Source organism: Cohnella sp. GbtcB17 (assembly GCF_019091135.1).
In the GTDB taxonomy this organism is placed as follows: Bacteria; Bacillota; Bacilli; order Paenibacillales; family Paenibacillaceae; genus Cohnella.
Genome location: NZ_JAGXJW010000049.1, coordinates 1 through 57,671, shown reverse-complemented (window position 1 = coordinate 57,671; position 57,671 = coordinate 1). Strand labels below are relative to the sequence as shown.

The following is a 57,671-nucleotide window of genomic DNA, read 5'->3' as shown; positions in this document are numbered from 1 at the left end:
CATTATCCCCTCGGCTCAGATTCGAGTCCATCAACCGGCTAACGGCCATGCTGCTGAGTCAATGGGATAATGGCATGAATCAAAATAAAAGACATGTGCCGCAGACGTTCAGGACGCCTGCATCAGCTTGAATATGCCCATTACGATTAAAATAATGCCCGGCAATACGGTAAGCCGCTGCACCCAGCGCAGCCCCGCCGCCAAAAATCCGACGCGCATGCCCGCCCAAAGAAACATGCCGCTCGCCGCGGCAATCAGAAGAGCCGTCGGCATGGCGGGGAAACCCACGAGCGCCGCGCCGATGCCTGCGCCGAAAGCGTCCAGCGATAAAGCGATGCCGAGCAGCAGCGCTTCTCCCGATGTTATGATACCCGATCGGTCGACGTCGGCGACCGAAGGCGTACGCAAGATTTGAATGATGAGACCGAAAACGCGCAGCTCGAGCGTCAGCATCGGCACGGCGCCATCGACGTCCTTCGCGCTTGTCGCATCAGCTTTTTTCTCGTCCCCATCTGCAGTACCGCTATCCGACGAGCGATTCCCATCGACGTCCGCCTTGCGGTTGCGCGCAAATTGAATCAAAGCCCATGTCCCGATCCCGATTAAGATCACCGCGCCGACAGCCTTGGATCCATAGGGAGACAGCCATCCGGCGATGAGCGATCCGACGATCATAGAAATGAGGATAACCGCACCCGAGCAGGCCGCGATGATGGCGATGGACGGGAGCGGAATGCGAATCTTGCGCAGACCGTACGTGATGCCGACACCGAAGCCGTCCAAACTGACCGCGAACGCTAGAAACAACAATGATGCCGAATGTGCGAGCATGACCGTACCTCCTGCATGGCGAAGACATGCCGACGAACCCGGGTAGGGATCGACGGTTCTGTTCATCCTATGCACAAAGGCAGGCGAATGCCCGCTTCGATCTCGAACAATCGGTTACGATTCGCTCGCGGCGGCGCCGTCCAGTCTCCGCTTGACGGCGTTGCCGCCTTCCCGATATCGCTTGGACGCGGCTGCGCTGGCGCCGGTCGCCGGTCCCGCGGCGCCCTTCGGCGGCTTCTGGCACTTCGCGCACACATGCGTTCCGCGCCCGCCGACGACCGACTTGGCGATCGGGTGCCCGCACGCGGGGCAAGCCTCGCCGGTCCTTCCATACACGCGGAGCCGATGCTGGAACATCCCCATCTCGCCCTGTCCGTTGACGTAGGACTTGACCGACGAGCCGCCTGCTTCGACGGCCGCCGTGAGCGTCGTCACGATCGCCTCATGCAGCCTGATCCAGTCCTTCGGCTTCAATTCGCCGGCCATGCGTTCCGGATGAATGCCCGCCAGATGGAGCGCCTCGTCTACATAAATATTGCCGAGCCCCACGATCCATTCCTGATTCAGGAGCAGCGGCTTGATCTTCGTATTTCTGCGGCCAAGCGAGCCACGCAGCGCATCCGCGGTGAAGCCCGCTTCGAGCGGCTCGAGCCCCAGCTTGGCGAGCGGCGGCGACACGAGCTCCTCGCCGGCCGGGAACAGATGCATCGTGCCGAATTGGCGCACGTCCGTATATCGCAATGCGGTCCCGTCCGTGAAGTGGAAAATGACATGCGTATGCTTGTCGAGCGGCACGTCGTCCGCGAACAGGCCGTAGCGGCCTTCCATACGCAAATGGGAAACGAGCACGAGCCCGTCCAGAATAAGCCGCAGAAACTTGCCCCGCCGCTCGACGGCCGTAAACGTCCGCCCTTCCAGCATCGCTGCGAACACGTCCGGATCGTCCGGCTTTTGCAAAATGCGAGGCAGGCGCACCGTTACCGCTCGGATTCTCTTGCCTACGATCAGCTCGCTCAGCGTGCGCCTGACCGTCTCAACCTCCGGGAGCTCCGGCATATCGTTCATCCTTTCTCTAAGGTGACTGATCGATTCGTAAAAATCCGCACCCTATACCATTACTATTTCGCCTCGTACCAGTTGACGCCCGCGCTCACTTCCGCCTTCAGCGGCACGTCGAGCGGCAGCGCGGAGGCCATCACTTCCGGCACGAGCTTTTTCATCGTATCCAGCTCCTCCGGCGGCACCTCGAATACGAGTTCGTCATGCACCTGCAGCAGCATCCGGCTCTTCAGCCCTTTATCCTTCAGCGCCTCGGCCATGCGCACCATGGCCAGCTTGATGATGTCTGCAGCCGTACCCTGGATCGGCGTATTCATCGCCGTCCGCTCCGCGAACGAACGCAGGTTGAAGTTCGACGAACGGATGTCCGGCAGGTAGCGGCGCCGCTCGAGCAGCGTCTTGACGTAGCCGTCCTGCTTGGCCTGGACGACGATGTCGTCCATGTACCGGCGAACGCCCGGGAAAGCCGCAAAGTACTGCTCGATAAAGGACGCCGCTTCCTTCCGCGTAATGCCGAGGTTCTGGGACAGGCCATAGTCGCTGATGCCGTAGACGATGCCGAAGTTGACGGCTTTGGCGCTGCGCCGCATGTTGCCGTCCACCTGCTCGGCGCTGACGCCGAACACGTCCATCGCCGTTTTCGTATGAACGTCCATTTCCAGGCGGAACGCTTCCTTCAGCCCCTCGTCCCCGGAAATATGCGCCAGCACCCGCAGCTCGATCTGCGAGTAGTCCGCTGCCAGAATGAGCCAGTCCGGCTCGGAAGGCACGAACGCCTTGCGAATCTGGCGTCCCTCCTCCATGCGGATCGGGATGTTCTGCAGGTTCGGATATTGGCTGCTCAGCCGTCCCGTCGCCGCGATCGTCTGACGATAGTACGTGTGAATCTTGCGGTCCTCCGGCCGAATTTCCTTCAGCAAGCCTTCGATATAAGTTGACTGCAGCTTGGACAGCTGGCGATAGTGAAGAATAAGCCGCACGATCTCATGATACGGCTCCAGCTTCTCCAGCACTTCCGCGTCCGTCGAGTAGCCGGTTTTTGTCTTTTTGACGACGGGCAGGCCGAGCTTGTCGAACAGCACCTCGCCCAGCTGCTTGGTCGAGCCGATATTGAATTCGAAGCCTGCGATCCGGTAGATCTCGCTCACGATCTGGCCGATGCGCATCTGAAAATCTTTGCCCAGCTCTTCGAGCGCCTCGGCCTGCACGACGATCCCCTGCTTTTCCATATCGGCGAGGATGATCGCAAGCGGCTGCTCAAGCTCGTAGAACAGCGGCTTCATGCCCGCTTCTTCAAGCTCGGCCGCCTGACGGGAGGCGAGCCGCCGGACCGCGTCCGCCTTGGCCGCCAGATGCGCGACCAGCGCCTCGGACTCCGGCACGCGGAACTTCGCGCCCTTGCCGTAGGCCGCCTCGTCCGATGCGATGCCCGGCAGGCCCGCCTTCGCGAGCAGTCCGGCGAGCGACGGATCCGCGTCCGTCGGGTCGAGCAGGTACGCCGCGAGCGAGCAGCAGAACGCCTGGCCGCGCAGCTCGAGGCCGTGGCGCGCCAGCACGAGCTCCGCGCGGTGCAGGTCGTAGCCGGTCTTGGGCGCACCTGCATCGGCGAGCCAATCTCTCAGCGGCGCGGCTTCGGGCGCCGCGAGCAGCGCCTCGAACGGCAGCGCGTACACCCGCTCGCCGGCCGCGATCGCGATGCCGATGCCTTCGCTCTGGTGCGGGTTGTCGCCGCTCGCATCGAGGATGAAGCTGTCGGCGTGCGGCAGCGCGTCCGCGAGCGCGGACCAGTCCGCGGCTTCTTGCACGCGCACGGTCTCGTAGGCGGCTGCGGCTGCGGCGACGGACGCCGCGTCCGCTTCGCCTTCGCTCAGCGCCAGCCGCTCGATGAGCGACTTGAACTCGAGCTTGCGCAGCGCCGCGAGCAGAGCCGGATGCTCCGCGCCTTCCCAGGCGAGCTGCTCCCAGCTCCGTTCGACCGGAATTTCGCGATGGATCGTCGCCAGCTCCTTGCTCATTTTCGCCGATTCCATGTTGCCGCGCACGTTCTCGCCGAGCTTACCCTTGATCTCCCCGGCATGGGCCAGCACTTCCTCGACGCTGCCGTACTCCGCGAGCAGCTTGAGCGCGGTCTTCTCGCCGACGCCGGGTATGCCCGGAATATTGTCGGACGTATCGCCCATCAAGCCCTTCAGGTCGATGATTTGAAGCGGCGTCAGCCCATACTTCTCCCCGATCGCCTCGGGCGTATAGCGCTCCGTCTCGCTCACGCCCTTGCGCGTGAGCAGCACGCTCGTCCGCTCCGACGCGAGCTGCAGCATATCCTTGTCGCCCGAGACGACGACCGCCTCGATACCCGCTTGTTCGGCCTGCTTCGTGAGCGTGCCGATAATATCGTCCGCCTCGTAGCCGGGAATCTCGTATCTAAAAATCGAAAAGGCGTCCAGCAGCTCCTTCAACAGCGGGAACTGCTCGGAAAGCTCCGGCGGCGTCTTCTGCCGTCCGCCCTTGTACTCGGCGAAGCCCTCGTGGCGGAACACCGTCTTGCCCGCGTCGAACGCCACGATCAGATGCGTCGGGCGCTCCTCCTCAAGTACCTTGAGCAGCATCGTCGTGAACCCGAATACCGCGTTCGTATGCAAACCCGCGGCGTTCGTCAGCGGGGGCATCGCATAGAACGCCCGGAATACGATACTGTTGCCGTCGATCAAGAGCAGCTTGTCCCGCCCGCCTTCGCCTTGCCCGGTTCTCCATCTGTTTGCCATCGGTTTACGCACGCTCCATCCGTTCTTCTTCCATTAACCACAATCATACCATAAACGCCGGAGGCCGGGCGACGCCTTGCACCGATGCCGGATTAAGGAAAGTTTAAGCACCCGGCGCCCGCGGGCTGTGTTAAGATGGCTATGAAATTCAAACAGTAAGGAGAGTTCCGCGTTGACTGAGCCGAGGCGCTACATACCCGAGATCAACTTGTTGCGCGCGATGGCGATACTGGCCGTCGTCATGATCCACTCCACGAGCAATGCCCTAATTCAGCTGCAGACGTCTTCTTCCTTTTACGGCTTATACGTGTTCCTGCACGAGTTCGCCGTGTTTGCCGTGCCCGCCTTTATTTTTATTAGCGGCTTCGTGCTGACGTACAATTATGTAGGCAAGCCTTTGAACGGCGGCACCCTCTCCACCTTTTACCGGAAGCGCATCTGGAACGCCGTGCTGCCGTACGTGATTTTCAGCCTTTTCTATATCCTGCTCAAGACCAAGTTCTCTCCGCCCGCCGATTCGGCGACCAAATTCCTGGGGCAGGTGCTCAACGGACAGGCTTACGGCCACTTGTACTTTATGTTTGTCATTATCCAGTACTATATCTTGTTCCCCGTCCTGCTGCTCGCGCTTCGGAGCGGCTGGGTTCGCCGCCACATCTGGTGGATCGGCATCGTGCTTCAATTCGCTTACTTCTACCTGAATCGGGAGTACATCGTCCATCAGACCGGGTGGCCGAACGTGCTTCACCGGACCGGCAGCCTGTTCATTTCTTACTTCGGCGTGTTCACCGTCGCGATGTGGCTCGCCATCCATTATGATCGGATTTTGGCCTGGTTTGCCGACCGTCCCGCCGTTCGGCGGCTATCCGTGCTGCTGACATATGCGCTGTGGCTGCTGTCCGGCGTCTGGTACGTGTATTTGCGATATCAAGGCATGGTAAATAAGGACTGGGCCGACGGTCAGGTTTTTGCCTATTCGCAGTTCGTCTTCAATCTTGCGTCCGCAATCTCGCTGTTCCTGCTCTCGAATGCGCTATTGCGCAGACCGAAGGCGGTTTGGACCCGCATGCTCGGCAATATCGGCATCTGCTCGTTCGGCATTTATCTCATTCACCCCGCCGTGCTGTATTATTATCGCGACATCCCGGTACCGGGCGGCAGCCTGCCGTTCCACATTTATTACGCCTGCGAGTTCCTGTCCGCCTTACTCGTCGCCTGGGGGATCACTTGGGCGATTCAACGCAATTTCCGGTGGTCCTGGATTTTGTTCGGCACCTCCTCCGCGCCTAAAAAGAAGGCAACGGCTTCCCGTTAGAACGGGTTTAATCCCCCTAATCTCCAGCCTTTTTCGACGCTCAAAAAGCAGGCCGTCCATCCGGGCGGCCTTTTGTTCGCCTTTTCTTCACGATTTCTTCGCAACTTTTGATTGCGGCTTTCGTCTAGAATAGAGTCGAATGCAACCGTAATCGTCGGATTTTATGAAGTAAAAGGAGACTTTGGCACTATGAACTGGAAGCTGGAAAGACAACGCATGATCAAGTGGCTCACCGCAGCCGCACTCCTCGTCACGCTGCTCGCGCCGACGGCCTCGCACATCGCTACGGCGGCGGGACCCGGCGACAACGTGCTTACGCTCACCCTGAATAAGGCGCAAGTATCGGTCAACGGCACGACTTACGCCTCACCGCAGCCTGCGCTGATCGTCAAAGGCGTCACCTATGCGCCTGTATCCATGTTGGCAGCCCGATTCGGCTATAAGATTACGTATAACGCCGCGTCCAAGTCGTATACGATCTCCTCTGACGGCAACGCAGTCGAATTCAAGACCGGCAGCACCGCCTTCTGGCTGAACGGCGCGAAGGTGGCCTCCTCCGGCAAGACCTATATTTACAAAGGCAGCCTGATGGTGCCGCTGCGCGACTGGGTCAAGGCGACCGGCTCCAAGCTGTCCGCCGCGCCCGGCACCGTGTCGCTCACCTGGAGCGTCGCGCCGACCGCGGACTTCAAGGTCGACCAGGACGTGATTTACGCGGGCGAGACGCAGGTCACTTACACCAGCCTCTCCAAAAATCCGAATAAGATCTGGTCCGAGAGCTGGGACGGCAATCTTAGCGTTTTCCCCGAGCCCGGTACATACGTGATCACCCGCAGCGTGCAGGATATGGCCGGCAACTGGCTTGATCCTTATGCCGTGACGATCACCGTGCTGCCGCCGAACCAGCCGCCGGTCGCGCAGTTTACGACCGACAAGGACACGTACATGATCGGCGAGCCGATCACGTACACGGACCAGTCGACCGACGACGAGAACGCGATCGTGTCCGCCGAGTGGTCGAACAACAAGCGCGGCTTTTTCGTATCGGGGCCGCAGACGATCTCGCTTCGCGTGACCGACAGGCACGGCAGCATCTCCGACTTTTCCAAGACGATCAACATCACGACGGACGTGATGTACACCGAGAAGGAATTCAATGAGCGCTTCACCCTCGTCGGAGACAAATATCCGGTCGTCGGATCGGACATTCTCAAAATACCTACCGTGCCTTATACGTTCTATAATACGAACCGCGCGCTTATCGCCTCCGACAGCCCCGAGGATCTGACGGGACCGGGCGTTCTGTATCGCGATACGCTGTCGGGCGACCTCCGCCTGTTCCTGTATCATCAGAATCTCGGTACCGAGCCGCTCAAGCTCTACCTCGCCGCCACCAACGAGAGCACGACCGAATCGGCGGCGCTCGATCTGGGCGCATGGGGCAGCGCTGGTCCTGAGACGTTCGGCGCTTATACGGGCAAGATGGCGGCGATCCGCTACCTCGACGCTCGCGACACGCAGTCGACGACGACCACCTGGCTGGCGCCGGGTGCGACAAGGCTGATCGTGCCGGAGCTGAATCAGAAGGCGCTGTCCAAAGGCCAAACGTTCTCCGCCTACGCGGATCTTAGCACGTCCACGAACGTCAAGTTCACGCTGTTCGCCGTGAAGAGCGGCGACGATCCGCTAACGACGCTGCCGACGCTCGGCGTCATGAAGCGCGACGGCAAGCATATTCGCGGCACATTCCAAGGCGCCGACCGCGAGATCGTCATCAACGACACGCTTGGCGATACGCCGAAGCGCATCGTGTTCGGCGACCACAGCATCGATCCGGCGCTTGACGGCATCGACCAGCTGAACGGCCAGCCCGAGAACAACTGGGGCAACTTCGGTGTCGTCTACCATATGACGGTGCAGGTCAAGGCAAACACCCTCATCTCGCTTAACGCGCGGGGCGGCATCTACACCGGCGCCTTCCTCGTCAACGGCGTAAAGGTGCCCGTCACCAACACGAGCATTCTGGAAAATCCGAACGTCGCAACGCCGGTCTACCGCACCGGCCAGTACAACGAGACGGTCGAGATCTCCTACCTGACGGCGCTCGGCTCCAATCTGCCAATCACGCTCATGTTTCTTCCGATGAAATAAAGCAAGTAAAAACGGTTTCGCCGTCCTTAAAGATGGCGAAGCCGTTTTTATTTCGAGACGATTCAGAAATGTATCGGTAGAACTTATGCTTTTCCGAACCGTATAGAGAAGCCCCTGCGGCCTTTGGTTTTCATAAAGTATAGCAAGCGGACCGAGAGGCCCTTATTTTTGTTCAAATCGCTTCGGCGGCCCGCATGCGGACCCAGGCGCCGCTATCGCGGAATTTCCGGCCATTTTAAGCTTTGATACGGGTGTATAACGTCCCTCCAGTCCGAATCGATTGCCATTTGGACCGGTTTTAAAGATATAAGGTCTCCGGTGTCCGGCATCCCTGCCTGCAGGGACATCCAAACCTTCGCTTGGCCTTCGCCTGTTCTTCGCCTGCTCATTTGCATATTGACGCGCCGCATGCTACTATTTTAAATCGACATATATGCAGGTCTATAACAGGAGGTTCAATCGCCGATGTGCCCCCGAACCAAAGAACAAAATGAGCTTCTACGCCTGCAGCGCAGAGAACAGATTCTGGACGCGGCCGCGCGCGCTTACTTCCGCACGGGCGGGAGCTTCGATATTCGCGACGTCGCCCGCGAAGCCGAGCTTGGATACGGCACGGTGTATCATTATTATCCCAACCGGCATCTGTTGATCGAAGACGTGCTGAGCAGCGGCTTCGATCGATGCGAGCAAGCGATGGAGGAATGGGCGCACAGTCGCGGCGACAGCTCTAACGACAAGCAGCTATCGACGTATTGCAGGACGCTGCTCGGGATGTGGCAGTCGGACCCCCGGGCCTATCTCGTCTACAAGATGGCGTCCGAGCATTATGCGGGCTTGCCCGAGAAGGACCGTCACGTCAGCAAGCGACGTTTCATGGAACGTCTGTATACGCCGCTCCAATCGATCGCCCGCCGCGAGGACGACAGCGTCGACCATATGCTTGCCGTGCTCGTCGGTTGCTGCGGGTTGCGCTACTATGCAGGCACGTCCGACCTGGACGTCGATCGAATCGTCCGGCTCGCCATACAAGCTATTACGAAGGAGTCCTGATACGAACATGATCATCTTAAAAAGCAAGCATGAAATCGAAGCCATCCGCAAGGCATGCCAGGTCGTCGCCGAATGCCATCGTACCGTCGCGCCGCTGATCCAACCGGGTATTACCACCAACGAGATTGATCGCATATTCGAGGAGATCATGTTGAAGCACGGCGCAAAGCCATACCAGATAGGCTATAAGGGCTATCCCTATGCAACCTGTGCCTCCGTTAACGACGTGATCGCCCATGGCTTCCCAAGCGACATGCCGCTTAAAGAAGGCGATATCGTGACGATCGACACGGTCGCGGAGCTGGACGGCTGGCTCGGCGATTCGGCCTGGAGCTATGCGGTCGGGCATATCTCGCCGACGGCCGACAAGCTGATGCGCGTCACGAAGGAATGCCTGGACCTCGGCATCTCTCGGGCGCAGCCCGGCCATCGGCTGGGCGACGTGACGAGCGCCATCCAGCGGCATGCCGAGTCGAACGGCTTCGGCGTCGTGCGCGATCTGCTCGCGCACGGTATCGGACGGGACCTGCACGAGGATCCGAATTATGCGCATGTCGGCCAACCTGGCAGAGGACCTCGCATCAAGGAAGGCATGGTTTTCACGATCGAGCCGATGATTACCGAGGGGACCTACGAGATGACCATCGATGCGGACGGCTGGACCGCGCGGACGCGGGACCGCAAGCTCGCCGCCCAGTACGAGCACACGATCGCCATCACAGCTGAAGGCCCGCAGATTCTAACCGCGCAATAGAAAAAGAAGTCGACCAATGAGCCGGTCGACTTCTTTACGCTTACTGGTTCAGATCGGGGCGCGTGCCGACGACAAGGAACACGACGTTCTCGCCGATATTCGTCGCGTGGTCCGCGATCCGCTCGATGTAGCGGCCGACGAAGCACAGGTTCATCGCCTGACCGACGTTCTTCTGATTTTCGCCGGCCATCTCGAACAGTTCGCGAAGGATCTGCGAGTACAAGGCGTCGATCATGTCGTCGTCCTTGGCCATCTTGTACGCCAGGTCGACGTTCTCGTCGATGTAAGAGCGGATCGACTCGCCGATCATGCCTTGCGCCAGCGTCGCCATGCGCGGCAGGTCGACGAGCGGCTTGATGAGCGACTGGCCTTCCAGCCGGATCGCGACTTTGGCGATATCGACGGACAGGTCGCCCATCCGCTCGAGGTCCGAGGATATTTTGAGCGCCACGAGGATGCGGCGCAGATCCTTCGCCACGGGCTGCTGCGTCGCGATCAGCTTGGACCCCAGATCGGCGATGCGCTCCTCGAGCCGGTTCAGCTCGGGATCGGCTTTAACGATCCGCTGCGCGAGCGGACCGTTCAAGCCCTCCAGCGCCTGCATCGCGTCGCCGAGCGCCTTCTCCACCCGGTCCCCCATTTCCACCAGCATGTTCTGCAATTGCACGAGCCCGATATCGAATTCCCTTCTTGCCGTCATTGGCCGTTTGCCCCTTCCAAGTCGTTTAACCGAATCTGCCGGAGATGTAGTCCTCCGTCCTTTGATCGCGCGGCGCCCGGAACAGCTGCTCCGTCTCCGCCGACTCCACTACTTCTCCGTTCAGGAAAAACACCGTCCGGTCCGAAATTCTGGCTGCCTGGTGCATGTTATGCGTGACCATGACGATCGTATAACTTTTTTTCAGGTCGCGCGTGAGCTCCTCGATCTTCGTCGTGGAGATCGGATCGAGCGCCGAAGTCGACTCGTCCATCAGCAGGATGTCCGGCTCGATGGCAAGCGCGCGTGCGATGCACAGACGCTGCTGCTGGCCGCCCGAGAGGCCCAATGCGGACTTTTTCAGGACGTCCTTGACTTCGTTCCACAGCGACGCCGAACGCAGGCTCTTCTCCACGATGGTGTCCAGCTCGGACTTCTTGGTCACGCCGTGCAGGCGCGGGCCGTAGGCCACGTTGTCGTAAATCGTCTTCGGAAAAGGATTCGGCTGCTGGAACACCATGCCGACCCGCTTCCGAAGAAACTCGACCTCGGTCTGCCCGTCGTAAATGTTGCGGTCCTGAATGACCACTTCGCCTTCAATGTGCACGCCCGGGATCGTATCGTTCATCCGGTTGAGCGTCCGCAGCAGCGTAGACTTGCCGCAGCCCGAAGGGCCGATGAACGCCGTGATGCTCTTTTCGGGAATGGACAGATCCACGTCTTTAAGCGCATGGAACTTCCCGTAGTACAACTGCAGCCGTTTGGTCTCGATGATCACTGTGCGCTCCTCCTCCTCGTTGGGCCGGGCTCCGGCGGTCCGTCGCCTCATCCTGCGGATGGCCCGCGCTCGGTCATGCCAGCGCTGCTCGCGCGTTCAGCCGAAACGCCCCGAGATATAGTCGTCCGTCGATTTGCGTGACGGATTGGTGAAAATTTTGTTCGTCTCGTCATACTCGACCAGGTCGCCGAGGAAGAAAAACGCCGTCTTGTCGGATACGCGCGCGGCCTGGTGCATGTTATGAGTGACGATGACGATCGTATAGTCCCGCTTCAGCTCGGCGGTCAGCTCTTCGACCTTGGCGGTCGATACCGGGTCAAGCGCGGAGGCCGGTTCGTCCATGAGCAGAATGTCGGGCTTGACCGCGATCGAGCGCGCGATGCACAGACGCTGCTGCTGGCCGCCGGACAGCGCGAGGCCCGACTGGTGCAGACGGTCCTTGACCTCGTCCCACAGCGCCGTCTTGCGCAGGCACTCCTCGACGAGCTCGTCGAGCGCGGCTTTGCTCTTCACGCCATGGTAACGCGGACCGAACGCCACGTTTTCGTAGATCGACTTGTGAAACGGGTTCGGACGCTGCCACACCATGCCGATCTTCTGGCGGAGCCGCACGACGTCCGTCTTCGGATCGCAGATGTTGTGGCCGCCGATCCAGATCTCTCCTTCGATCGAAGCGCCCGGGATCAGGTCGTTCATCCGGTTGAGCGACCGCAGAAACGTCGACTTGCCGCAGCCCGAGGGCCCGATAAGCGCGACGACCTGACGATCCGGGAAGGCCATGCTGACCTGCTTGATCGCCTGCTTCTCGCCGTAGAAGACGGACAGGTCCTTGGTGTAAAACGCGGGCGGCGGCGCGGCTTGCGTGCGGGCGGCTCCGCTTGGTTCAGGCTCGGACGGCGCCGGCTTCGGTATCTGCGCCGTCACCGCAGGCGCTTGCTTCAAGGCTGGCGCAGGCTGCGAAGGCGGCGCGGAAGGCGCAGGCGGCACTACGGTTCCTGTGCCTGCGTTCAGCGCGGCTGCGCTTGGCGAATCGGCCGGCGAGGTCGCGCTTGCCGGATTTTCGCCGGCGGACTGAACGGCCGTGCGCCTGGCATCCGTCTTTTCGGTCGCGATCAAAGTCACGATGAATTCCTCCTTTAAGTTCCAGTGATCCGGCCGATGCCGGTGTTAGCGTCCTGCCGTCAGCTTGCGGTACAGCACGCGGCCGAGCCAGCGGGCGCCGAGGTTAAATACGAGCACGGTAATGATGAGCACGGCCGAAGCGCCTGCCGCGATTTGCGCCGCGTCTGGCGCGAGCCCTTCGCTGTTGACCTTCCAGATGTGCACGGCGAGCGTCTCGGCGGGACGGAACGGATTGAGCGGCGACGTGTGGTGCAGCGGATTCCAATCGGTGAAGTCCAGGCGCGGCGAGCTCATGCCCGCCGTAAACAGCAGCGCGGCAGCTTCGCCGAATACGCGGCCGGCGGCGAGGATCGTGCCCGTGACGATGGCGGGCAGCGAGATCGGCAGCATGACCGTCGTGATCGTGCGCCAGCGGGACAGTCCGAGCGCGAGGCCCGCTTCCTTCTGCTCGCGCGGCACGGCGCGAAGCGCCTGCTCGGTGATGCGCACCATGAGCGGGAGGTTGAACACGGTCAGCGCGAGCGCGCCGGACATGAGCGACAGCCCGAGCCCGAAGCGGTTGACGATGACCAGGAGGCCGAACAGGCCGACGACGATCGACGGAAACGAGGACAGCACCTCGACGATCAGGCGGATGAACGCGGTCAGCCGGTTTTGCTTGGCGTACTCGCTCATATAGATGCCCGCGCCGAGGCCGAGCGGCACCGTGATGATCATCGTCAGCACGAGCAGGAACAGCGAGTTGAACAGCTGCGGTCCGATCCCGCCGCCCGCGCGGATCGATTCGGGCGGCGAAGTGAGGAAGTGCCAGCTGACATGGCCGAGGCCGCGGATAAGCAGGTAGCCGAGCAGCGCGGCAAGCAGCGCGATGATCAAAAAGCCGACGCCGACGATGACGCCGGTCATGATGCGGTCTACGGACTTGGTCTTCATGCGTGCTTCACTCTCCTCTCCAGCAGCCTGACGACGAATACAAACAGGAACGTCATGATGAGCAAAATGAGAGCGAGACTCCACAGCGCGTTGTTGTGCAGCGAGCCGCTCGTCGTATTGCCCATCGACAACGTGATGATGCTGGTCAGCGTCGCTGCCGATTGCGTCAGCGAGTGCGGAATGTGCGGCGCGTTGCCGATGACCATCTGCACGGCCAGCGCTTCGCCGAACGCGCGCGCGATGCCCAGCACGACGCCGGTCATGAGCGACGGCAGCGTCGTCGGAATGACGAGCCGCGAGATCGTCTGCCAGCGCGTGGCGCCGAGCGCGTAGGAGCCTTCCTTCAGGCCGGCGGGCAGACTGCGCAGCGCGTCCGTGGCGACGGTCGTGATCGTCGGAAGAATCATGACGGACAGCACGATCCCGCCCGCCAGGATGCCGACGCCCTGTCCGGGGAAGACGTCGCGAAGGAAGGGTACGACGACGCTGAGGCCGACGAAGCCGTAGACGACCGAGGGCACGCCCGCGAGCAGCTCGATCGCGGGCTGCAAAATATTTTTGCCGACCTTGGGCATCATCTCGGTCATGAAGATCGCGGCACAGATGCCGAGCGGCGCTGCGATGATGGCGGCGAGCAGTGAAGTCGCGAATGAGCCGAACAGAAACGGCAGTGCGCCGAAGCGAGGCGTGTCCGCTTCCGGCGACCACTTCAGGCCGCCGAGCATCTCACCGACGCTAACGCCCTGGCTTACGAACGGCGTCAAGCCTCTCGAAGCGATAAAGTAGACGATCGAAAATATGATGACGATCAGCAGCAGCACGCAAAACATCACGTATCCTCTGCCGCGGAGTTCCTCCAGCTTGTGCTTCGGAAATTTGCCGCGTCCGTCCTTCGCGACGGCATCCGCCGCCGGGCGGGTTTGGGTCAAATTCATGCGAGCCTCTCCTTAACGTGGCAAGAGAGGCGCCCGTTACCAGGTCCGCCTCTGCCGGCTATTCTCATGCTTTATTTATTATTTGTTGCTTACTTTGCCTTCCACGTCGCGCGTAACCTTCATGTCGCTAACCGGGATGTAGCCCAGATCCTTCACGTCGGTGTTCTGGATTTCATCGCTCAGCATGTAGTCGAGGAATGCCTTGACCGCGCCTTCAGGCTGGCCCTTCGTGTACATGTGCTCGTATGCCCAAACCGGATAGGTGCCGGAAGCTACGTTTTCGGCCGTCGGCTCTACGCCTTCGTACTTCAGCGCTTGAATCGTATCGTCGAGGTAGGAAAGCGCCAGATAGCCGATTGCGCCAGGCGTTTCGGAGACGAGCTTGCGAACCGTGCCGGATGCGTCTTCGGTGATCGAGTCGGGCAGATCTTCCGACTTCGCGCCGAGGGCGAAGTTTTCGAACGTGGCGCGCGTGCCGGAGCTTGCAGGACGGTTGACGAGGACGATTTTTTGATCCTTGCCGCCTACGTCCTTCCAGTTCGTCACTTTACCGGTGAAGATGTCTACCAGCTGCGCCTTCGTCAGGTTGTCCACGCCTACGTCCTTGTTGGAGACGGCTGCGATCGATACGACCGCGACCTGGTGGTCGACGAGCTCCTTCGCTTTATCCGCGTCAGCGTCCTTCAGCTTCTCTTCGGCGAACACGTCGGAGTTGCCGATTTGTACGGTGCCTTCAGATACTTGGGACAGACCGGCGCCGCTGCCGCCGCCGTTGACGGTGATCGTGACGTCCTTGTTCAGATCCATGAACTTCTTGGACGCTTGGTCGACGAGCGGTTGAAGCGCGGTGGAGCCTGCTGCGCTGAAGGCGCCGCTTACGGCCGCGCTCGCCGGAGCGCTCGACGATGCGCCGGACGAAGCGCCTGCGTTTGCGTTATTGGCATTGTTGTTTTTTCCGCATGCGGCAAGGGAGATGCTAAGCGCGAGCGTCGTGAGGACAAGCAGAGATTTTTTCAAGGAATAGAGCCCCTTTCAAATTGTGTTTATATGTTTTGCTCTCAGGCACATCTCTGATTCTAGCGGCCAATCGTCAATCTTGTATTCGGGTATTGTTAACGCTATGTAAAAAAAGTCGTTCGTTAATAATTTCTTTCGTTATTATTTTTCTTTCATTAATATTTTTCCTCTGGCGAATCGTTCATCTGCGCCGCGAGCTTGGCCACCTGCGTCGAGATTTGTTCCGACATGGCCGATGCCTCGCGCGAAGCCGCTTCAAGATGCTCCGTCCCTTTGGCATTTTCGGAGCTGCGATTCCATAGCCGTCCGAACGTCTCCTCCGTCTTGCGCACCTGAAGCAATCCGCGATCCGCACCTTCCTTGCCTTCGCGGACGTGCGCCGCCGCCGCGGCCGCCGAAGCCGCCATTCCGCTCAGTTGCTCTCGGATTTGTCCGGCCTGCGACTTCGTCTCGTCGGCGAGCTGGCGCACTTCCTGCGCGACGACGGCGAAGCCCAGTCCGTGAGCGCCGGCCCGAGCCGCTTCGATCTGCGCGTTGATCGCGAGCAGATTGCACTGATCCGCCAGCTGCGCGATCACCTTGGCGATGCCGACCGTGTCCGACACGCGGGCGAGAAGCTCGTCCACCGACCTGGCCTGACGGTCGGCGGTCTCCGTCCACAAACGGAATAAGCCGAGCATCTCGGTCAAATCTTCCTTGCCGTGCTCCGCCAGCTCCGCGATCTCCACACTCCCCGCGCGGGACGTCGAAGCCTCGCCGGCCAGCCGATCGACCGCGCCCCGAATGTCGCGCAGCATTCGTTCGGCGCCGCGCACCGTCGCCATCTGCCGTCCGGCGAGCTCTCTCCGGAGCATCCTCGAGAGCTGCAGCAGGTCGCTCACTGTCAGCACACCGTTAAAAGCGCCGCCGCTCGTCATGATCACCGCGTCGTAGATTCGCTCTTCGTCGCGCGACATCGCGCGGTCGATCAGCTCCTGCGGCGACAGATCGGTCTCGGCGATCATTGCCTTGCCGTCCATCAGCTTCGATACGGGCTTGTGCGCGAACAGCGGCATGCCGTACAGCGAGCCGATCAGCTTAAAAAAGCGATGCCGCATGACGAGGCCGGCAGGCTCACCGGCCGAATGCACGACGACGACACACTCGAGCTCCTGGCGCCTGCGGAACAGCTCGGCAATCTCGCCGCACGTCTGCTCCGGCGATACCTGCGGGCAGGACCGGATCCAATCCGCCAGCGCAACCGACGGGTAATGCTTGGCGAGCTCCGCCGGCTCGCTCTCGCGGGATGCGCTCGCAGCTTCCGGCTTCGCGATCCGCTTCTCCGTTTCCAAGCGGGGCGCCTCTGCGGCCACCCGGGATTTCGTCTTTTCCAATAGAAGCAAACTCATGCTCCCAACCCCTTCTCCGCTGTTCTTGACCCGCTCAGTTTATCAGCGGCTTGTCAACCCGGCGTTAATGGAGACGCGGCGAAGTGTAAATTATGCTATTTTTAACGAAAAGGCGCGAAAAACAAAAAAAGCCGGCTCGCGTCGTCTCTTTTCGGACGATCGAGCCAGCTCCTCGCGTATGTTATTGCCGTTTTACGTTCAACCTATCGATTGTCTACCTTCTCCGGGTACAGGTCGTGATTGAGCATTCTGTGCTCGGCCATCGCCTCGTATTTGGTGCCCGGCCTTCCCCAGTTGCAATACGGATCGATGGAGATGCCGCCGCGCGGCGTGAACTTGCCCCATACTTCGATGTACCGCGGCGCCATCAGTTCGATCAGGTCGTTCATGATGATATTCATGCAGTCCTCGTGAAAGTCGCCATGGTTGCGGAAGCTGAACAAGTACAGCTTAAGCGACTTGCTCTCCACCATCTTGACGTCCGGAATATAGGAAATATAAATCGTTGCGAAATCCGGCTGCCCTGTCATCGGGCACAGACTCGTGAACTCGGGGCAATTAAACTTGACGAAGTAATCTCTGCCCGGATGCTTATTGTCGAACGCTTCGAGCACCTCAGGCGCGTACGTGCCCGGGTATTGCGTGCCTTGATTGCCGAGCAGCGATACGCCCGCCAGCTCTTCCTTGCTTCTTCCCGCCATGTTCATCTTCTCCTTAAACGCCTTTTTTGTTCCCCCAGATCCAGGTGTGCAGCTGGGGCAGCACATGCACGTCTCGCAGCCCGGCATCGGCGACGACCCGGTCGACCAGCCATTCGTAGCGCTCCAGCAAATACGGCAGCAGCCGCGCCCGATCCTGCTCGCCAAGACGATCGTTGCCCGCCTGCAAATAAAACGGAATGTCCGGAAAGCGGCGATGAACGTCGGAGGCGTAAGTCAGGTCGGCCTCGTCAAAAATGACGACCTTCAGGCTGAAATGGCGGCCGCCCTGCGCAAGACGCAGGGCGATTCGCTCAAGCGCCGCCCAATCGGTCGTCATACCGGAGCTCGGCGGCTTGGGCGATATCGTCAGCTCGTCGATCTCCAAAAACCAGTCCTGCCATTTGCTGCCTTGCGTCTCCAACGCGACTGCCGCTCCGGCGGCGCGAAGCGCCGAGATCAGCGCGCCCAGCTGCGGCAGCAGCGCGGGATTGCCGCCCGACAACGTCACATGATCCGGCGCGGAGCCGTCGAGCGCGGTCAGCTCCCGTACAACGTCTTCCGGCGTCATCAGCCGGATTTCGTCTTTGCCGGTCCCATCCCAAGTAAACGCCGAATCGCACCAGCTGCACCGGTAATCGCAGCCCGCGGTGCGGACGAATCTCGTCTTTCTGCCGATGACCATGCCTTCGCCTTGCACCGTCGGACCGAATATTTCCATCACGGGAATTCGAGCCGTGCGGCTCGCCGGATCGTTCACAGCCTGCTTAAGCACGATCGTCACCCGCCGGTCGCTTGGACAACTTCGGCCATGGCCGATAGACGCAGTAGCTGGTCGGCGTCTCCCGCAGGAACACCTGCAGACAGACGGCATGGTTGGACTTCTCGTCCAGATAACGCTGCACAAGCTCGCAGATCGTTTTCGCCACGACCTCCGTCGTCGGAAAGCGATTCGGGTCTTCCGCGCTAAAGCTTTCCGCATCGTCGTTCAGCAGCGTATGGTCGAAGCGGGCATGAATAAGCGTCTTTATATCTGAGAAATTGACAAGAAACCCCGCTTCGTCCAGCCGATCTCCGGCCACGGTCACATTAACGAAGTACGTATGGCCGTGCACGCGGCTGCATTTGCCGGCGGATTCGGCGGGCACGAAGTGCGCCGCCGCGAACTGCAAATCCTTGTTCAGCTCGTAGCGGTAAGGATGCGGGGCGACCGGATAAATTTGCTGCAGCATCAGCGTACGTCCTCCCTTCCGGCTTCACGAAGGTACGTCGCCAGGCCGTTCGCTCGCAGCTTGCAGGCTGGACATTCGCCGCAGCCCGCGGCGGGAATGCCGTTGTAGCAGGTCAGCGTGCGGTCCCTGACGAATTCGAACGCGCCGAGTCTGTCGGCGAGCTCCCACGTCTGCGCTTTGTTCAGCCACATGAGCGGCGTATCGATGACGAACGGATAGTCCATCGCCAGATTCAGCGTCACGTTCAGCGATTTGATGAACACATCGCGGCAGTCGGGATAACCGCTGAAGTCCGTCTCGCAGACGCCGGTCACGATATGCTTGGCGCCGACCTGCTTGGCCAGCACGGCGGCAAAGCTGAGGAAGAGCAGGTTGCGTCCATCCACGAACGTCGTCGGAAGCGCGCCTTCGTCCTGCTTGATCTCGATATCGCCGCGTGTCAGCGCGTTCGGCGCGAGCTGCCCGAGCAGCGACATATCGAGCAGATGATGGCGCACGCCGAGCTCTTCCGCGATGGAGGCCGCGATCTCCGTCTCCAGCGCATGCCGCTGACCGTATTTAAAAGTAACTGTCTCTACTTCCGCAAAGTTTTCCTTCGCCCAGAACAGACAGGTCGTACTGTCTTGGCCGCCGCTGAAGACGACGACCGCTTTTTCCCTATTCATCTCTGCACGCTCCTCGCCAGGCATTGGGAGAGCGGTTGTTGAATTCCCGCAACCAAAGAAACGGCGCGAAGCGGGCCTATAGCCGCTTCGCGCCGAACGTCAAAAACGACAGCACCCTTTGCGGGCCGCCGCTTTTTCATAGTTTTTTATAGAGGGAGTTCGCGAACCTCTCCCGGCGCTGCCGACTGACCATGTCTTGAATGGACAGCCTCGCCCGGATTTATTCTTTAGTTATACGGTAGGTAATATACCATATCGGCCAAACTGCCGCCAGCAGCTTTTAAACGATCGATATTGTAATATATTGGTAAATACGAAAATAGACAGTACATTTTCTCTCTTCATCCCACTATCCCATCCGCTCAGCCCTGTTCATCGATCGGGCCCGTCATCCCACTATCCCATCGGTTCAGATCAGGCCGATTCCCGCAAACTGAACCGATGGGATAATGGAATGGCATAAAATAAAAATACCAATTGTGCCTGGAAGGTCCCCCTTTTCGACACCGACAACTGCGGCGTATAATTCGCCTATCCTTGAACAATCGGTCCGGCACGGACAGCCACCATCTCTCTGGCACATACCGGAACCGACGTCACAAACAAGCAGCAATGCTGACTCGCGTCTTATTCTTACGGTGCCGACAGCTTCAATTCCCCGAAGGCGGACGTATCCGTCCAGTTCGTGGACTCGCCGGCCCATACCGTCTGGCTCTGCCGGCCGTTGCCGTCGTCCTCGTCGTTGTTCGCCACGTCGAAGCCGATCAGCATCCCGGCGCTTGGCGTAATGCCGAGCGAACTCCACGGAATCGCCAGTTCCACGCTGTACCCGCCCGTCGTCGCGGCCCATGCGTGCTGCACGCCGCTCGTGAAGCTTCGCGACTCGAACAAAGCGCTATCGTTCCAGCCTTTGATAAATTGCCGGTCATAGCTGTCATAGACCGTGCCCTTGTTATGATCGCCGTCGATATAAATCTCGACGGAGTCGTCGGAATAGGGCTCCGCCGAGTTATTGTATAGATTGGCGTCCGCGACCGTGATCCCGACGTACAAGTAATTATCGTCCCATAAAACCCCGAACTGTGTACTGTTGTTGGAGGTTCCGCTCACGTTTTTGCTTACTTGTTTGGTGATGGCCCATGCCGTCTCGTCCAGCGAACCGTCGATCTGGATGGCGGCATTCGTCTTGGCGACGGAGAGCAGCGTGTAGGACGCATCCATCGTGACGCTGACCGTATTGCTCGCCGCCGATACGTTGTTTTCCGCGTCTTTCGCTTTCACATGAAACGTATAGCTGGCTTCCGGCGTTAACCCGGTGACCGTGTAGGTCGTCGAAGCGACCGATGCAACCAAATTGGCGCCGTTATAAACGTTGTAGCCGGTCACGCCGACATTGTCCGTCGAAGCCGTCCAGGACAAGGTGGCCGTCCGGTCGGTGTGCGAGGACGCTGTCAAATGCGCAGGCGCTGACGGCGGCTGCGTATCTCCGATCGAGACGGCGGACAGCTGCAGGCTTCCGAAGGCGGACGTATTCGTCCAGTTGTCGTTCGTGCCGGCCCACATCAGCTGGCTGTCACGTCCGTTACCGGTGTCCGAATCGTTGTTCGCCACGTCGAAACCGACGGTTAAGCCGGCGGTCGGCACAAGGCCGAGCGAGCTCCACGGTATCGCCAGTTCTACGCTATAGCCGCCCGTTATTGGAGCCCATCCATGCAACACGCCGTTTGGCATCGTTCTTTGCAGCCAGAGCGTGCTGTCGTTCCAGCCCTTTACATACTGCTGGTCGTAGCTGTCATACGTCGTACCCTTGTTGTTGTTGCTGTCGATATAAATCTCGATCGAGTCATCGTAGTAGGGCAGCGTAGAGGTATTGTACAAATTGCCGTCGATGACTTTGACGCCCACGTACAAATAATTGTTGTCCCACAAGGTACTGAATTGGGCCGTATTGTTCGGCGTGCCGACAATCGCTTTCTTGACTTGCTTGAACCCGGACGCTGACCAGGCCGCTTCATCAAGCGATCCGTTCACGGCGACGGCGGCGATCGTCTTCTTCGCCTGATTCAGATACGGATCGGTCGTGACACTGAGCGCGGCGCTCGCTGCGGACACGTTGCCTGCGGCATCCTTGGCCTTGACGCTAAACGTATAGACGGTATTCGCCGTGAGTCCGGTCGCGGAATACGCATTGGATGCGGCGGTTCCGATCAAAGTCGAACCTTGATACACCTCATACTGGGTGACGCCGATATTATCCGTGGACGCATCCCACGCCAGGTCTGCCGTCGTCTCGCTTTTTGACGCCAAGCGCAAATTGCCGGGCGCCGTCGGCGGCGCAAAATCGCGGTCGTGAACGACTTTCACGTCATCGAATTCCACGCTAGTTTTGAAGGCGTACAGACCGATTTTACCGGAAGTGAGGCTCGTATCCGTAACCGACAATTCCTTGAATCCGTTCACGTACAAATCGAGCGTGCTGTTGTTCAATACCGCCGTGAACGAGTACACGACGTTCGTCGTCATGATGTAATTTTTCGCGGTCAGGATCGTGATGGCCCCGTTCACCGATTTCCCGATCTGCAGCTTGCCCGCCTTGACCCGGAAGTAGTAAAAGTTGCCCGGATCCTGATAGCGAGCCGTAATCCCTGCGGCCAGATCGCTGTCGTTCTGCGTAAGTTTAATATTCGTTTCCACGCTGTAATTGGTATACGTGCTTGCATCGACCGTACTGAACGAATCGACCGTCGGCCAGGAGGATTGCCTGTAAACCTTGGATCCGCCCGACGTTACGACGGACCAGGTCCCGTTCACGGAGGTCCAGCCGTCCGCTGCCCCATCCTGAAAATCGTCGCTGAAGGAAAGCGTGCCCGGTCCTGCCGCGGTCGTCGCAGCAAGCGTATTGCTGGCTGCAGATGTGCTGCCTGCGGCGTCGAACGAACGAACCGTAACCGAATACGTCCGATCGGGCAGCAAGTTCGTGAGCGTATACGTCGTCCCCGAGGTAGCGGCCACCTGCTTGGAACCGACGTAAAGGTTGTAGCCGACGACGCCGGACAGATTGGACGGCGGACTCCAGCTCAGGCTGAGACTCGTGAGCGTTGCCGATGTCTTCGTCAGATTCGTCGGCGTTGCCGGCGGCGATGCCGTCGTCACGCTCAGCGCATTGCTCGCGGTCGAGAGATTGCCCGCGCCGTCTTTGGCCCGCACCGTAAACGAATATGTCGTGTTAGGCGTTAAGCCGCTTACGGTATAGCTGGTGCTCGAAGGCGTCGTGGTGGCTCCGACGTACGTGCCTCCGTTGTAAATGTTGTATCCGGCCACGCCGGTGTTGTCGGTCGAAGCTGTCCAGGACAGGCTAACGGTCGCCGACGTATGCGAAGGAGACGTCAGGTTCGCAGGCGTAGTCGGCGGCTCCGTATCGGTCCCTTCGCTCATCAGGGTGTCGCCGTAATAAACGCCGTTGCCGTTCGTTCCGATATAAACGCGCCCCCAGGTCTGGCGGTCTCCTTCCATCGTATTGGCTTCATCGCCGATCGCCGGGTCGAGTACGTCGATCTTCACCCAGGTGGCGCCGAAGTCGTCGGAGCGGAAAATGCCGACGGTATTGTCCACCTTGCCGTAGACGAAGACGGTAGGATCCGGAGAGCCGAGCTTGTTTTTCCCGAATGCGAACAGCGTCGCCTGCTGCACGTTCGGCAGCTGCGTCCACGTATCGCCGGCATTGCTGGAGCGCCAGAGACCTCCGCCATCCAGGCTGGCCCACAATTCGCCGGCCTTGCCCGGGGCTGCCTTGATGCTGAAATACGCGGGCGTCTTTGCCAGCGATACCGGTATTGTGGAAGCGAGCGACCAGGAGGCCCCTCCGTTCGTGCTGCGGAACAGCTTCCACGTCCCGCGTTCCAACAAATAGAACGTGTTGTTGTTGACCCGGTCCGACGCCAGCGGCTGGTACCAGACCCAGAAATCGTGTACGGTTCCGGATGGCGCGCCTGTTCCCGGCGTCCACGACAACCCCCGATCCGTTGAATATAACGGACTGCCGAATTGGGGTACCCATACCATCGTCTCGCTGCCGGCCGATACGGCGATGCGGCCCGCGATGCCCGGCGGATTCGGGAACGCCGTCCAAGTAACCCCGTTGTTGGTGCTGTAGCCGCCGCCTCCGGAGCTGGCATAACGCGTGGAGCCTACCCGGGCGATAAAGTTCGGATTGCTCTCTTGAAAGTCGATGGAAGTCGTATCGCCCATCGACGGTCCGCCGAATTTGGTGCTTGGATACGCCGCAAGCGACGTATGGCGCAGGCCGTCGACATCCGCGTGCCCGCTCAGCAGCGGCGCGCCGATCGGCGTGCTGCGCAGCGTAAACGTCACCACTTCCTCGTGGCCCTCTTCGTACGTATACCAGTGGGACGGACTTGCCGTTATATCGTCCGTACGCCAGGTGCCGTAAAAGTCGGTCAGCCACACCCGCTTCGGGTCATGGGGATCGATAGTCAAAGTAGACGTATTGGCGGCGAACCAGTTGCTCGTCCACCAGGGAACGTTCTGATGCTTGACGAAGGTGACCTGCGTCCAGTTCGTGCCGCCGTTCGTCGACCGGTAGATCGGCGCCGGCGTGTTCTGGCCATCCTCGATCGCCGTCATCACGATATTCGGGTTGGTCGGATCTACCGTAATGCCGTTGTATCTCCCTGAAGACGGCGGCGTGATATCCGTCCATACGCCGCCAACATACTTGGCGACGCCCGACTCGTAAGTTACGTACAGGGTGCCTCTGCCGGCAAGAACGGCCCGACGAGGCGTCAACGGGCTTCCGGCCATCAGCGACCAAGACGTCCCCCCGTCCGTGCTTCGGTAGATACCGGTGCCTTTGACGCCGACATAGATCGTCTGCGTCGCATTGCCCGGAGACCCCGTGCTCTTGTCGAACAACACGAAGTTGAGTCCGGTCGGGTCGGCGCCATTGGTCGGAAAGCTCGTTACTTGCTGCCAGGAGCCGTTGCTCGCGCCGGACGTGCTCTTCCACAGCCCGTCGTACCGGGTTCCCATGTAAATAATTTGACCGTCGTTCGGATCTACGGCAAGCCGTTCGCCCAAATCCCGGCCCGACCCGTTGCCATAATGCCTAGGAGTGAAGCCGGTCGGCGTCCAGGTGGCTCCCCGGTCCGTCGACTTCAGAATATCGGCCGGCGCGCCGACATAGTTGTACTTGCCCGCCGCGATGTACACCACTTCCGGGTTCGACGGATCGAGCGCAATGCTGTCAACGCCGTAATAATTGTATTTCTCGCGTGGAACCGCATTCAAAAGCGGGATCCACTTTTGATTGACCGCGTCCCAGCGCAGGGCGCCGCCGACATCGGTGCGGATATAAACGAGATCCGGCTCGGTCGGGTGAATGGCGATTCCGGTGACGAAGCCACCCCCGCCGATGCGCACATTTTGCCAATTGTAAGCTTCCGGTTGAGCGGCATTGAGGGATTTAACATTTAACAGGAGCATACCGATCAGAAAAAGGAGCATTAAAACAACGCGCGATTGCCATCTTTTCGATAATTCCAAGCCGATCATCCCGATTCCCTCCCATAATGGATATCCACATGCCCGACTTACAGCATTTATCCCCCCTTTGCGATGTTTACGGAAGGCGGCAGCCTGCGCCGTCCAGGAGACGCCGGCAGACTGCCGCACTGCGTTATTTCTTCACCGTCGCGTACCAGGCGTTGATTTCGTCGTAGCTCGTTTGGCCGCCTGCCTTTTTGTAATTGTCCGTGAAGGCGTCGAATCCAGCCAATTGCTCGGCGCCGACGATCACTTTGACGGCATAATCGTTGACCATCTGTCCCAGCTGCGCGTCCTCCTTGGAGTAATCCGGCAAATAAGGCGCCAATCCGAGCGGATTTTTCTTGAACGCTTCCGGCTTCTGCTGCTTGTTCAGCGCTTCCCAGCCTTTGTAGAGCCGCTCGTCCTTGCGGACGCGGGCCTGCCAATAGATCGGATAATTTTTCTCGTCGATGCCGGTCAGGTAGTTGCTGGCCGAGCCGCGCTCGTCGTTGAAGATCGGCAGAATCGGGTAGTAATTTCCATCCTTGAACGTATGGTGCGTGCCCTCCAGGCCGATCGCCATATTTTTGAACGTATTCGGGTCCAGCTTGGCGTCGATCCATTTGATCGCGTCTTCCGGATGCTTGGAGGATTTCGGAACGAAGGTGATCCGGTCGAAGCCGGACGATTGGGCCAGACCTGTCTGGCCGTCTTTGCCTGCCAGCGCGGGAATGTACGCGTACGCGGCATCCGGGAAGTTTTTCTTCAGCGCGTCGTCGATCGGCGGTATGTCGGCCCAGTGCAGCACGATGACGCCGGCCTTGCCGTTCGTGAACTTTTCCTTCACCGTCGCGTCCTTGTTGATCGCGAACTCCTGATCGAGCAGGCCTTGCTTGTACAGATCGGACATGTACGCCAAATATTGTTTAAACGAAGGGTTCATGGCGCGGGGGACCAGCTGACCGTTTACGTCGTTCCAGTCGTTGACGATGCCGAAGGCGCCGACGATGTTGTCGACCATCGGAACGTCGCCCTTGATGGCCATCGGGATGTTCTTGGCGCCGTTGCCGCCCGGATCCTTCTCCTTGAACGCTTTGAGAACGGCCGTCAGCTCGTCAAGCGTCGTCGGGACTTGCATCCCCACCTTATCCAGCCAGTCCTTGCGGATCATCAGGCTCGTGCCGACCGACTCGATGGACCTCGTCGGAATCGCATAGATTTTACCGTCGACCTTGGCCATTTCCAGCGTTTCCGGGGATAGCGACGCCTTGATGTTTTTGCCGTATTTCTCGATGAGCGGCGTCAGATCGACCAACGCGCCCTTTTTGGCATAATCGGCATAGATCGCTTTGGAGCTGCTGTCTCCGCCCGTCGAGACGATATCGTACGGCTCGGAGGAAGCGATCAGCAGGTTGAGTTTGTCCTCCGGCTTATCCACCGGAAGCGCCTCGTAATTGACTTTGTAGCCGGTCTTCTCTTCGAGCATGGCGGCGATCGGATCTTTTTCGAAGTTGGGGCCCAGGCGCATAAGCGCTTTCAATTCGGGCTTGGCGGCTTCGCTGGCGGGCGGGGACTGCGTGGACGGCGCCGGGGCGCTGTTTTCCGCATGGCCCGCTCCCTCTCCGTTCGATCCGCAAGCGGATAGAAGTATAAGGCTTAAGGTCGCAGGCAGCGCGACCCATTTCATCTTTTTCTTCATCTTTTTTTAAACCTCCCATGGCAAATTTACGATTTATCATTAAGCGGCGGCACGTTTCCGCCGGCGTTAATGCAGCGTCAGCCTTTGACGGAGCCGATCAATACGCCCTTGATAAAATACTTCTGAAGAAACGGATACACGAGTAGAATGGGGACGGTCGAGGCGACTACGGTAGCGGCCCGGATACTTTCCGGCGACATATTCATCAGATCGTCCGCCGACCTGTTGATCGCGTTTGCCGTGTCGTTTTCCATCACGACGTCCCGCAGATGCAATTGAAGCGTTTTGAGCGCAGGATCGCTGATGTAGAGCATCGGACTGAAGTAATCGTTCCAGAAGCCGACGGCATAGAACAAGGCGATCGTGGCGAGGACGGGCATGCTGAGCGGCAAAATGATGCGGAATAGGATCGTATAAGACCTCGCTCCGTCGATGCGCGCCGATTCTTCAAGCGCTTCGGGAAGCCCTTCGTAATAACTCTTGATCACCAGCATATTGAACACGCTGATCATCGCCGGCAAGATAAGCGACCATAGATTGTTGATCAGATGCAGCTCGCGGATCAGCAGGTAATTGGGAATGAGCCCGCCGTTGAACAGCATCGTGAAGACGAACAATACCATGATGAAGGAAATGCCGGGCAGATGGCGCTTAGACAACGGATAGGCGGTGATCGCCGTCACCAGGATGCTGAGCAGCGTTCCCACCGACGTCACGATGGCCGAGATGAGGAAGGCCCTGCCGAATGCGTAAGAGGTCACGACGGTCGCCAGCGTATCGAGCTGGAAGCCGACCGGCAGCAGGTCTACGCGTCCCGACACGAGCGCCCAATCCGAGCTTACGGATTTGGAGAATACGTGGATCATGGGCAGCAAGGTGACGAGTCCCAATACGATCATGAAGCCATAGACGAAAATGTCCAGCGCCCAGTCGCCAAACGTTCTTTTATGAATGTGCATGTCAACGCTCCCTTACCAGATTCCGCGCTTCAACACCCGCTTGCTGAACCAGTTGCCCGAGACGACGAGAATGAACCCGATGACCGAATTGAACAGGCCGACCGCGGTGCTGAAGCTGTAATCCATCTTGCCGAGGCCCGTCCGGTAGACATAGGTGCCGATGACGTCGCCGGATTCGTAGACGGTCGGGTTGTACATCGTCAGAATCTGCTCCGTGCCCGCGTCCAGCACGATGCCGAGCCTCAGAATGAACATCAGGATGATCGTCGGTAATAAGCCGGGAAGCGAGATATGCCACATCTGGTGCAGCCGGCTCGCGCCGTCGATCGAAGCCGCCTCGTACTGCTCCTGCTCGATGCCGGCGAGCGCTGCGATAAAAATGATGGCGTTCCATCCGATCTCCTTCCAGCCCGCCGTGAACACGACGACGCTTCGAAACACGCTGTTGTCCATAAAAAAATGGATCGGTTCGCCGCCGAACCATTGAATGACGGCATTGACGAGACCGTCGGAGGGAGACAGGATGGTCATGAACAAACCGGAGATGATCACCCAGGACAAAAAGTGGGGCATGTAAATGATCGTCTGCACGGTCCGCTTGAACGCCGTGAAGCGAATCTCGTTCAGAAGCAGCGCGATGAGGATGGGAATCGGGAACAACAGCACGATCTTGTAGATGCTGATGAGCAGCGTATTCGCAAATACCTGCATGAACTCCGCAGAATGCGTGAGCTTGCGGAACTGCTCGAGCCCGACCCATTCGCTTGCCGAGATCCCGTCGAAAATGTTGTAATCCTGAAACGCGATCACGATGCCGTACATGGGGATATATTTGAAGAGGAGCAACAATAGCAGCCCGGGTACAAGCAGCAAATACGTATCGATGTTGCGCCATACCAATCGCCGTCTGCTGCCGCGCTTTCGCAAAACGTCGTTCCGTTCTGCCTTTTCCTTCAACGGGGTAATCCATTCGTTCATATCATGCTAGCACCTCCTGCACTTATGGCTTCATTGTACCTGCAGGAGAATGCGTCATGTAGATGGCGATCTGACACTTTCTCGTCCTATCCTACTCTGTTATGCGCTCCGTCGAAGCCTTCAGCCGAACGGTTACGACAGTGCCAGCTCCGGGACGGGAACGGATCGCAAGCCCGTACTCATAGCCGGCCATCAGCTTGATCCGCTCGTTCACGTTGTAAAGCCCGTACGAGCTGCCGCCCCCTTCGGAACGCTGCGAAGGACGCGCTTCGGACAACAGGCCGGCAGCCAGCCGCTCCTCCATGCCGATGCCGTCGTCCGATACGGTTATCTCCAGCTCGTCGCCGTGCCGCTTCGCGCAAATGCAGATTGTGCCTATCTTGCTCTTGTCCTTGCGTATGCCGTGCAGGAGCGCATTCTCGACGATCGGCTGCAGCGTCAGCTTCGGAATGATGCACGCGCTCGCTTCCGGATCCGATTCGATCGCGAACGTAAACGTGGAAGGGAACCGATTTTGCTGTATCTCCAGATAGACGCCGGCGAGCTCCAGCTCGTCCGCTACGCGGACATGATCCTTTCCCTTGTTCAGGCTGAGCCGGAAATAGTCGGACAGACTTTCGATCATATGGCTGATATCGTCGGCCTCGCGGGAGATCGCAAGCCAGTTGATCGTGTCCAGCGTATTGTAGAGAAAGTGCGGATTAATCTGCGCTTGCAGCGCGCGAAGCTCGGCCTCCCGCTCCAGCATTTTCGAACGGTAGGCTTCCTCCATCAGATCCTTCACCCGATGCACCAGGTGATCGACGACCCGCTCCAGCAAGTAAAAATCGCCCTCTCTGTTCGGACGCGGCTCATCCAGCCCTTCTACGCCTTCCATGCGGATCGTTTTGACGACCGACTTGATCCGTCGGTTCATGCCGTTGATAACGAACGCCAGCAGCACGAATACGAGGATCAGAAACATGACGGTCATGCCTGCGATCGTGGCGATGCCGGACCACTGGCTTAACGCCGTCGTGCGATGCGTCAAGCCTGTCTTAGGCACCTCCAGCACGAGCCGCCAATCCGTCGTTTTGATCGGTGCTAGCACCTCGAACAAGTCGACGCCGCCCTCGGACCGTTCGAGGATGCCTTCGTCGGACGCGTTCGCGAGTGCGGACCTGGTGCCGATCAACGCCGGCTCCGCGCTATAGATGACCGTCCCGCCGCGGTCCATCACATAGACGCGGCTTTGCGCCGGAAAATCAAGCTCGGATAAGATGTCCGCGACCGTCTTTTCGGGTACGTCCAGCATGAGCACGCCAAGCGTTTGATCGAAATTCCGCGGGTGCCGCAGGATGCGGACACAGGAAAGAATTCGCGTCGGCCCCGCGTCCAGGTAATCTTCCTCGTAGACTCCCGTCCATACGATGCTGCCGCCCGCGTTGTTGACTTCTTCGCGCCAAGGGCGTTCTTTCAAGTGATCCAGCGGAAAAAGATTCAACAAATCGAAGCCGTATATGTTTCTCGGATCGGTAAAAATGCGCGCCCTCGCAATATCCGGCGCCGTCTGCGCCGATTCGAGCAAATTGCGGAGCTCCTTCGATTGATTGATGCGCTCGATGATCGGACCGGCGGGTTCCAAGTTTTCATACAACTTATGGTTCATGAACAAAGAATCGGACGAGTGCTGCACGTAGTCGAGGCGCGAGCTCAGATTAATGCCCGCTTGCTTCAGCGTCTGCTTCATCGTCTGGGTCACTTCCTCCTGCAAAATCCGCGAGGACTGCTCGTAATAAACGAACAACATGATGCAGGCCGGCAGAAAAATGAGCAGCCCGTAGGCGAGTATCCACCTTCTGGCTGCCAGGATTCCTTCCCACAGATCGAATGCGCGGTTCCTTTTCTTGCGCAGGACGCTTTTCACTGGATCGACTCCTTTGGCATGAAACCCCGTTCCGTTCCTTCTACTGCTGATTCCGGTAGGCGCTAAGCGTAAGTCCGGTCATCTTTTTGAACAGTTTGCCGAAATAGCTCGGGTCCGTATAGCCGACCAGCTCGCACACTTCGTAGAACTTGATGCGGGGATCGCGCAGCAGCTCCTTCGCCTTCTCGATGCGGACCTTCATCAAGTATTCGTAAATGGTCTCGCCGGTCTCCTGCTTGAACAAGAGACTGACATACGTCTGGCTGAGGTAGACGCTGGCCGCAATGTCCGCGATCGATACGTTTTTGGCGTAATTTTCGTCTATAAATTTCTGCGTTTGCTCGATCACGTTGCTCGACCGTCCGCTCCGCTTCTCCTGAATCCAGCAGCAGATGCCGTATAGGTAGTCGCTTACGAAGCTTTTCAGCTCGGCCATCGTCTCCAGCTTCATGAGCCGATCCAGCGCCCGGGCTTCCAGCTCCTCCTTCTCGCGGTTAAGCAGGTTGAGTTCAAGCAGCAGCCTGCCGGCGAGCGCGATCATTTGCAGCCCCGCATGCCGGACGTATTTGAAGCCTTCCTTGCGGATCGGCGCCAGCGGCTCGAAGACTTCTTCCAGCTCCGTCTCCAACCGGTGCTTCTCTCCCGACTTCAGCGCGGACACCAGCCGCTCGCTCTGGCGAGAATCGAACCTGATGGGGTCTGCCGTTCCCGTTTCGAGGCTGTCCATCGTAATGACCTGGTTTTTTCCCATATACCACTTCTGATCGGCCGCTTCGCGGGCATGCCGGTAGGACGCCGGCAGCAAGCCGAGATGCTCGGCCCGTTCGCCTACGCCGATCGTCACGCCGATCTTCAGCCAGCGCCGCAGATTGTCCCGGATTGCACCGGCAAGCGCGAGCAGTGTGGCCTCCGGGTCCTCCAGCCGCTCGTCAAGCACAAGCAGCGCGACGTATTCGGCCGCTCTGTTCTCGAACGCATATCCGGGCAGATAGCGATCGATCAATTCCTGAACGATGTTCAAAAGCGAATACGCCAACAACTGTTTGTCCCGCTCGGAGCGGCCGCCGTACGCTTCCTCCAGGTCGTCGATCGTTATCGCAAGCACGAGATAGGGCATATCGAGCGGCAGGTTCAGATTAAGAAACGCCGCCTTTTCCTGCACGCCTTCTGCATCGGCGATGCCGTCCTGAATCAATGACATCAGAAATTTCTCGCGCAGCAGCGGCATGCTTTGACTCAGCTTGATTTGCATCTCCTTGAGCAACTGCCGCTCCTTTTCTTTGGCGTGCAAGTCCTGCACGATCGCTTCGATGACCTTCCGAAGCTCTGTCCGCTTAACCGGTTTGAAAATATAATCGGCGGCATGTATCTGCAAGGCCGAGCGCAAATAGCCGGCGTCATTGTGGCCGCTGATGAAGACGATCTTCGTCTCCGGGAACCGCTCCCGTACGTCCCGAGACATACGGATCCCGTCCATCGCCGGCATCATCACGTCCGTCAGCACGATGTCGGGCTTGACCCGCTCGATCAGTGCCAGCCCCGTATCGCCGTCGTCCGCCGTTCCGGCCAATACGATCCCGTATTCGCTCCAATCCACGAATTTGCCGAGTCCGCCGCGGACGGCCGGTTCATCGTCGATAATGACCAACTTATACATCGTGCCAATCTCCTTATCCGAAAATGGAGGAACGACATTCAATCATCGATTCGCTGGGGAGCGTTCTTTAAAAACACCACGTTCTGAAGGCTTAGCGCATGGTGCAGTTCATCCATGCCGACATGCTCCGGCGGGATTCCTCGATCCGACGCGATCGCGGCTGCGATGCCGGCAGCTTGGCCAAGCGCATAACACGTCGCCTGCACCCGCATCGACGACATGGCCACGTGCGTAGCCGAGATCGAGCGTCCCGCAACGAGCAAGCCTTGCACGCCTTGCGGCAGCATGCAGCGGTACGGAATGTCGTATCCCTTCACTTCCCGTTCGTCGGTGCCCGCCTTGCCGTCCGGATTGTGGATATCGATCTCGTAGTTGGTCTGCGCCACCACGTCGTCGAATCTTCGGCTGGACAGAATATCGTCCTCGGTCAGCGTATAATGACCGACGATCTGATTCGTCTCCCTGACGCCGACTTGTCCCGGAATATGGGAGAGCGCATAGTTCTCAAATCCGTTGCGCTGCAAATAGTCGGCGACGGAGAACGCCTGCCGCAGCGACTCTTTTTCCGCATAGCTGACGTCCTTGACGTTGGCCCCGTTCCCTCTCACACGGGTCATGTTGACGAGCAGGCTGCCCGGCTCGCTTTGCTCCCAATGAAGCAGTCTTCCTTGCGGCAATTCGGACACGTTTTCATAATGATAGCAGCCCTCCGGCAGTTGCCGAATAACGGGCTGACCGGTATTTTGCATCATAAACATAAGCGTCATGGGTTGGGTCATGCCGTCGGCTTCGCGCCCCGAAGTGTAGTCGGCCCCGGCTTCGATCGCGACGCGCCCGTCTCCCGTGCAGTCGATGAACACGTCGGCTTCGAACGCCAGCAGCCCTTCGCGCGAATTCGCGATGACCGCCTTGACCTGCCCCTGCTCGGTGACGGTTCCCGCGCAGCTGACGTGAAACAGCACGTTGACGCCTTCCTTTTCCAGCTTCTCGTTCAAATAATGCCGCAGTCGGAACGGATTGTACTGCGGCCAGATCGAGCCTTTATGATCGTCCGGGACCGCCTGCTGCGGCAGCGCTTCGGACACGATCTCCCGGTATATGCCCGTCACATTGCCCACGCCCATAAATACGCTTACATTGCCCAGGGTGCCCATTCCGCCCAATTGTCCGGATTGCTCGAGCAGCGTCACTCGTTTGCCGCGCCTTGCCGCCGCGATAGCCGCAGCCACGCCCGCCGGACCGCCTCCCACGACTAAAATATCCGATTTGCCATAGACGGCCACGTCTTTCCGGAACGTATAACGATTCATTCGGATAACCTCCCTGCGCCTGTAATATCCTCTATTATCAGATGTTCGGATTGCAGTCTACAGGGTGGATCCTACTATTTTCGGGTCGATGCTACTGAGATACGAGAACATACTAACATTGATTTGAAATGAATGACATACGGGAATTCGTCGCCTTAATTGACGAACGCCGCCGCCCCCCGCCTTCCCTCGCCCCCTCCCCCCTCGTCTGATCCAATTCGTCTGATTCGCTTCGTCTGATTCGCTTCGTCTGATCCGATGGGATAATGGGACGACCGCACAAAAAACAATCCCCCGGCTCCTGAGGAGCCGAGGGATTGCGTGTGCCGGCGAGCGTCATGCCGCCGAAATGTCATTATACTTCTTCGATGCCGACCCACTTGCCGCGCTCGATCGACAGATCGACCGCTTCAAGCACCTCTTGGCAGCGCACGCCATCCAGGAACGTTGGCGCAAACGGCGAGCCGGTCGCCATATGCTGCAGGAATTCGTACACGATGTGCACGAAACCGTGCCCGTAGCCGATGATGTGACCGGCCGGCCACCAGTTGCCCGCGTATTTGTGCGACGGATCGGTCGCCAGAATCGTGCGGAAGCCGGCCAGCTCGGGCTCGTCCTCGCGGAAGTAAACTTCGTGCTCGTTCAGACGCTCGAGATCCCAGCGCAACGTGCCCTTGCTGCCGTGGATTTCGAACGTGTTGTGGTTTTTGCGGCCTGCCGCGAAGCGGGTTGCGATGAACACGCCCATCGCGCCATTCTTGAAATCGGCCAGGAAGCCGGTAGCGTCGTCTACGGTCACTTCGCCCATCTCGGACGTGCCCTTGCCGGACAAGCCGGACGTCGACGAAGGGATCGGGCGCTGCTTCACGAACGTGCGGCTGTGGCCGACGACGCGGTCGAACTCGCCGATCAGGAAGCGGGCGAGGTCAATGCTGTGCGCGTTCAGGTCGCCGTGCGTGCCGGAGCCGGCGACTTCCTTCTTCAGGCGCCAGGCGAGCGGCGCTTCGGGATCGACCAGCCAGTCCTGCAGGTAGGTCGCGCGATAGTGGTGGATCTCGCCGAGCTTGCCGCTTTCGATGATCTGCTTGGCCAGTTGAACGGCCGGCAAGAAGCGGTAGTTGAAGCAGATCGCGTGCTTGACGCCCGCTTTTTCGGCGGCGTCCAACATTTCGCGCGCGTCCGCCAGATTCAACGCCAACGGCTTTTCGCAGAAGACGTGCATGCCGGCGGCAAGCGCGGCCAGCGCGATTTCTTTATGCGCGTCGCACGGCGCGTTGATGTCGATGAAGTCGATATCGTCGCGCGCGACGAGCTTTTTCCAGTCGGTCTCATAGCTCTCCCAGCCGAACTTGTCGGCCGCTTCCTTGACGCCCTGCTCGTCCCGTCCGCAGATCGCCTTCATGACGACCGGCGCTTCGAGATCGAAGAACATGCCGACGTCCTTGTACGCATGGCTATGAGCTTTGCCCATGAACTTGTAGCCCACCATGCCGACGTTTAACGTTTTTTGGTTTACGCCCACCACATCTCACCCGCGCTTTCCTTCAGGATGAGGTTGTTCAGGAAGCCTGCGGCTTTGGTAAAGCCTTCGTTCACGCTCATGATGCCGTCCTCGTGCTCGATGCTGATGACGCCGTCGTAGCCGACCAGACGCAGCGTGCTGACGAGGTCTTTCCAGAATTCGTCGTCATGCCCGTAGCCGACCGTGCGGAAGACGAACGAACGGTTCAGGATGTCGCCGTAGTGCTTCGTGTCGAGCACGCCGTTCAGCGCGGTGTTGCGCGCGTCGATCTTCGTGTCCTTGGCGTGCACGTGGAAGATCGAATCGCTGAGCGCCTTCACGCACTCGATTGGGTCCATGCCCTGCCAGAACAGGTGGGCCGGGTCGAAGTTGACGCCGATATTGTCGCCGGCTTCGCGGCGCAGGCGCAGCGCGGTCTCGGTGTTGTACACGAGGAAGCCCGGGTGGGATTCGATCGCGACGCGCACACCATGCTTGCGGCAGAACGCGGATTGCTCTTTCCAGTAAGGAATCGCGATTTCGTTCCACTGCCACTCGAGCACGGTCAGGAAGTCCGGCGGCCAAGGGCAGGTAACCCAGGACGGATATTTGGAATTCTCCGATTCGCCGGGGCAACCGGAGAATGTGATGACGGTGTCGACGCCAAGCTTTTCCGCCAGTTGGACGGTAGCGACGAAGTCTTCGTGATCGGACTTGGCAACGCTTGCATCGGGGTGCAGCGGATTGCCGTGCACGCTCAGCGCGCTGATCGTCATGCCGCGGGAATCGACCGCATTTTTGATGCGCGCGATCGCGGCTTCGTCATTCAGCACTTCCCGCGCATTAACGTGCGCGGTGCCGGGAAAACCGCCGCAGCCGAGTTCTACGGCTTCGAGACCGGCCGCTTTGGCCGTATCCAGCGCGGCTTCGAGGTCCTGCTGGCCGAACAATACGAGAAATACTCCCAATTTCACGAGCGCTTCACCCAACCTTTCATAATTAGAGGTCCAAGATGTCTTTGTTTATCCAGCAAACTTAGTTTACAGGAACGGTCGCCGAAAGTCATCTCCGTTTTGCGGGAAAACGGAGATGACTTTCGGCGACGCGGTTGAACTACGCGTAGACCGCCGCAGGCTTAATCGAAGGAGATCGCTTGTCCCTTGTTCGCGGATTCGTAGATCGCTTCAAGAATCTGCTGCACTACATAGCCTTGGCGGGCGGTGACGACCGGCGCTTGATCATTCAGGATCGCGTCGATCCAGGCGCGCGCCTCGCGCTCGGCAGAGTCGTTCGGCATCGACGGATCGAACTGATTGCCGAGCAGAATCTCCTTGGTGTACAGTTGGCCGTGCTCCTCGCCGTTGACGCGCAGGCCGCCCTTCATGTCGGCGCCGGCCTTGGAGCCGTGCAGTGTTACCTTGGCCTCGTCGACATCCAGCGTGTTAAGTGCCCAGCTCGATTCGACCCATACGGTCGCGCCGTTTTTCATCGTGATCATCGCGAACGCCGAGTCCTCGACCGTGAACGCCTCCGGATTCCAGTTGCCCCAAGCGTTGGCCGGGCTCCCTTGCTCCGCGAGCTTGCGGTAGGTCGTCCCGAGCACCGTCTTCGGTTCGTAGTTGTCCATCATCCACAGCGCCAGGTCGAGCGCGTGCGTGCCGATATCGATCAGCGGGCCTCCGCCTTGCTTTTCCAGATCGAGGAACACGCCCCATGTCGGCACCGCGCGGCGGCGGACCGCATGCGCCTTGGCCAGATACACCTCTCCGAGTTCGCCGCCGCGGCAGGCGGCATACAGCCAGCGGCTGTCCGCGCGATAGCGGTTCTGGTAGGCGATGCTCAGCTTGCGGCCGGTGCGCTCGGACACCTCGAGCATGCGCTGGGCGTCGGCGGACGTCTTCGCCATCGGCTTTTCGCAGAGCACGTGCTTGCCCGCTTCCATCGCGGCGATGGAAATCTCGGCATGCGTATCGTTCGGCGTGCACACGTGCACGACATGAACGTCGGGATCGTGGAGCAGCGCCTGTACGTTGTCGTAGACGCGCGCATCCGGCGTGCCGAACTTGTTCTTGGCGTCGTGCGCCCGTTCTTGAGAGACGTCGAAAAACGCGGTTATTTTAGCTTCGGGAATCTTGGCGAGCGACGGCAGGTGCTTGCCGAAGGCAATGCCTCCGCAGCCGATCATGCCCACGTGCACTTGACTCAAAAGGTTGTCCTCCTTGAATGTTCGCGCTGATAGAACTACAATTCAAGTATATCATTCATCCACCGGATTCCCATGTACAATGGTGCGCGGTCGTTATGCGATTTTGGTCAGGGAGGCCACCCGGCATGCAGGCAAGACAGGAGAAAATCGAATACGAGAACCCGCTGCTCTCGATTAAGGTATGGCAGGCGACGCGGCACGCCGATCTGCTCTACGGCTGGCACCATCACCCCGAATGCGAGCTGCTGCTCGTCCAGAGCGGCCGTCTTGACGTCGATGTGAACGGCGAGACGCATGTCATGCGCGAAGGAGACGTCGTCGTGCTCGGCAGCTCGCAGCTGCACCGCGACCGGAGCTACGGCGACGACCAGGTGCAGTATCTCGTGCTGCAGTTCGACCTCCAAGCCTTTTTTGACCAGAGCACGATCTCGTATTTGCAATACTTCAACGAGACGAAGGTTCCTTTAAGCGCGATGAACTATCTGTTCAAGGAAAACGCCGTCGCAAGACGCGAAACGGCCGCCTGCATCGCCGAGATCTACGAAGAAGCGCGCCGCAAGGAAGCGGGCTACGAGCTCGCGGTCAATCTGCTGATCAAAAAAATACTGCTTGTCATGATCCGTCACGACAAGATGGGGCTGCTCGCAGGACAGGACCGCGTCGAACGCATTCGGCTGAAGCCCGTGCTCGACTACGTGGAGTCCGGCATCACCGGGCGCGTCACCGTCGAAGACGCCTGCCGGCTGGCGAATATGAGCTATTATTACTTCGTCAAGTTTTTCAAAAAAGCGATGGGCATCTCGTTCACCGAATACGTCAACTTTCGCAAGATCAAGACCGCCGAGCAGCTGCTGCTCACCCGCGATCTCAGCGTCAGCGAGGTCGGCGACCGCATCGGCATGCCGAACATGGCTCATTTCTACAAAATGTTCAAACGCTTCAACCACTGCTCGCCCAAGGAGTTCCAGCGCAAGATGCTGGCTTGGGGGAGATGAATGACAGAAGGCGGGCCTCCACGGCCCGCCTTTTGTCATTCATCGGCCTCGAAATGTCGCATCCGCTTCTGCCTCGCGCCGCCTACGGCCGACTTCGCGCCTCGCGCAGCCGCCTCCTTGGCGAGTCGCTTGCCTGCGCGCTGCTCCTTCTGCGCGAGACGCGCCAGCTCCCGCTCCGTCTTGCGATAGTTCGCGTAGCGAGCCGGATCGAGCTCGCCGCCGTCAAGCGCTTCCCGCACGGCGCAGCCTTGCTCGGCCTCGTGCCTGCAATCGCGGAAGCGGCAAGACGCAGCCAACGCTTCGATATCGGAAAACGTCGCCTGCCAGCCGTCCTCCGACTCCCATAGCTGCAGCTCCCGCATGCCCGGCGTGTCGAGCCAAATCGCGCCCGACGGCAACACGAACAGCTCGCGATGCGTCGTCGTATGACGGCCTCGGGCGTCGTCCTCGCGAATGCCCTGCACGGCTTGCCGGCTTTCGCCCGCCAGCCAGTTGAGCAGCGTGGACTTGCCCACGCCCGACGAGCCCGTCGCGCCGACCGTCAATCCCGGTGCAAGATATGACGCCAGCGCCTCGCGTCCCTGGTCGAGCAGCGCGCTCACCGGGAAGATAGGTACTTCAGGCGCGATCGCCCTCGCTTCCCGGACATACCTGTCCGGGTCCTCGCACAAATCCGCCTTCGTCAGCAGCAACACCGGCCTCGCTCCTCCGTCGCGCACGGCGATCAGATAGCGTTCGATGCGGCGCAAATTCCAATCCTCGTTCAGCGATACGACGATAAATACCGTGTCGATATTCGCGCCGATAATCTGTTCGTCCGGTCGGCTGCCCGCCGCCCTGCGCACGATCGACGTCCGTCTCGGCAGCACCACGTGAACGACAGCGTGCGAGTCGCCGTCCGGCAGCTCGGCAGCCACCCAATCTCCGACCGCGGGGTAGTCTCCTGGCGTCGCCGCCGCATAGGCGAACTTGCCGGACACCTCGGCCAGCCGGTCTCCCCATGGCGTCGCGATGCGGTACTGATGGCTGAACTGCGCGACGACGCGAGCCGGCGCGAGCTTTTTGCCGATAGGCGGCATAGCCGCATAATCCCTGTCCCGCTCCTCGTCCCAGCCGTAAATTTCCATTTCCGGCCAAGCAGTTTTTGCATATTCGTTCATTCGTCGGATAACCCCTTAAAATTAATTTTTGGTCCAAGTCTTAACAATCCGGAAAAACACAAAAAAGCCCCAGGTCCCCCTGCGGCCGGACGAAGCCCTCCCTCAGAGCAAAGCGTGACGACAATCGCCGTGCCCATACTGCCGCTGATGCCCATACAGTCGATACGACCGTACAAATGGGGAGAGTTTGCGTGCACAACAAAAAACCGCGGGGACCTGTCGGTCTCCGCGGTAGCCGGCCGTGATGGCCGAAAAAAGGCTCAGTCTCCCAAGCCGGCTCCGTTCGAGACCGATGCAAACGCGACGGACGACAGCACAATCAGCGCTACGCTCGACATATAACATCAGCCTCCTTCATTTAGATGGTTCATATTATAAGCAGCTTGGCAACTGGTGTCAATCAAAGCAATTCTTCTTGCGTATTTTTAAAACGCGTTCAGCTGCCAAACAGAGAAATTTTCAGTTATGTAATTACCATTCATTTACAAGCCAATAACCGTAACTTCGTTTTGCGCTTCTTCATCCCACTATCCCATCGAATCAGCTAAAACTACTATCGATTGTTCTTGGCTATGTATAAAAAAGTCCTTGAAATAGGAACACATGTTCGTTATAATGGATGAAAAGCGATTGCAGGAGGCGCGCTATGCCAGTTGGAGCCGATACTTACGAGCAGTTTTGCCAACGTTTCTCTTCGGATGCCGCTTGCGCGCATGCGTTGTTCGCGCTTCGCTGGCCCGAAGGCTTTCATTGTCCGGCTTGCCGTTGCAGCAGCTACTCCCTCATTCGCACTCGAAGACTGCCTCTGTATCAGTGCGCCTCCTGCCGTCGTCAGACCTCCATCATCACCGGTACGATCATGGAAGGAAGCCGAACGCCGCTACCCCGTTGGTTCCAGGCGATGTTCCTGCTCTCGCAGTCCGGCGGCATCAGCGCGCTTCGTTTATCCGACGTTTTAAAGGTCACCTATAAGACGGCATGGCACATCGCTCAGAAGATCAGGTTCGCCCTTCAGTCCGCTGAAGCTTCGGTCATCATCGACGCCGACTATAAATTGGATGCCTTTTATTACGGATCGCCTATCTATCAGGATGCTCAACAGCCGCTGCTGATTGGCGCCACGTTGAACGAACAGGAGCAACCGGACCGCGTCGTGCTTCATCAACCTGATCCGGCGCATGTCGATCGGGTTAACCGAAGGGTGCTGGCATCGGGCTATCATGCATTCGCTCGCAAGCACACCGAACCGCACGTTCACCCCACTAGCGACCGATATGCGAAAATGCATAAAGCTTTATTTCCCATTGCCAAATCCGCATGCGCCTGGCTCAACGATACCTTCAACGGGATCGGCGCTAAGCATTTGCAGGCGTATTTGGATGAATTTGCGTTCCGACTGAACAAGCATTTTCAATCCGCCTCGGCGCTGCTTCCTTTGCTGCACTGGTGCTCGGTCACGCGCGCCATCCAATACGACGAGCTCACCAGGCCAAAGCCGGTTCTTGTCGTACCGTGGATTTATTTCGGCAGCAAAGCGCGGTGGAAAGGCCGTCATATGAGCAGCTGGGGAGCATAACCAGTCGCTTTTTTAGTCTCGCAATGACGCAATCTTCTCTCGTATCTCAAGCTGACTCACTTCTCTCTTATCTCAAGCTGACTCAATGGGATAATGGTATGAAATAGAAAAAAAGAGGATATGCCTCCTCCGCCGACTCGCTCATTCGACCCTCGACATCAGGTTTAGCGTGAAGAAGTCGTACTTTCGACCCGATTTCGCTATCTTGCGAAACCTTTTAACGAAAGTAGGCGTTTAACCTAAACGTACTAGAACATCATGGATGAGGTGGAGAATTGAAACAGATCGGCTTCTTTGTACTGCTCACAGCATTGTTTTTCTGTTTTTCGTTCGCCGGACAAGCCAGTGCCCAATCCTCGGGCACAACCATCATACTGGACGGACAAGCCTTGTCACTCCAGAAAAAAGACAAGGTTGAAATCGTCAAAGGCAGCGTCATGGTCCCGATTCGCGTCATCTCCGAAAATCTGGGCCTTCTCGTCACTTGGAACCAGACGGACAAGCAAGTGAAAATCTGGTCCGGCAGCGGCGACATCAAGCTGACGATCGGCCAACCGACCGCCAGCGTCGGCGACGCCAAGGTCAGGCTGAACGCCGCTCCCGTCAATCGCTCGGGCACGACGCTCGTGCCGCTCCGATTCGTCGGCGAATCCGCCGGAATCGACATCGGCTGGGACAATGCGAAGAAGATCGTGACTTTAACAACGTCCCAACCTTCGGAGCCATGGCTGCCGCCTTCGCCTACGCCATCGGCGACGCCGACACCCGCTCCCGGAGCGACCCCAACGCCATCACCATCGCCGTCTCCCGCTGCCGGCGGACTGATTAAAGGGATTGGATGGAGCGACGGCCGGCTGGCCATCTCTTTCAGCGGAAGCCTGATTCCTAAAACGTATGCGGTCGCCGATCCTTCTCGTATAGTCGTAGAACTGCCAAATACGGTGTTCGACCCCGCTTTTTCGACGCTGCAGTCTTACGATCCTGCGACCCAATCGGGCGAGTTTGCGATCTCCGACGGTTCTGACGCGTCCCATGTCAAATACGCCGTCACCGACGCTGTCTCCAAGACCGTCACCGTCACGGTAGACCTGGCTGCCGACAAGCCTTTCTCCGCTTATCAAGAAGCCGATGTCGAGTCGAACGTATACGTCGTCGACTTGAAGCCGACTGCGACGCCGACGCCGCCCCCCGTCAATCCGAACAACGGCAAAAAAATCGTCGTCATCGATCCCGGTCACGGCGATGGAGACCCGGGCGGCATAGGCGCCACCAATAAGCAGGAAAAGTCATTTAATCTCTCGTTGGCACTTAAAGTAGAAAAGCTGCTGAAGAAGGAATCGGCCTTCCAAGTCGTTCTGACCCGCCATGACGATACGTTTATTCCGTTGTCCGACCGTGCGACGATCGCGAACAAAGCCGGCGCGGACGCTTTTGTCTCGATTCATGCCAATATCGCGCCAGGCAAACCGACCGTTCGCGGCACGGAGACTTATTATTACGCAGGAAGCGGCAAGACGCTGGCAAACGTTATGCACAAACATCTGGTTCAAGCGACCGGCTTCACCGACCGCAAAGTCAAATACGCAAGCTACAAAGTGCTGCGCGAGACGGCCATGCCTGCGACGCTGCTCGAGGTCGGATTTTTGTCGAACGCCACCGAAGAATCGATCCTGTTCAGCGACAGCTTCCAGGATCGCGTCGCCCAGGCGATTGTGGACGGATTAAAAGAATATTTCCGCGTCAAGTGACGCTTACCACCAGCAGAAACCTGCCGGTTAACGCTCAATTTTTCTTCCGGAAATAGGCATATGGACAGTCCGAATCGTCACCGGCACATATATTAGGGGTGTGGAAGTCACCACAATCAAAACTTCGGAGGTGTAGCAAATGAGCGGAGTAGCTGGCGTAGGTTACGGCGGCGGAGCAGCGTTCGTCCTCGTCCTCTTCATTCTTCTCGTGATCATTCTTCGTGCGGGCATCGGCCTGTGTTAACCGACTCTTGACTCTAGCAATTCCTCCTACTGTCCCGCTGCGCAATGCGCGGCGGGCTTTTTTACGCTTTAACGGTATGTCGACCCGATGCTTCTCCGGTATTAGCCGACTTTGCTGGGCGAGTTGCGCGAGCTTCGGAAAACGAACGGCGCGATCGCTACCGCAGGCACGAGCAGCGCGATCCCGGTCAATCCGACGATGCCGTAATCCTGCAGCCACGCGGGCGCATCGTTCACCGCCTTAAACAACCGGCCCCCGATATTCGGCCCGACGAATCCGGCTATGCCGGTCAGGGCGGAGAAGACGGCGATGTAGATCGGTCTGTCCGCCTTCGGCGTATCCCCGATCAAAAAGTTGAATACGAGCAAATTGTAGCCGCCGAGCCCGATGCCGAGCAGGACATGCGACAAGCCCAAGATAAGCAGGAGGGGCAGCGCGGACATGCCCAACCATACGATGCAAGCGAGCGAGATGATCGGAAATGTCCAGGTTAGCAGTTTGCGCGCGGAAAACCGGGCGTTCAAGTTACCCCAGAATATGTAACTGACCATCATCACGATGTTTTGAATCATCGTGATCAAAGTGACGCTGCTGTAGCTTAAGTTCAGCAGATTAAGCATCGCATAGGCGTAAAGCGGAACGACAATGTTCTGAATCAAAATGAATAAAGTGATAAAAGAAGCCGCGGATAAAAACGGTTTGTCGCGGAAGGGCTTCAAAATAAACCCCGCCGACAATGTGCCGCCTGCGCTCTCGAAGGGCGGGTTTGCGTAACGGGACAGTTCGATACCGTTCCAGACGACGCAAAGGGCGCTGACCGCAAATAGAATCGTGAAGCCTCGTCCGCCAGGCAGCCACTCCATCAATTGGCCGCCAACCAGCAGCGTTAGGCTCGCCACGGCCCAATGAATCGTGTTGCGGATGCCGAAGTATCGGCCGCGGATCGGAGGCGGCACGATATCGGCCATCAGAGAGGTCCAGATAACGCCTCCGGCTTGCGTCAGCGTAAAGGAACAGAGGAAAACGACAATATAAAGCGGCGCCCATGCCGCCTCGGGAAACAATAGCGGAATCAACCCCGTGCCTACCCATAACGAGCGGTGACCGACGCCGAGTATCGTCGTGACTTTGCGACGGTCCCGCCACCGCTCCATGGCAAACGCCATGAAGATTTGGGCGAGCAGCGTCAACGAAGGAATAGCGGCGATCAACCCGATCTGTTCGGATTGAAAGCCCAAATACAATAGAAACGCCGTCTGCAGGGGGCCGCCTAGCAAATTGGCGATGATCGTAGCGGGGATGCCTTCGATCAGGGAAGCTCGCAATCCGCGTCTGGTCTCTGAATCGTTGAATCGGCTTCGCAGCAATCTCTGAATATCCAGACCTGCGACTCTCATGCGCTTGGTCATTGGCAGTTCCCCCATGGTGATCGACTCCATCGAACGCTTTTCCCGCAGCTATAGTCCTCGGCGTAACAAAAAAGCTCCGCGACGGAGTCGTCGCGAAGCGCGCTTTCGTTTAATCCGATTCTACTCTCTTTCCCCCACGTATGGCAAATAAATCATGAACGTCGTACCTTCGCCGAGCCGGCTGTCGACTTGAACCGTGCCGCCGTGATTTCGTATGATCCGGTAGCTCACCGATAGCCCAAGTCCGGTCCCTTCGGACTTCGTCGTAAAGAAGGGATCGAATAGCCTGCTCAGCGTCTCCCTGTCCATCCCTCGACCGTTGTCGGCGATGCTGATAACCGCGTACCCGCGTTCCTTGCGCGCCGACAGCCGAATGTTCGGCCTGCGCTTGTCCGCCACGTGTGCAACCGCATCCAATGCATTTTTCACCATGTTCAAGATTACTTGCTTGATCTGCTTGACGTCGATCGAGATCGCCAAATACGGGTCGAAAATCTCGCATGTCAATTCGACGCCTTGCATATGCGCCTCGCTCTCGGTGAGCAGAATCGTCTCCTTGAGCAGCAGGCCCACCAACACGGTCTGAGTCATCGGCGCGGAAGGCTTGGACGAATTGAGAAACTCGTAAATAATGTCGTTCGCTCTGTCGATCTCGGATAAAATAATTCGTGCGTATTCCTGCTTGCCAATCGACTCCAGGTAAGGCTTGAGCAATTGAATAAAGCCGCGAATGCTCGTCAGCGGATTGCGAATCTCGTGCGCGATCGCCGCCGCGATCTTGCCGAGCATGGCCAGCTTGTCGTTCTGGAAGGCACTCTGCTCGATCTGCTTGTGCTCCGACACATCCTTGATGCTGACCAAGATGTCCCCGTCGAGCTCTTCGATCTGGGAGATGCTGATGAGCAGATACCGGCTGCCGTCCTGAAATTCGCCCTGCGCGCGCCGATCGTACTTCAATTGCCTATACATACGAATAAAAATAAGCCGCAGAGAACGGCTCAAGCTGGGGTGGAACAATAGTTGGCGGAGACTCTGGCCGATCAGGATGCGCCTTGGCGCTTGCAGCAGCCGAGCCATCGGCACGTTTAGAAACCGGAGCGTCCCGCCGGGCTCGAACAACGCAATTCCGCTGTCCAAATGCTGGAGCACCGTCTCGAAGCGGCTCGGCCTCTCTTCCTGGAGCGGTATCGCCTTCGCCGCGGCCTGTCTCAAATCGTCCGGCAGCTGTTCTTCCTTCGCTGCGGCCGATTCTGAATACGCGTGGCTGCCCAGAATCTCGTGAAGAAACAATAGACTTCGATGCATGAGCGCCAGCCTGTCCTCGCTATCCGCATGCGAGACGAGCAGGCGAACGTTCTCCTCGTGATGCTCGAAAATATGCTCTGCCGGAACGCCGTTCAGCAGGTCGAGCAGCTCGCTCAGATCGTATCCCTCCCTCGTGTCTTCGTGAAGTACATACTCCACGAGAACCGGGAAATATCTCGTTCTCCATTTCTCCATGCCGTATTCCTCCAGGCTCGCCCTTGCGTCAAGTCCATCATAGTAAAGGACTGGGAAAGCTGTCAATCAGAGAAGTTGTCGAATAAAACGCGAAAAACGCCGCTCCCGGACTGATGACTTGTGTAAAAAGTCGCATGTCCGAAAACGGCGTTCACGCCTGGTCTTTATGTCGAAAACTACAGCGCTCCGCCAGTGGTCCGCTTGAGACGGAGCTTGTGCCGGCGCTGGCTCAGCACGCCGAGCCGACGCTTGAGCTGCCGCTCCCATTCCTCGTCTCCGATCTTCTTGGCGAAGGTAAGCAGGTCCAGCCCCATGTCGATCTGGTTCTGGACCATAAGGAGCGGATCCTCTTCCTCGTTGTTGACCGAGTTCTCGTGCAGATCCTTTTCCGCCTCGTCCACATAGTCCTGGAAGTCTACCTCGGACGCGCCGTCGCCGTGCGCGTAGTCGGCCAAAATCTCGTATTCGTTCTCGACCAGGTAATGCACCTCGACCCGGTGGCATACCGGACAAAACAGAATCGGGACGTTGTGAATTCGCGTGCGATAATGCTTGAGCGTCCCCTTCGTCCCGATCATGCTGGCTCCGCAACAGAATGACATCGACTTCCCCTCCCTTATGGACGTGTATGGCTTTGCCGGATGCTTCACTATATTCTCCTCTAAAACGGCAAATTCCTGCCAGTCTTCCCAAAAGTCAATAAAAGGGCTGCCGTCTAAAGGATGCCAAAGGCGCATGCGGGTGCATGCGCCTTTGGCTGAGCGATATTCGATTACTTGACGACCAGGTTCTTGTCGCCCGGCTTCCAGTTGATCGGGCACAGCCCACCGGATTGGAGCGCTTGGAGCACGCGAAGCGTCTCTTCGACGCTGCGGCCTACGTCGTTGTGGTTGACGACCTGGTACTTCAGTACGCCGTCCGGATCGATGATGAACAGGCCGCGAAGTGCGATGCCCTCTTCTTCGATAAGTACGCCATAGTCGCGCGCCGCTTGCTTCGTGATGTCGGCAGCAAGCGGGAAGTTCAGTTGGCCGAGGCCGTTGTCGTTCTTAGGGGTGTTGATCCAAGCCTTGTGGCTGTGGACGCTATCCACGCTGACGCCGAGAACTTCGGTGTTCAGCGCCTTGAACTGATCGTAAGCTTCGGACAGCGCAACGATCTCCGTCGGGCATACGAAGGTGAAGTCCAGCGGGTAGAAGAAGAATACGAGCCACTTGCCCTTGTAATCCGTAAGGGACGCTCTGCCGAATTCCTTGCCGTCACCGGTCACAGTCTCCAGGTTAAAGTGCGGGGCCTCGCGGCCGACCAAACGCTCTGCCATTGACAATTACCTCCTGTAATTCCGACTACAAAGCCGGGCCTTATTTGCTATAAACGATAGTATCATAGAGTGAGAATGAAAATCAAGCTGTAGTGATTACTTGTTTAAAATTATTCTAATCTATTCATTACCGTTCAAGCTGCAAGAAGGCCCGTACTGGTTGTCCACTAGATTTTGACGCGATCTGACGCGATTTTACGCGATTTAGCGAACCATCGCGGCAACGATCAGATCGCCCATCGCCGTCGTACCGATCGCCTGGCTCTTGTCTACCGCGATATCGCCCGTGCGGTGGCCGGCGTCCAGCACTTGCTTGACGGCGCGCTCGATCACTTCAGCAGCCTCGGCGTAGCCAAACGTCAACTGGAACATGAGCGCGACCGACAGAATCGTCGCGATCGGGTTCGAGATGCCCTGACCCGCGATGTCTGGCGCAGAGCCGTGAACCGGCTCGTACAGCCCGAAGCTGCCTTCGCCGAGCGAAGCGGACGACAGCATGCCGATCGAGCCGGTCAGCATAGCCGCTTCGTCGCTCAGGATGTCGCCGAACATATTCTCCGTCACGATGACGTCGAAGCTGGACGGACGGCGCAGCAATTGCATCGCGCAGTTGTCGACGAGGACGTGCTCCAGCTCGACGTCCGGATATTCCGGCGCGATCTTGTTGACGGTCTCGCGCCACAGGCGGCTCGTCTCTAGGACGTTCGCCTTGTCGACCGAAGCGAGCTTCTTGCGGCGCTTCTGGGCGATCTCGAAGCCTTGGCGGACGATGCGCTCGATCTCCTGAACGTTATAGACGCAAGTATCGACGGCTTCCTGACCGCCAGCGCCTTCGCGGCGAAACTTCTCGCCGAAGTAGATGCCGCCGGTCAGCTCGCGCACGACGATCAGGTCGGTGCCTTCAAGCACTTCGGGCTTCAGCGTGGAGGCGTCCTTCAGGCAGTCGAACACGACGGCCGGACGGATGTTGGAGAACAGACCGAGCGCTTTGCGGATGCCGAGCAGGCCCGTCTCGGGGCGCAGCTCCTTCGAATTGTTGTCCCACTTCGGTCCGCCGACGGCGCCGAGCAGCACGGCGTCCGCGCGCTGGCAAATTTCGAGCGTCTCCTGCGGTAACGGCGTGCCCTTTTCGTCGATGGCGATGCCGCCGAACAGGCCGTGCTCGAGCTCGAACTTATAGCCGAACAGTTCTTCCGTTTTTTTCAGTACCTTTATCGCTTCGCCAACGACTTCCGGGCCGATGCCGTCGCCGGCGATGACCGCTATCTTCTTCACTTCTGCCATACGTTAAGTTCACTCCCGACTTAGGTTCCATTCCGATTGCTATGTTTATTTGTAGCACATATCGAGGGTCACGTCCAAAACATAAAAACTATGTCGTTAATAGTCGCCGGCTATGAGGACCGAATCACCCTTGAAGAGATGCTGCAGGGCCGCTGAAAAGCTATGCTTGCCTAGCGGCGATTGCCAATGCCGCGATCCGCTCGATCTCGTCCCGGTTCACGACGGGCTGACTCGGATGGGTAAAGGGGAAACAAGCGGAAACGCCAAAAACGTTGGCCAGCTCGTCGAGGAGCGCGACGTCGCGAGGCTCACGCAGCAGCACCCACTTGGGGTAGGGAGCATGTTTGAAGCCCTCGGCCAGAATTAAATCCGCCGGCGGCAGCCGCATCGCCAGCTGCTCCAAAGACAGCTCGCCGGGCGTCCAGACGGCCGAAAGAGCGGCGGAGGAAGCGCCGGTCCCTACAGCGCCGGCCGCCAGATGGAGCGATGTATCCTTATCTGGCAAATCGAGCGACGCCACACCTTCTGACGTGTTATCGGCGTGAGGGTGACCGTGATGCTTGAGCGTCGCCACTGTCATGCCCAAGGTCGTCAGGTGCCTGACGAGCGCGCAGAGAAGCGTCGTCTTGCCGCTGTCAGCATAGCCTACGATCTGAATAACGGGAAGTATAGCAGTCACAGGGACAGACGCTCCTTCGCAAGCCGGTAATCGTCCGGCGTATTCATGTTCATCAGCTGGCCGGCGGCTCCATCCTCCGGAAGCCATTTGACAATTCGCATCTGCTGCGTAGCCGCCATCACCCGTCTGTTGCCGCTCTCCAGCGCATCCTGCCATGCGCTGAGCGTACGCCGGCGGTATATGGCGCATAGCGGATGCAGCTTGCCGCCGGCCTCCGGCAGGACGGCGTCCGCCTCCGGATGCCGGGCCAGCGTATCGGCCAAAGCCCGCCAAACGTATAGACCTGCGAGCGGGTAATCACAGGCGACGACGAGCTGCAGCGGAAGCTCGGAGACAGCCATGCCCGCACATATGCCGGCGATCGGGCCGAACGCCGCCACGTCATCGGCGATCGCGCGGACGCCGCCCGGGAGAAACGCGTATCCGCGCTCGCGGTCCGCTACGACCGTTATCCGTTCGGCAATTTCCGACAGACTGTTGCACATTCGCAAAAGCAGCGGCTCGCCATTGAATTCGAGTAGCTCCTTGCGGGCCCCCATCCGCCTACCCGCCCCGCCGCACAGTACGATGGCGTGACAGCCGGGCCTCGCCTCGTTATTTTTCCCATTCCCTTTGGATATCATGGCCATACACGCTCCTGCCAGCCCGGCAGCAGCCTAACGTCGATCATCGTTCCGGCTCGCGTCTCCTCGGCCGACGGAGGAATGGCAAGCAGCGCATTGGCTTCACCGATCGAGATGAGCCCCGAGGAACTATTCTCCTCGCAGGGACGGGCTGTCAGCAGGCCGTCCTCCATCCGCACGACGCCTCGCAGAAACCGCGGGTAGGCGTTGCTCTTCACGCTGCCTTCGACCAAGCGGGCCCGGCACCATTCGAGCTTGCCGCTGCCTCCTCCCATTCGATCGATCGCCGGCCGCGCCAACAGCTCGAATCCGGCAAAGCAAGCGCCCGGATTGCCGGACAGTCCGATGAGCAGCTTGCCTTCCATGACGATCGCGCTGGATGCGCTCCCCGGCCGAATGGCCAGCTTGGAAAACAACAAGCCGGGCCCGGCTTCCCGGAACAATCCGCCCATGACATCGGTATCGCCGACGGAGATGCCCCCAGACACGATGACCAGGTCGGCTGCTGCGAGCGCGCGCTGCAGCGTTTGTTTCGCTTGACGCGGCTCGTCCGGCACATGCGCGTCCCCGATCGGGTCTCCCGCCGCCGATTCGATCAATGCCCGCAGCATCGGCAGATTGCCGTTGCGAACCTGCCCGATGCCCGGCTCGGATTCGACGGGCACGACATCGTCGCCTGCGGTAACGACGAAGATTCGCGGCCTGCGATAAACGCTCGGCCTCGCTACGCCTAACGATGCCAGCAGCGCAGCTTGACCCGGCCCGATTCGCGTTCCCTCAGCGATCAGCACGCTGCCTGCAGCAGCCTCGGCGCCCGCGGCGGTCACATGCCTGCCTGCCGTCTCCGGCCGCAAAAAAACAGCATGGCGCTCGCCGTCTTCACCATCCCTTATAGTAACCGCTTCCTGCATCACGACTGTATCCGCGCCTTCGGGCAGCGGGCCGCCCGTCCCGACGCGCATCGCTTCGCCCGGACGAATACGGTAAGTCATCGCACCGCGAGCTTCTCCTTGCAGCAACTGAAGCATAACAGGGCTATGCGGCGACGCCGACGCCAGATCTGCCGCCATTACCGCGTAGCCGTCCATGCCCGAGCGCGCAAACGCCGGTATCGGCGCATGCGTCCGCACCGCCTCCGCCAAGCGAAGGCCGTTCGCTTGAAGCAGCGGCACCTGTTCGGCACCGATCGGTTCGGCCCAAGCCAAAATGCGCCGCTGCGCTTCTTCAAGCGATATCGCGTCCCGGCGTCCATTCATTTATCTAGGCTCCTTATCGATGTATAGAAATTACCATATTATTACACGTGGATTTTGAATATGAATTTTTCGACCATATACCATTATCCCATTGACTCAGATCGCGTGACTCAGAACACGTCACTCAGAACGCTCGCCTCAGAACGTGCGATTCAGAACGAATATCAATTCAGAACGCCCCCATTGACTCAGATCACCGTTTTGATTCAGAGCGCTCCCGATCGACTCAAACCTTCCGTCTTTAGTCCAATCGACAATTGAGAGCAGATGGAATCGATTGAGCAGACCGCCAAATTTAATCAAAGTGCACCTTTTGGCCTAGGTCGCCAATCGAGTTTGGAGAATTCCATCGGCTTCAAACGACATCTTTCGAGCCAATCGATCCCATTTTGCTCAAATCGATAAATTCTTTAATATCAAAAATTGTCCTTCCGAGTTCGCGAGCCTTACATTTATGTATGGTTCGGCACTCGTGTTAACTATTTTATCATTTCTCCTCGACGCACAATAGTACGTAACCTATTCGCCCGCCGACGCCTAACCCGACTTCCGGGATTCATTAGCTCATCATTTGACGAGCTATCGGATAAGGGGGAAACTTATCAACAGTTTCGCTTTTCGAAGCTGTAACACAATCGGTTAGCTAACTGACCGAATAAAGTAGCTGAATTAGCTGACTCAATGGGATAGTGGTACGAATACCGGAAAAAGCCTATCAGACACTCCCCGCATCAGCAAAAAACGCACCGCCGTCGATTTCTCGACCGAACGGTGCGTTAGCTTGAGGCCTCAATTAAACGCCTACGCCGACATGCGCCAGCGCCTTGGACAGTCTGGCGATGCCCTCACGCGCGCGCTCTTCTGCGGTGTAGGAGAAGTTGAAGCGCGCCTTGTTCAGCTCCGCCTGCTCCGCGTAAAAAGAGACGCCGGGTACGAAGGCGACGCCGTGCTCGACGGCGGTTTTCAGCAGCTCGGCCGTGTTCACCGACGTCGGGAACTCGATCCAGATGAACATGCCGCCCTTCGGCACTTCCCATTGGACGCCCGGCCAGGCTTCCTGCCGCAGCAGGCCGACCATGTTTTCCATCCGCGTCTCGTACTCCGTGCGGACGAACTCGATGTGCGCGTCCAGATCGAAGCAGGTCAGCAGCTGGTACAGCGTCTGCTGGTCCAGCGTGCTGGACTGCAGGTCGGCTGCCTGCTTGGCCCGCGCCATGTTGCGGATCAAATCCGGATCGGCCATCACCCAACCGGTACGCAGACCGGGAGCGACCGTCTTGGAAAAGGTGCTCGTATACACGACGCAAGAGCCCGCGACGGACGGCGCCAGCGAGAAAATCGACGGATACGTCAGCGACGCATCGCCGAACTTCAGTTCGCCGTACGGATCGTCCTCGAGGATCAGCGTATCGGTGCGCCGGCACAGCTCGAGCACGGCTTTGCGGCGCTCGAGGCTCCAAGCCTTGCCCGTCGGGTTCGAGAACGTCGGAATGACGTACAGCATCTTGGGCTTGTGCTTCAGCAGCTTGGCTTCCAGATCCGCAAGATCGAGGCCGTCGCTGTCGCCTTCTACGGATACGGTCTCCGCGCCGTAGGAGCGGAACACCTGCAGCGCGGACAAATAGGTCGGGCGTTCGACGAGGATCGTGTCGCCCGGATCGATGTAGATGCGCGTCAGCAGATCGATCGCCTGCTGCGAGCCGGTCGTGAGCAGCATGTCGTCGGGCGTGACGGTGCAGCCCTTGCGCGCCATCCGCTCGCAAAGCGCCTCGCGCAGCGGGAGATAGCCTTCGGTCAGGCCGTACTGGAGCGCTTTGTTGCCTTGGGCCATCACGCGCTGGAACGCTTCGGACACCGCGGCGACCGGGAAGTGCTCCTCGGCGGGCAGCCCGCCGGCGAAGGAGATGATCGAATCCCCTTGCGTCAGCTTCAAAATTTCCCGGACTGCCGAGGAGGAGAAGCTCCCGAGTCTGGCGGAGTATCTATAGTTCATACGGGGTTCCCCATTTCTCAAATGACGTCGGTCCGTAGCTTTGAAGCGGCGGGCCTCCGCCTTATCATATTCATTTGCGTTAGATCAAAGTGACGTTGTCGCGGTCCCGCTTGACGCGAGGCGGCTCCTGCCGCTTTTCGACGAGACGGTTCAGCGCGTCCACGTAGGCGCGCGCGCTCGCTTCGAGGATGTCGGTGCTGACGCCGCGACCTTGCGCGCTGTACTCGCCTTGCTTCAGAACGACGTGAACTTCGCCGAGCGCGTCCGTGCCGTCCGTCACCGATTTGATCGTATAGTCGTCCAGCTCGACGACTTCGCCCGTCTGGGCGTTGATCGCGTGGTAGATGGCGTCGACGGAGCCGTTGCCTTCGGCCGTGTGCGATACGATGCCGCCAGGCGTCTTCAGCTTGACCGTCGCGCTTGGGCCCTTATGGCTGTCAAACGAGACGACGAGCTGTTCAAGCGCGAACACTTCGGGCGTCTCGATAATTTTCTCCTCGAGCAGCGCCAGAATGTCCTCGTTGGACACGTCCTTCTTGCGGTCGGCCAAGTCCTTGAACTTGCCGAAGGCCGCATTGACCTGCTCCTCCGACAAGCCTTCGAAGCCAAGATCGACGAGCTTCTCGCGGAAGGCGTGACGACCGGAGTGCTTGCCGAGGACGAGCTTGCTGTCCTTCATGCCGATCGTGGCGGGAGAAATGATCTCGTACGTCGTCTTCTCCTTCAGCACGCCGTCCTGGTGGATGCCCGACTCGTGCGCGAACGCGTTCGCGCCGACGATCGCCTTGTTGCCCGGCACAGGCATGCCCGTCAGCTTGCTGACGAGGCGGCTCGTCTTGGCGATCTCCTGCAGGTTGAGGCCGGTGTTCGCCTGGAAAAACTCTCCGCGCGTATAAAGCGCGAGCGCCACTTCTTCGAGCGCCGTGTTGCCCGCGCGCTCGCCGATGCCGTTGATCGTGCCTTCGATCTGATCGGCGCCGTTCTGGATCGCGGCCAGCGCGTTCGCCGTCGCGAGGCCCAAGTCGTCATGGCAGTGCGCGGAAAGCTGGACTTTCTCGATGCCGGGCACCTGCTCCTTCATCGTCTTGAAAATGTTGCCGTATTCGTAAGGCGACAGGTAGCCGACCGTGTCCGGCAGGTTCACGACGGATACGCCGAGCTTCACGGCAAGCGCTGTCACTTCGACAAGGAAATCGATCTCGGTACGGCCGGCGTCTTCAGCCGAAAATTCCACTTGGGAAAAGTGCTTCTTCGCGTACTTGATCATCGCTTCCGCGGCTTCGAGCACCTCATGCTTTTCCATGCGCAGCTTGTGCTTGCGATGGATCGGCGAGGTCGCGAGGAAAATGTGGATGCGCGGATCCTGGGCGCCCTTCAGCGCTTCCACGACTGCGTCGATGTCCTTCTCGCGGGAACGGGCGAGTCCGGTGACGGACGCGTTCTTGACGGCGCGGGCGACCGCATTGACCGCGGCGAGGTCGCCGGGCGAAGCGATCGGGAAGCCGGCTTCGATCCGGTCGATGCCGAGCTTTTCGAGCTGCAGGGCGATCTCGACCTTCTCCTGCGTATTCAGGTTGACGCCTGGGGACTGCTCACCGTCGCGGAGCGTCGTATCGAACATATAAATTTTGCGCATGGCAGAGCCTGTCGGCCCGCACCTCCGATCGTCATGCGAATGAGAGAAAGAGAAGGCCGAAATGCTCCGACCTTCTCCCGATTATAACATAAGGTTGGCTTGCTCTTACTTCTTGATCCAGTGCATCAGGCCGCGCAGCTGCGCGCCGACGACTTCGATCGGGTGCTCGGCTTCGATGCGGCGGGTCGCCGTCATAAACGCGTTGCCGGATTGGTTCTCGAGGATGAAGTCGCGAGCGAACTTGCCCGTTTGGATGTCCGTCAGAACAGCCTTCATCGCCTTTTTCGTCTCGTCGGTTACGACGCGCGGGCCGGTGACATAGCCGCCGTACTCGGCCGTGTTGGAGATCGAGCTGCGCATCGAAGCGAGGCCGCCTTCGTACATCATGTCGACGATCAGCTTCAGTTCGTGAAGCACTTCGAAGTATGCCATCTCAGGCGCATAGCCGCCTTCGACCAGCGTTTCGAAGCCGGCTTTGACGAGCGCCGTAGCGCCGCCGCACAGAACGGCTTGCTCGCCGAACAGGTCGGTCTCGGTCTCTTCACGGAACGACGTCTCGATGACGCCCGCGCGGGTACAGCCGATGCCTTTCGCATAAGCCATGCCGATCTCGAACGCTTTGCCGGTGCCGTTCTGGTGGATGGCGATCAGGCCGGGAACGCCGAAGCCTTCGACGTACGTGCGGCGAACCATGTGGCCCGGGGACTTCGGCGCGACGAGCAGGACGTCGGCATCCTTGGGAGCGACGATTTGGCCGAAGTGAACGTTGAAGCCGTGGGAGAACATGAGGGCTGCGCCCTTCTTCAGGTTCGGTTCGATCTCTTCGCGGTAAACGCGGGCTTGGGTCTCGTCAGGCATCAGGATTTGCACGACGTCTGCCTTGGAAACCGCTTCGGCTACCGGGAAAACTTCGAAGCCGTCGTTGCGAGCCGCTTGAGCGGACTTGCCTTCGCGAAGGCCGATGATGACTTGCAGGCCGCTGTCGCGCAGGTTTTGCGCTTGGGCGTGGCCTTGGCTGCCGTAGCCGATGACCGCGATCGTTTTGTTTTGCAGGGCGCCGAGGTCGGCGTCTTTTTCATGGAACAACTTGACTGCCATTAGTAAGATCCTCCTTAGTATGTGAAGCTGGGATATATAGGCGACCCTCATGGAACGGGCGTCCCAAGGGAGAATGAAATCGCAAGGTTTGGGCCGACTCGTCGGACAAGCCCGAACCGCGAAAGGGCGTTCTCCCCTCGAACACCCGCTCCTGGGATAGCGGATGAAGAAATAATGCCGGGGGCGGCTTCGCGATCGCGTCTATGCTTAACGCGCGCTGCCCCGCGCCATCGCCGTCACGCCTGTCCGCGACAGCTCGCGGATGCCGTACGGCTTGAGCAGCTCGATCATGGCGTCGATCTTGTCGGTGTCGCCGACGACCTGGACGATCAGGCTGTTCGGGCTGATGTCCACGACGGCCGCGCGGAACGTATCGACGATCCCGAGAATCTCGGGCCGGGCCGAAGGATCGGCCCCGACCTTGATCAGGCCGAGCTCGCGGGCGACCATCGGACTGCTGCCGATATCGACGACCTTGATGACGTCGATAATCTTGTAAAGTTGCTTTTCGATCTGCTCGAGCGTGTGGTCGTCGCCCTTCGTGACGATGACCATGCGGGACAAGCCCGGCTCTTCGGACGTTCCGACGGTGATGCTCTCGATATTGAAGCCCCGGCGTCCGAACAGGCCGGACACCCGCTGCAGCACGCCGGGCTGGTCGTTCACGAGAATGGCGATCGTATGTCTGGTGCTCATTCGTCATCCCCCATCAGCATTTGATCGATCGTGGCGCCTTGCGGAACCATCGGAAAAACGTTCTCGCCCTTGCGGACGACGAACTCGACGACGGCCGGGCCGTCATGCGCGAGCGCCGCTTCCCAGGCGGTGCGGGCTTCGTCCTTGTTGGTCGCGCGGAAAGCCTTAACGCCATAAGCTTCGGCCAGCTTGACGAAGTCGGGGCTGCCGGCCAGGTCGATGTGGCTGTAGCGATTGTCGTAGATAAGCTCCTGCCATTGGCGGACCATGCCGAGCACCTGGTTGTTCAGGATCGCGACCTTGACCGGAATGTTGTTGATCGCACAGATGGCCAGCTCCTGCGAGCACATCTGCATGCCGCCGTCGCCGTTGATCGAGACGACCGTGCGGTCCGGGTTGCCCATCTGCGCGCCGATCGCCGACGGGAAGCCGAAGCCCATCGTGCCGAGACCGCCGGAGGTAACCCACGAACGCGGCTTGTTGAACGGATAGTACTGGGCCGCCCACATCTGATGCTGGCCAACGTCGGTCGTGACGATCGCGTCGCCGTGCGTCGTCTCATGGATCATCGATACGACCCACTGCGGCTTAAGCTCCTCGTCCGAATCCTTGTACGCGAACGGCTTCGCCGCCTTGCGTTCGGCAATCTGCGCGCGCCACGCGTCGGCTTTGGCCGCGTACTTCGCGCCGGCGACCGCCTGCTGCAGCACGGCCTTGACGTCGCCGACGATCGGAATGTCGGTCGGCACGTTTTTGCCGATCTCCGCCGGGTCGATGTCGATATGCACGATCTTCGCGTTCGGCGCGAAACCGGTGAGCTTGCCCGTCACGCGGTCGTCGAACCGCGCGCCGATATTGATCAGCAGGTCCGACTCCTGGATCGCCATGTTGGCTGTCCAAGTGCCGTGCATGCCCGGGAAGCCCATGTGCAGCTCGTGCCCGCTCGGGAACGCCCCGAGGCCCAGCAGCGTCGTGGTGACCGGGATGCCGGTCTTCTCGACGAAGGCGAGCACTTCCTCGTGGGCGCCGGAGTATACAGCGCCGCCGCCGACCAACAGTATCGGACGCTCCGCCTGCTCGATCGCGCGCAGCATCTTGTCGACCTGCTGCTTGTTCGGCTGCACGGTCGGGTTGTAGCCGCGAAGCTTCACTTCGGTGTGCGGCTTGAACAGCGCCTTTTCATTGGAGACGTCCTTCGGAATGTCGATCAGGACGGGACCCTTGCGGCCCGAGTTGGCGATGTGGAACGCCTCGTGAATGATGCGCGGCAGATCCTCGGCCTTGCGCACCAGGTAGCTGTGCTTCG

General features: G+C 59.0%; 46 protein-coding genes and 1 riboswitch. Of the genes, 8 read left to right on the top strand and 38 right to left on the bottom strand.

The window, feature by feature from the left end:
* Window positions 1-108: 108 nt before the first annotated feature.
* The 3 genes from ytaF to polA all read right to left on the bottom strand — a co-directional run bounded on the left by ytaF (window position 109) and on the right by polA (window position 4,652).
* A complete protein-coding gene (gene ytaF / locus KVT38_RS24180) occupies window positions 109-831 on the bottom strand; it encodes a sporulation membrane protein YtaF (RefSeq protein ID WP_217596311.1) in 723 nt (240 codons plus the stop codon).
* A 114-nt stretch (window positions 832-945) separates the two neighbouring features.
* Entirely contained in the window at window positions 946-1,887 is a 942-nt protein-coding gene (gene mutM / locus KVT38_RS24175) for a DNA-formamidopyrimidine glycosylase (protein WP_217596310.1), read from the bottom strand.
* Between the two features lie 62 nt (window positions 1,888-1,949).
* Complete coding sequence (gene polA / locus KVT38_RS24170; RefSeq protein ID WP_217596309.1) at window positions 1,950-4,652, bottom strand: DNA polymerase I; 2,703 nt, start codon at window positions 4,650-4,652, stop codon at window positions 1,950-1,952.
* 172 nt (window positions 4,653-4,824) lie between these two features.
* On the opposite strand from polA, the gene KVT38_RS24165 reads away from it, so the two are divergent.
* The 4 genes from KVT38_RS24165 to map all read left to right on the top strand — a co-directional run bounded on the left by KVT38_RS24165 (window position 4,825) and on the right by map (window position 9,922).
* Window positions 4,825-5,967 carry an acyltransferase gene (locus tag KVT38_RS24165; RefSeq protein WP_217596308.1) on the top strand — a complete coding sequence of 381 codons (1,143 nt, stop codon included), beginning with the start codon at window positions 4,825-4,827 and terminating at the stop codon, window positions 5,965-5,967.
* A gap of 189 nt (window positions 5,968-6,156) precedes the next feature.
* Window positions 6,157-8,118: a stalk domain-containing protein gene (locus KVT38_RS24160; protein WP_217596307.1), complete on the top strand. Its 1,962-nt coding sequence runs from the start codon at window positions 6,157-6,159 to the stop codon at window positions 8,116-8,118.
* Window positions 8,119-8,583: 465 nt separating this feature from the next.
* Window positions 8,584-9,168, top strand: coding sequence for a TetR/AcrR family transcriptional regulator (locus tag KVT38_RS24155; RefSeq protein ID WP_217596306.1), 585 nt, complete (start codon window positions 8,584-8,586; stop codon window positions 9,166-9,168).
* A 7-nt stretch (window positions 9,169-9,175) separates the two neighbouring features.
* Window positions 9,176-9,922, top strand: coding sequence for a type I methionyl aminopeptidase (gene map, locus KVT38_RS24150; protein WP_217596305.1), 747 nt, complete (start codon window positions 9,176-9,178; stop codon window positions 9,920-9,922).
* A gap of 40 nt (window positions 9,923-9,962) precedes the next feature.
* Here map and phoU read toward each other — a convergent pair whose 3' ends face one another.
* From phoU to KVT38_RS24035, 21 genes are all read right to left on the bottom strand, one after another.
* A complete protein-coding gene (gene phoU / locus KVT38_RS24145; RefSeq protein WP_217596304.1) occupies window positions 9,963-10,622 on the bottom strand; it encodes a phosphate signaling complex protein PhoU in 660 nt (219 codons plus the stop codon).
* Between the two features lie 25 nt (window positions 10,623-10,647).
* Entirely contained in the window at window positions 10,648-11,448 is an 801-nt protein-coding gene (pstB, locus tag KVT38_RS24140; RefSeq protein ID WP_217596303.1) for a phosphate ABC transporter ATP-binding protein PstB, read from the bottom strand.
* A gap of 45 nt (window positions 11,449-11,493) precedes the next feature.
* Window positions 11,494-12,339: a phosphate ABC transporter ATP-binding protein PstB gene (gene pstB, locus KVT38_RS24135; protein WP_483298186.1), complete on the bottom strand. Its 846-nt coding sequence runs from the start codon at window positions 12,337-12,339 to the stop codon at window positions 11,494-11,496.
* A gap of 225 nt (window positions 12,340-12,564) precedes the next feature.
* Window positions 12,565-13,452 (bottom strand): phosphate ABC transporter permease PstA, encoded by an 888-nt coding sequence (gene pstA, locus KVT38_RS24130; RefSeq protein ID WP_217596302.1) that lies wholly within the window; start codon window positions 13,450-13,452, stop codon window positions 12,565-12,567.
* Window positions 13,449-14,387, bottom strand: a complete 939-nt coding sequence (gene pstC, locus KVT38_RS24125) for a phosphate ABC transporter permease subunit PstC (protein WP_217596301.1) — start codon at window positions 14,385-14,387, stop codon at window positions 13,449-13,451. The genes pstA and pstC overlap by 4 nt, the downstream gene beginning before the upstream one ends.
* A gap of 78 nt (window positions 14,388-14,465) precedes the next feature.
* Window positions 14,466-15,404, bottom strand: a complete 939-nt coding sequence (locus KVT38_RS24120) for a phosphate ABC transporter substrate-binding protein (RefSeq protein ID WP_217596300.1) — start codon at window positions 15,402-15,404, stop codon at window positions 14,466-14,468.
* A gap of 155 nt (window positions 15,405-15,559) precedes the next feature.
* Window positions 15,560-16,792 carry a methyl-accepting chemotaxis protein gene (locus tag KVT38_RS24115; RefSeq protein ID WP_217596299.1) on the bottom strand — a complete coding sequence of 411 codons (1,233 nt, stop codon included), beginning with the start codon at window positions 16,790-16,792 and terminating at the stop codon, window positions 15,560-15,562.
* Between the two features lie 203 nt (window positions 16,793-16,995).
* A complete protein-coding gene (gene queF / locus KVT38_RS24110; protein ID WP_217596298.1) occupies window positions 16,996-17,493 on the bottom strand; it encodes a preQ(1) synthase in 498 nt (165 codons plus the stop codon).
* A gap of 13 nt (window positions 17,494-17,506) precedes the next feature.
* The gene (gene queE, locus KVT38_RS24105) at window positions 17,507-18,211 is read right to left on the bottom strand and encodes a 7-carboxy-7-deazaguanine synthase QueE (protein WP_254639516.1); all 705 of its coding nucleotides are present in this window, start codon (window positions 18,209-18,211) and stop codon (window positions 17,507-17,509) included.
* Between the two features lie 46 nt (window positions 18,212-18,257).
* Window positions 18,258-18,722 carry a 6-carboxytetrahydropterin synthase QueD gene (gene queD / locus KVT38_RS24100; RefSeq protein ID WP_217596296.1) on the bottom strand — a complete coding sequence of 155 codons (465 nt, stop codon included), beginning with the start codon at window positions 18,720-18,722 and terminating at the stop codon, window positions 18,258-18,260.
* The gene (gene queC, locus KVT38_RS24095) at window positions 18,722-19,387 is read right to left on the bottom strand and encodes a 7-cyano-7-deazaguanine synthase QueC (RefSeq protein WP_217596295.1); all 666 of its coding nucleotides are present in this window, start codon (window positions 19,385-19,387) and stop codon (window positions 18,722-18,724) included. Before queC ends, queD begins: the two co-directional genes overlap by 1 nt.
* A gap of 132 nt (window positions 19,388-19,519) precedes the next feature.
* Window positions 19,520-19,563: riboswitch (PreQ1 riboswitch) on the bottom strand.
* A 457-nt stretch (window positions 19,564-20,020) separates the two neighbouring features.
* Window positions 20,021-24,958, bottom strand: coding sequence for a sugar-binding protein (locus KVT38_RS34965; protein WP_254639513.1), 4,938 nt, complete (start codon window positions 24,956-24,958; stop codon window positions 20,021-20,023).
* 124 nt (window positions 24,959-25,082) lie between these two features.
* Complete coding sequence (locus KVT38_RS24075) at window positions 25,083-26,630, bottom strand: extracellular solute-binding protein (RefSeq protein WP_217596294.1); 1,548 nt, start codon at window positions 26,628-26,630, stop codon at window positions 25,083-25,085.
* 77 nt (window positions 26,631-26,707) lie between these two features.
* A complete protein-coding gene (locus KVT38_RS24070) occupies window positions 26,708-27,589 on the bottom strand; it encodes a carbohydrate ABC transporter permease (RefSeq protein WP_254639512.1) in 882 nt (293 codons plus the stop codon).
* Window positions 27,590-27,601: 12 nt separating this feature from the next.
* Entirely contained in the window at window positions 27,602-28,567 is a 966-nt protein-coding gene (locus tag KVT38_RS24065; protein ID WP_217596293.1) for an ABC transporter permease, read from the bottom strand.
* A gap of 91 nt (window positions 28,568-28,658) precedes the next feature.
* Window positions 28,659-30,473, bottom strand: coding sequence for a cache domain-containing sensor histidine kinase (locus KVT38_RS24060; RefSeq protein WP_217596292.1), 1,815 nt, complete (start codon window positions 30,471-30,473; stop codon window positions 28,659-28,661).
* Between the two features lie 40 nt (window positions 30,474-30,513).
* Window positions 30,514-32,130, bottom strand: coding sequence for a response regulator (locus KVT38_RS24055; RefSeq protein WP_217596291.1), 1,617 nt, complete (start codon window positions 32,128-32,130; stop codon window positions 30,514-30,516).
* A gap of 38 nt (window positions 32,131-32,168) precedes the next feature.
* Complete coding sequence (locus KVT38_RS24050; protein ID WP_217596290.1) at window positions 32,169-33,440, bottom strand: FAD-dependent oxidoreductase; 1,272 nt, start codon at window positions 33,438-33,440, stop codon at window positions 32,169-32,171.
* A 355-nt stretch (window positions 33,441-33,795) separates the two neighbouring features.
* On the bottom strand, window positions 33,796-34,929 hold the full coding sequence (locus KVT38_RS24045; RefSeq protein WP_217596321.1) for a Gfo/Idh/MocA family protein: 1,134 nt from the start codon (window positions 34,927-34,929) through the stop codon (window positions 33,796-33,798).
* Between the two features lie 23 nt (window positions 34,930-34,952).
* Complete coding sequence (locus KVT38_RS24040) at window positions 34,953-35,915, bottom strand: sugar phosphate isomerase/epimerase family protein (RefSeq protein WP_217596289.1); 963 nt, start codon at window positions 35,913-35,915, stop codon at window positions 34,953-34,955.
* Window positions 35,916-36,076: 161 nt separating this feature from the next.
* On the bottom strand, window positions 36,077-37,147 hold the full coding sequence (locus KVT38_RS24035; RefSeq protein WP_217596288.1) for a Gfo/Idh/MocA family protein: 1,071 nt from the start codon (window positions 37,145-37,147) through the stop codon (window positions 36,077-36,079).
* Window positions 37,148-37,272: 125 nt separating this feature from the next.
* Here KVT38_RS24035 and KVT38_RS24030 point away from each other — a divergent pair, with 125 nt between their 5' ends.
* Window positions 37,273-38,142: an AraC family transcriptional regulator gene (locus KVT38_RS24030; RefSeq protein WP_217596287.1), complete on the top strand. Its 870-nt coding sequence runs from the start codon at window positions 37,273-37,275 to the stop codon at window positions 38,140-38,142.
* 35 nt (window positions 38,143-38,177) lie between these two features.
* Here KVT38_RS24030 and rsgA read toward each other — a convergent pair whose 3' ends face one another.
* Complete coding sequence (rsgA, locus tag KVT38_RS24025; RefSeq protein WP_254639511.1) at window positions 38,178-39,302, bottom strand: ribosome small subunit-dependent GTPase A; 1,125 nt, start codon at window positions 39,300-39,302, stop codon at window positions 38,178-38,180.
* 619 nt (window positions 39,303-39,921) lie between these two features.
* Here rsgA and KVT38_RS24020 point away from each other — a divergent pair.
* From KVT38_RS24020 to KVT38_RS24010, 3 genes are all read left to right on the top strand, one after another.
* Window positions 39,922-40,878, top strand: coding sequence for a transposase (locus tag KVT38_RS24020; RefSeq protein WP_306795357.1), 957 nt, complete (start codon window positions 39,922-39,924; stop codon window positions 40,876-40,878).
* A gap of 275 nt (window positions 40,879-41,153) precedes the next feature.
* Window positions 41,154-42,626 carry an N-acetylmuramoyl-L-alanine amidase gene (locus KVT38_RS24015; protein ID WP_217596285.1) on the top strand — a complete coding sequence of 491 codons (1,473 nt, stop codon included), beginning with the start codon at window positions 41,154-41,156 and terminating at the stop codon, window positions 42,624-42,626.
* A gap of 139 nt (window positions 42,627-42,765) precedes the next feature.
* Window positions 42,766-42,870, top strand: a complete 105-nt coding sequence (locus KVT38_RS24010; protein WP_217596284.1) for a sporulation protein YjcZ — start codon at window positions 42,766-42,768, stop codon at window positions 42,868-42,870.
* 101 nt (window positions 42,871-42,971) lie between these two features.
* Here the strand turns inward: KVT38_RS24010 and KVT38_RS24005 are convergent, their stop codons facing one another.
* The 13 genes from KVT38_RS24005 to ilvB form a co-directional block, all read right to left on the bottom strand.
* Complete coding sequence (locus tag KVT38_RS24005; RefSeq protein ID WP_254639510.1) at window positions 42,972-44,279, bottom strand: MFS transporter; 1,308 nt, start codon at window positions 44,277-44,279, stop codon at window positions 42,972-42,974.
* A 120-nt stretch (window positions 44,280-44,399) separates the two neighbouring features.
* Window positions 44,400-45,779, bottom strand: coding sequence for a two-component system sensor histidine kinase NtrB (locus tag KVT38_RS24000; RefSeq protein WP_217596283.1), 1,380 nt, complete (start codon window positions 45,777-45,779; stop codon window positions 44,400-44,402).
* A gap of 176 nt (window positions 45,780-45,955) precedes the next feature.
* Entirely contained in the window at window positions 45,956-46,381 is a 426-nt protein-coding gene (locus KVT38_RS23995) for a hypothetical protein (protein WP_217596282.1), read from the bottom strand.
* A 170-nt stretch (window positions 46,382-46,551) separates the two neighbouring features.
* Window positions 46,552-47,100 (bottom strand): peroxiredoxin, encoded by a 549-nt coding sequence (locus KVT38_RS23990; RefSeq protein WP_217596281.1) that lies wholly within the window; start codon window positions 47,098-47,100, stop codon window positions 46,552-46,554.
* A 204-nt stretch (window positions 47,101-47,304) separates the two neighbouring features.
* Window positions 47,305-48,384 carry a 3-isopropylmalate dehydrogenase gene (gene leuB / locus KVT38_RS23985; RefSeq protein WP_217596280.1) on the bottom strand — a complete coding sequence of 360 codons (1,080 nt, stop codon included), beginning with the start codon at window positions 48,382-48,384 and terminating at the stop codon, window positions 47,305-47,307.
* A 160-nt stretch (window positions 48,385-48,544) separates the two neighbouring features.
* A complete protein-coding gene (mobB, locus tag KVT38_RS23980; RefSeq protein WP_217596279.1) occupies window positions 48,545-49,063 on the bottom strand; it encodes a molybdopterin-guanine dinucleotide biosynthesis protein B in 519 nt (172 codons plus the stop codon).
* Entirely contained in the window at window positions 49,060-49,686 is a 627-nt protein-coding gene (gene mobA, locus KVT38_RS23975; RefSeq protein WP_217596278.1) for a molybdenum cofactor guanylyltransferase, read from the bottom strand. Before mobA ends, mobB begins: the two co-directional genes overlap by 4 nt.
* A complete protein-coding gene (locus KVT38_RS23970; protein ID WP_217596277.1) occupies window positions 49,683-50,942 on the bottom strand; it encodes a molybdopterin molybdotransferase MoeA in 1,260 nt (419 codons plus the stop codon). Before KVT38_RS23970 ends, mobA begins: the two co-directional genes overlap by 4 nt.
* A gap of 793 nt (window positions 50,943-51,735) precedes the next feature.
* Window positions 51,736-52,935: an aminotransferase-like domain-containing protein gene (locus tag KVT38_RS23965; protein ID WP_217596276.1), complete on the bottom strand. Its 1,200-nt coding sequence runs from the start codon at window positions 52,933-52,935 to the stop codon at window positions 51,736-51,738.
* A 79-nt stretch (window positions 52,936-53,014) separates the two neighbouring features.
* The gene (locus tag KVT38_RS23960; protein WP_217596275.1) at window positions 53,015-54,571 is read right to left on the bottom strand and encodes a 2-isopropylmalate synthase; all 1,557 of its coding nucleotides are present in this window, start codon (window positions 54,569-54,571) and stop codon (window positions 53,015-53,017) included.
* 105 nt (window positions 54,572-54,676) lie between these two features.
* Window positions 54,677-55,669: a ketol-acid reductoisomerase gene (gene ilvC / locus KVT38_RS23955; RefSeq protein WP_217596274.1), complete on the bottom strand. Its 993-nt coding sequence runs from the start codon at window positions 55,667-55,669 to the stop codon at window positions 54,677-54,679.
* Window positions 55,670-55,876: 207 nt separating this feature from the next.
* A complete protein-coding gene (gene ilvN, locus KVT38_RS23950; RefSeq protein WP_217596273.1) occupies window positions 55,877-56,365 on the bottom strand; it encodes an acetolactate synthase small subunit in 489 nt (162 codons plus the stop codon).
* A partial coding sequence (gene ilvB / locus KVT38_RS23945; RefSeq protein WP_217596272.1) for a biosynthetic-type acetolactate synthase large subunit occupies window positions 56,362-57,671 on the bottom strand: 1,310 nt, incomplete at its 5' end. The genes ilvN and ilvB, both read right to left, overlap by 4 nt.

Excerpts from the sequence above, each read along its gene's own strand:
- ytaF (WP_217596311.1), bottom strand. The coding sequence starts at position 831 with ATGCTCGCACATTCGGCATCATTGTTGTTTCTAGCGTTCGCGGTCAGT.
- mutM (WP_217596310.1), bottom strand. The coding sequence starts at position 1,887 with ATGCCGGAGCTCCCGGAGGTTGAGACGGTCAGGCGCACGCTGAGCGAG.
- polA (WP_217596309.1), bottom strand. The coding sequence starts at position 4,652 with ATGGCAAACAGATGGAGAACCGGGCAAGGCGAAGGCGGGCGGGACAAG.
- KVT38_RS24160 (WP_217596307.1), top strand. The coding sequence starts at position 6,157 with ATGAACTGGAAGCTGGAAAGACAACGCATGATCAAGTGGCTCACCGCA.
- KVT38_RS24155 (WP_217596306.1), top strand. The coding sequence starts at position 8,584 with ATGTGCCCCCGAACCAAAGAACAAAATGAGCTTCTACGCCTGCAGCGC.
- map (WP_217596305.1), top strand. The coding sequence starts at position 9,176 with ATGATCATCTTAAAAAGCAAGCATGAAATCGAAGCCATCCGCAAGGCA.
- phoU (WP_217596304.1), bottom strand. The coding sequence starts at position 10,622 with ATGACGGCAAGAAGGGAATTCGATATCGGGCTCGTGCAATTGCAGAAC.
- pstB (WP_217596303.1), bottom strand. The coding sequence starts at position 11,448 with ATGAGGCGACGGACCGCCGGAGCCCGGCCCAACGAGGAGGAGGAGCGC.
- pstA (WP_217596302.1), bottom strand. The coding sequence starts at position 13,452 with ATGAAGACCAAGTCCGTAGACCGCATCATGACCGGCGTCATCGTCGGC.
- pstC (WP_217596301.1), bottom strand. The coding sequence starts at position 14,387 with ATGAATTTGACCCAAACCCGCCCGGCGGCGGATGCCGTCGCGAAGGAC.
- KVT38_RS24115 (WP_217596299.1), bottom strand. The coding sequence starts at position 16,792 with ATGAGTTTGCTTCTATTGGAAAAGACGAAATCCCGGGTGGCCGCAGAG.
- queF (WP_217596298.1), bottom strand. The coding sequence starts at position 17,493 with ATGGCGGGAAGAAGCAAGGAAGAGCTGGCGGGCGTATCGCTGCTCGGC.
- queE (WP_254639516.1), bottom strand. The coding sequence starts at position 18,211 with ATGGAAATATTCGGTCCGACGGTGCAAGGCGAAGGCATGGTCATCGGC.
- queD (WP_217596296.1), bottom strand. The coding sequence starts at position 18,722 with ATGCTGCAGCAAATTTATCCGGTCGCCCCGCATCCTTACCGCTACGAG.
- queC (WP_217596295.1), bottom strand. The coding sequence starts at position 19,387 with ATGAATAGGGAAAAAGCGGTCGTCGTCTTCAGCGGCGGCCAAGACAGT.
- KVT38_RS34965 (WP_254639513.1), bottom strand. The coding sequence starts at position 24,958 with ATGATCGGCTTGGAATTATCGAAAAGATGGCAATCGCGCGTTGTTTTA.
- KVT38_RS24075 (WP_217596294.1), bottom strand. The coding sequence starts at position 26,630 with ATGAAGAAAAAGATGAAATGGGTCGCGCTGCCTGCGACCTTAAGCCTT.
- KVT38_RS24070 (WP_254639512.1), bottom strand. The coding sequence starts at position 27,589 with ATGCACATTCATAAAAGAACGTTTGGCGACTGGGCGCTGGACATTTTC.
- KVT38_RS24065 (WP_217596293.1), bottom strand. The coding sequence starts at position 28,567 with ATGAACGAATGGATTACCCCGTTGAAGGAAAAGGCAGAACGGAACGAC.
- KVT38_RS24055 (WP_217596291.1), bottom strand. The coding sequence starts at position 32,130 with ATGTATAAGTTGGTCATTATCGACGATGAACCGGCCGTCCGCGGCGGA.
- KVT38_RS24050 (WP_217596290.1), bottom strand. The coding sequence starts at position 33,440 with ATGAATCGTTATACGTTCCGGAAAGACGTGGCCGTCTATGGCAAATCG.
- KVT38_RS24045 (WP_217596321.1), bottom strand. The coding sequence starts at position 34,929 with ATGGTGGGCTACAAGTTCATGGGCAAAGCTCATAGCCATGCGTACAAG.
- KVT38_RS24030 (WP_217596287.1), top strand. The coding sequence starts at position 37,273 with ATGCAGGCAAGACAGGAGAAAATCGAATACGAGAACCCGCTGCTCTCG.
- rsgA (WP_254639511.1), bottom strand. The coding sequence starts at position 39,302 with ATGAACGAATATGCAAAAACTGCTTGGCCGGAAATGGAAATTTACGGC.
- KVT38_RS24020 (WP_306795357.1), top strand. The coding sequence starts at position 39,922 with ATGAAAAGCGATTGCAGGAGGCGCGCTATGCCAGTTGGAGCCGATACT.
- KVT38_RS24010 (WP_217596284.1), top strand. The coding sequence starts at position 42,766 with ATGAGCGGAGTAGCTGGCGTAGGTTACGGCGGCGGAGCAGCGTTCGTC.
- KVT38_RS24005 (WP_254639510.1), bottom strand. The coding sequence starts at position 44,279 with ATGACCAAGCGCATGAGAGTCGCAGGTCTGGATATTCAGAGATTGCTG.
- KVT38_RS24000 (WP_217596283.1), bottom strand. The coding sequence starts at position 45,779 with ATGGAGAAATGGAGAACGAGATATTTCCCGGTTCTCGTGGAGTATGTA.
- KVT38_RS23995 (WP_217596282.1), bottom strand. The coding sequence starts at position 46,381 with ATGTCATTCTGTTGCGGAGCCAGCATGATCGGGACGAAGGGGACGCTC.
- KVT38_RS23990 (WP_217596281.1), bottom strand. The coding sequence starts at position 47,100 with ATGGCAGAGCGTTTGGTCGGCCGCGAGGCCCCGCACTTTAACCTGGAG.
- leuB (WP_217596280.1), bottom strand. The coding sequence starts at position 48,384 with ATGGCAGAAGTGAAGAAGATAGCGGTCATCGCCGGCGACGGCATCGGC.
- mobA (WP_217596278.1), bottom strand. The coding sequence starts at position 49,686 with ATGATATCCAAAGGGAATGGGAAAAATAACGAGGCGAGGCCCGGCTGT.
- KVT38_RS23970 (WP_217596277.1), bottom strand. The coding sequence starts at position 50,942 with ATGAATGGACGCCGGGACGCGATATCGCTTGAAGAAGCGCAGCGGCGC.
- KVT38_RS23965 (WP_217596276.1), bottom strand. The coding sequence starts at position 52,935 with ATGAACTATAGATACTCCGCCAGACTCGGGAGCTTCTCCTCCTCGGCA.
- KVT38_RS23960 (WP_217596275.1), bottom strand. The coding sequence starts at position 54,571 with ATGCGCAAAATTTATATGTTCGATACGACGCTCCGCGACGGTGAGCAG.
- ilvC (WP_217596274.1), bottom strand. The coding sequence starts at position 55,669 with ATGGCAGTCAAGTTGTTCCATGAAAAAGACGCCGACCTCGGCGCCCTG.
- ilvN (WP_217596273.1), bottom strand. The coding sequence starts at position 56,365 with ATGAGCACCAGACATACGATCGCCATTCTCGTGAACGACCAGCCCGGC.